This window comes from Spartinivicinus poritis (assembly GCF_028858535.1).
In the GTDB taxonomy this organism is placed as follows: Bacteria; Pseudomonadota; Gammaproteobacteria; order Pseudomonadales; family Zooshikellaceae; genus Spartinivicinus; species Spartinivicinus poritis.
In genome coordinates, this window is sequence record NZ_JAPMOU010000039.1 from 1 (window position 1) to 52,706 (window position 52,706).

A 52,706-nucleotide genomic window follows, 5' to 3' on the forward strand; every position below is an offset into this window, starting at 1 on the left:
TTGTAGCGCTGAGAACACCTCCGCTACCAGGTAAGCTACTAAATATAGCTTAGGCATGATGATAATTAGGAAAAGTTTTATATTACTCTGTATTACCGACCTGACTTAGCTTTTGCTCCGTTAAAACATGACAAAAACTACTTACGTTATTCAATTAACATCCATGATAATAATGAAGAATTAGCCTATACACTTGATGAAAATGACACTTTACCCGGTAATACAACGACCTTTCCAATCCCGTTAACCCTAGCTTTAATGGAATCTAAGCTGTGAGAGAAAATACAGACAATATATTTGGCACCCGCCAACAACAAACTGGGGCAGAAGCACTGAATTTATCTCCCATGCCATTATTTACTGGGCAACGCCCTAGTGACTGGCTAAGATTGATTTGGCAAAAAAACTCAACCCATTTAGATATTGGTACTGGTAGTCCATTAATGGCCATGGAAATGGCTATATTTTTACAGTCCACTGCATTTATCACCTATATTTGTATTTTTTTATTTTTTCTTGGGTGATAGCATGTATCTAGATGATTTTTTATTTCTAGTAGTTTTTTTTATAGGAGCTCATTTATTTATCAGTTTTTTTACGCTTGGTACAGTCCTCTGGCCTAATTTATTAAGCTTTAAACATAAACGCTCTAAGTATCCCCCTACTCGGTTTAATCGCCAACGACGTGAAGTGGCCTGGATGGCCGATAGTGGCCAAATGTATTATATCCCTTGGGAATCCTTTCATGCCTGGATAACGACCACCACGGCTGCCAGTGATAGTACTTTCACCCGTCAGGTGCTGCTGATGATGGGGATTCCTGACCCCGATAAACCTGGCAATGTCATGGTGATCTGGCAAATCCCAGTGGGTACTGAAGTCAATGGGCTGATGCAGTGGGAATGTATCCGTACTTTTATGGAAGAAGGCCCTGATGCGATACCAGAACCCCGAGTGGGTAAAATTGAGCGAGAAGAGTACTACCAGCAAAGGGAAGAAGCTCGCCGCCGTGAAGGCAACGGCCATTATTATTGGCAACGGTTTAAAGATTTTTACTTTGGTAAATATATTGCTTTTCGGTTTTGCGAGCGAGTCCTTCGCCAAGAAATCGGGGCATTTCCCGCTGAAACAGAAGAATGGTCAAAACCTTTACCTAAAAAAGAGAGGGCTAAACCCTCCGAAGCCTACAAAAAAGCCAATGCGATCCAAAAGCGACAATATAACCATGGGGTTAAATTGTGGAAAGGATAAGGTCCGCTGCTAAAAGGTTGCCTGTGTAGCAGATGATTAAGCTATTGACTTTATTAGCACAAACCGGTTGTTTTTTATGCAAAAAATTAACCGGTTTTTTTTGGGGGGCAACTTTAGAAGAGCTAAACTAGCTGTTAATTACATAAGTTCCAGATTTTACCTCTATCATTTTGTTTCCATCTTTTGCATCACGCCATTTTTCTCGGTTTTTATAACCCCGCTCACACATAAGTCTGTAATTGTAATCATCGGGAGTTGAATTAAGGCACTGTATTTTAGCTTTTGAACTAAAAATTTTCGTTCCAGAAAGTAATTCAAGTCTATTTATGGCTAATTCTAGTTCGCTAATTAAACCATGAGATATAACGTCTTTTGGGTTTGACCTCACTTTATCCTCTAAAACTAGTTTCCATTCATATAAGTGATTAATTATATTTTTCGTTTTACTATAAGCCTCAAAACTTTCGTCAACTTTATTAATTTTTCTATTTTTATTCATTATTTAAATACTATTACCTGTGCAACACACCAAACTTAATGTAAGAACTAGCTATATACTAGTATTTATCTGATTACACTTTAATTTTAACCTTCATACCGAGATTCTCAGCCTCTCTTTTTATCTGCCATGGTTTGGTATAACTCTGCCATAAGCTGCCATGATCTTGTTAACTATTTTTAGCTTGAATTTCACACTTAATTTCTAACTTGGTTAATTCTGCTTCTAGTTTCATTGCATGCTGTTCATCAATATCTTCAACTTTACCTGGCTTCATATTGAATTGCTGGCTGACTTCAAAAAGGGAGCTACTCGGTAATATAGCATCTCTTAGCGCATACAATTTTTTCCCAGAAATTTTCTGCTTATGAATAAAAAGCGAGTATTCTACATAAGGTACTCCTTCAGGCCTCCCTAACATTACATATTCCATTTCAATAGCTACGCACTCTCCATTTGCCGTGTATTCATCCAGTTCTTTTTGGTCATTTGCCATAAATACGCGACTTTTACAATGACTACAAAACCGTACCCCATCTTTATCGGTAACAACTAACTCATCCCATTTCTTAGGGCATTCAAACTTAAACTTGCAACTAATTTCTGTCATTATTTCTACTAAGTTGACTATTAACGAGTATCACTTTAGTAAGGGTGGTGTGGAAAACCAGCTAGATTCCCTCTCTTACCCTACTAAGTCTTCATCCAATTAATTTTATTGCTTGCTATTTTTCGCATTTTCTCAGAGTTCACATACGCCTCATGCCGCTTAATTATAGCAACTATTTTGTTACTAAGCAGATAGCGTGCTACAAAAATTCCAGGCACAATATGCATTAATATGACAAATAAAAAGTCATTAACACTGAAGTAAGAATTAGCTAATAGCACTAAATACTCTCAATTACCAAACCCAATTCCTACTTTTTCCAGGTTTAGTAATCATTCTCTGTGATTTAGCGAGTGCTTCAGACATAACCTCTGTTTCGTTTTTTGCTGTGGGCTTTAGAAGCCACTCCCATATAGAAACCCTTGTATAGAGTTCTATGTTGTGTCGATATTCGGCTCTTGATGACTGTGTTTCTATTGTGTATGTGAATTCAATGAAAGATGGCAAACTGACAGGCACTAAACCAAAGGTTACAAATGATGCTATTAAAGGATTACCACACATAGCATTTCTGGAGCTTGGCTTTAAAGTAAGCTTATTTGAATTCTCCCTATCATTTGTAATTTCGTATATACCTGATCCAACTAAGATGTCATAAGGTTTTCCAATTTCAGGGTTAGTAATAAATACTTTAATTTTTTCAATAGCTGGAGACTGTACTTTTTCACTTTCATACACATACAAATTGGATGCACAACCCGACAAAAACAGTGTAAATACAATTGAAATTATATACTTCATTCTTAAAGGTTTAGCTATTAATCAACAGTGGTAAGACACACTAAATGATCTGCATTCTGACAGAAACTAACCGATAGGTCCAACCCTTTTGCCATGTATAATGTTTGACCAAGGCACTTTGAATTAATGAGTATCTCTACTGAGTAGAAAGAGATTCACGAGTTGTATTTGGTATGAGATTGAGGCTTAAAAAACTTAGTATGTAGCAAAACCTTAATTGATTCATTTGCAAGGTGTAAGCATTCTAACTCAGTAGATAGTTTGATCTACCATAAGACACGAATACCTATTTCACCTTTAATACCTCGGTGGTTTTCACCATCTAAGTCACGCTGCCATTCTACATTAGCAAATGTTGAGCTATTTTCTGTTACTTCTCCAATCACGCCCAAACCTAAACCATACCAAATATCACCTGGATCCAGGGTGGTTTTAGTATCATTCAACTTAACCTCTATGTCGTTGCCCCATTCTTTATATAAATTTGCTTCTGTATAAAGCTTAATATTCTTCTGATTATGCGCAAGAGAAGCTTGATCATAAGCAATTGATTGCTCAGCTCTTATTCCTGCACGAAGTAATACTTTATTTTGATCTTTGATATCTATTTCTGCAATTTTTGTATTGTTTAACTCATCATCAAATTTATCAAAATCGAGTCGTTGATAAGCGAGCTGTACTTGTGGCTCAATAATGGTTTTCTCATCTTCTGTCACAACAATAGGATGACCATATTCTATCGAGGCAACTAATCCTTTCCCATCTGTATCACCTTTTACATTACTTATCGACTTTGAGTCAAACTCATAAGTTGATAACTGTACTATGCCATCTAAGTACCAACCTTCATCACTAATAACAGTGGTATACAGACCAACGGAATAGCTTGTCATATCCACATCACCGATTTTTTGGTCATTTAATCCATCAACTTTTTCATCAAATGTACCACTACCAATGTATGCACCAGCTCTAGCAGATTGAAGCCGATCTTTGTCATAATATCGATAGAGATCTAAGCCTGCCTGAAATCCAGACCAATCTGCATCAAAATCATTTGCTTTATCAAAGCGAAACTTATAATTATTGCTGTAAACCCTCGCCCAGCCGGTTCGCGGTTTATTATCATGTTCTCTATTTACCACTCTTCCATGGCGAGCATTCATCACATCATAAGTATCTCTCTCATGGAAACTGCCAATACTATCCCAAATAAAACGTCCCATGACGACAGGAATGGACTTATAAATGGGAGCTTCTTGCCGTATTCCAACAGAGCGTAAATACCAGTTTTGATCAGTACCGGCTTGGTTTTGGAAAAATAAATTATATTCGTATGCACCGCCTATAAGATAGTCATTTGCTAAAGTAAAACTACTGGCTGTACTTACTCCATCGACTTGAACAACTAATATTCCATCACCAATAGTTTCAGCACCTGTTCCACCAGCATTTTGAATAGTTAAACTCGTTGCCCCACTACTACTGCCATTAACAATTAACAGATCAGATGCTGCTCCATCGCCTGCCAAAACCGTGTCTAAGACCAGTTGTCCTGTGCCACTGTAATTGCCACCAACAGTAAATGTGTCATTTGCTTCAACATCACCCAAGGTTAAAGTACCATTATTGACTACATTACCTGTGACAGTATAGGCGCCAGGGCTGCTACCTATTGCAATGATGGTAGCGCTATTATTAATGGTAAACTGTTCTGTTGTAATAGTGCGTGAACCACCGAGGTTACCAATGGCGCTATTAGTAAAGGTAATGTTTTCCCAGTTATTCACTAGTGGCACTGTGCCTTGCCAACCATCAAAAATTAACTGGTCTACCGCGCCATCACCTGATGAAGCATCATCTCCACCATCCAATGCGGTGATGTTTTCTAGTAAAGCAGTGGAAAAGACTGTCATTCTATCTGTCCCTAGCCCTAAATCCACATTACTATTTCGTATCGTGCCACTTTCGTTAAAAGTATCATCACCATCGCCTAAGGTAATATTCCCAGTAATCGTCGAGTTGGCATTATTGATTAATGTATCGGCACCAGTACCTGTAGTCACATTACCGGTAGTGGTTCCGCTATTGGTAAAGTTATTATTGCCATCGCCAAGGGCAATATTGCCTGCGATCGTTGAATTTGCATTATTAATTAACGTATCGTTGCCAGTACCTGTAGTCACATCACCAGTAGTGGTGCCGCTATTGGTAAAGCTATTATCGCCATCGCCTAGATCAACATTGCCTGTAATTGTTAAGTTGGAATTATTGATTAGTGTATCGTTGCCAGTACCTGCACTAACATCACCGGTGGTGGTTCCACTATTGGTAAAGCTATTATCGCCATCACCTAGATCAACATTGCCTGTAATCGTTGAGTTGGCATTATTGATCAGTGTATCGTTGCCAGCGCCAGTATCAACATCGCCTGTGGTTGTACCGTTATTGGTAAAACTGTCGTTACCATCACCAAGGCTTACATTCCCAGTGATAGTGCCAGTATTATCTATACTATCATCACCTAAATTTAAAGTTATATTTCCTTGAATCATACCTTGGTTATTAATAAATTCTCTAGAAATATTAACGTTATCATCAACTATAATCGCATCCCCATTTGTTTCATGTGAAATTATTCCATTAGGCATGTTATTTATAAAAAAGGAGTCGCCACCCATATTTCTTATTATGATAACGTCACCAAATCCATCAGCAAAACCCGGTACGTTATCTTTTATTTCTATAGTTCCTGAATTATTTAGTGTTGCCCCGTCTGCTGTTACACCAAAGCCGATATTAACTGCCTCACCTGTATCTGTAGTTAATGATACAGTACCCGTATTGTTAAATACTGAATCTTTACCATCAAAGGTGACCCCAAAAATAGGTTTAGCTGGAGAGTCTGTGCCTGTTATGTTACCACTGTTATTAAATACAGAATTATCTCCTAATACAAGAATTGCATCTCCGCTACTTGAGTCATTTACGATTATTGTTCCTGAGTTATTTGCCATTATCCCAGTTCCTCTAACAACTACTCCTTCATAGCCGGAGTTTCCTCCTCCTTCAACCCTAATTATTCCTTCATTCGAGAAAGAAAGGTTTGTAACAGATGATGTTGTTTTAACTGCATTACCTTCATTCATTGTGGCATTTCCTGCACCATTTGTTCTGATAATGGTCCCCCTATTGATAATACTAATATTATCAAGCCCAGCTCCACTGACCTCAATGCCATTACCCATTGTGCCAGTATTTTCAACAGTAGCACCTGACTCTATTACAAAAGTAACATTAGAGTTGGTGATATCTGCAATATTGGTATCGTTTACTGTAGTGGTGCCTGTACAGGAAACACTCTCTCCATTTGCTGGCATAGTATTTGAGCATGCTGAAAAGATAATTGGAGAATATAAATAGCTATTTGCAACTGCAACAGAAAGTGCAATATATTTTAATTTCACAATAGTTACCTAATGACAGTTTTATTTATTATTAACCTCCCTGTTCACTTTTCGAATTACGTGACCATATCGCGCAATATTTTTAATTAAAAGTTGCTATTTTAGTTTTAGCTAGTTATCAATACTGTAGACAGTTTTTGAATTATAAAACATTGCTCTACAGGCCATGTACCATAGGAAGGAGGAGTTTATTGCATGTTAAGCCTCAGGCTATCTTGCAATAAAGTATATGAGAGTAGAGCACTCCCCCCGTAAACACTAACATACAACACCTATAAAACTGTCCGCAGTATTGTTATATAAGAGTACTTTTATTATTACATATTTTTTATTATTTATTTTGCTATTCCTACAATTTATTGTCTCATTAAATACTCTTAATTCTACATGAATAAACGTATGAACTATTCATTTAACTTTTAGTACATAAACTACTCAAAAGCAATATTCTCAGTGCTGCTCACAGCTCTATCGCCCACCCACACCACCTACAGCTTGTTCAAAACCCTTCGATAACCGCAGTTAGCAGGACAAGTGGCTGTAGTGAGACCCGCTTAAGAGCGGAGCAGCAATTTATGAGGACAGAGAGGAAATTGTTGGCTGGATACCAGCTCTTACCTGATCATTTCAATACAGCCATCCTGTTTTAAATGAAACACCCACAACAACAAATAAAATTGAAAATATTGTAACCGGAATAATATGCCATGCCATATCAACTAATGAATCACTATTGAGAGAAGGAATAACTCTAAACCTTGCATCTAATGCAAAACCTACTGTTAATCCCAGTAGGGTTAGTTTTGCCAGAATGACCTTTGATACCGGATTAGATAAATCGAACCAAAGACTAAACTTCGGTACCAAATTAAATGCTAACCATATACCTGTTGCTACTTGGATTATTAAGGCAGGCATTCCTATTTTTTCGTATACCGATTCAAAGTCCAATAGTTGCTCTGGCGACCGATTTTTCAATACTTTCGGTAACACAACGACTGCAAGCACTATATGCCCACCCGTCCATATAGTTGCTGCAAGGATATGCAGTAGTAACATTATGCCATACAAATTAACATCCACCATTTATAAGCGCTAATTATTTGTAAACGTCATTCTAACCTATCTATATATGCCATATTTTTACTGAAGACTGTTACCTTATTTTGCGCATGGCCCACTAGGTGTTCAATTTCCAGCCTATTCCCACTATAGCCCTTCCAAATACTACCAATAATGACAATCAGAGGTAGTAATTATCAAGGATCATATCCGACACTTTGATTATATAGCAAGCAGTATTAACCAAGGTGAAGTTAACGCCCTTCGTTTAGTATTACAAAGCTGGCCAACTAGATACTGTATTTAACGTTAATGATCTGATAAGACCTCATCGAATACCTCCCAGTCCAATGATGTCGGCTGGGTAGGGTCAGTTTCCTTAATATTGTCACCATGCAAATATTGGTGAAAAAAATTAACCATACTGAACATTTCAAGCGCCCTAAAACCCCTCACATCACCACTACCACTATAAAAATCTTGAATATATACTAATTTAGCTGCAATCACATGAAGCCTTTCAGAGCTAAGAAACTCAGACATATGTTCCCGTTCATCTCGATGCAGCTTACAGACTATATTTTTTGAGATATAGTGCTTGATGTCCATCAAGCTATCTTGACTAAAATCATATGGTAGCAATAAAGTTGCATTTTTTAACACTTCATTGATGACAAGTAAGAAATTTATAGGATCCTGAAGCTTTTTAGCTTCTATATAAACAGTAGAAGCAAGCACTTCGCCATTAAATTCAGCTGAATGAGGATTAATCACTCCAGGGTTGGTTTTACACAATTCATTAATATGTGCAAGCGGTTTACAGGATGTATATTTATGCTCAACATCAAGTTGACTAGCACGATTAAGTATCATCAATATCTTCATAAAGCAATCATTTACTTGGAATTAATTACTTATACTCTTCGCGAATTATTTTTATACCCCTAGGGCACAAGGGCTTTGTTACCGTCGCTGACTACCACGGATGGTAGAAATGCAATTACTGCAGGAGCATTTAATTGCCTTCACCCCAGTCATTTAGTTTATCTAAACTACTTTTTTACCATTATCTCTTAGTGAATCATTAGGGCCAACATAACTATACAGCGCAGGCCTGGTAATTTTCAATTCTTGACACAGCTCATTGACTGATGTATTTCAGTTTTTCATCGCTGCCAGAGCTTTTGAAAGGTCTGTCTTGTCTACAATTAGGTCGATTAATTGTTTAGCTCTAAATGTTAGGATGGTCTATTTAGTTGATTTTGCTTTAATGGAATCAATGCTTTAAAAGAATGTCCAATTGATGTATTTACGTTTGGAGCGGAGTAAATGAGAAGCAAATACATCAATATTAGCTTTTTACTGATTTTCATATCTCAAATAGCAGGTGCTGACTCCTTTATTTGGAAAAGTAGCAATCAAAGCAAAACCCCTGATGCAGTTATGCTAAATAATGGTGAATTTTGGTTAAATACAAATAAAGGGAGAACTCCTAACGCAATTATATTCAACTTCGGTTACTAGCTATCAATATTATTTTTCACTTTTTTTGGTAACCATCTACTGGATCGTTGTTTATATACAAGATACGGATTCCCCAACCTTTTAGCTAGGCTACTTTCTTCATAATCAGCAATTTGGTTATAGAATACGAATATTGGTAAGATTAAGAACAGTGCAATTAATGAAGCTGTAGATAGTGAAAGGCCTAAATATAAAATAATACATGAAAAATACATTGGATGTCTCAGGTAGTTGAACACACCATGAGAAATAACACTATCTACATCTTGATTTTCTGGAAATGCAAAAATTGCAGACCTGATTATCAATACTACAGATAAAATAGTTAATATAAAAATTATTATACGAAACCATATAGGTATATATTGTGAGTAGAAAGTTGTAAGCTGAAATACAAATGAGTCAGCTATCCAAGTAATTAAAAACACACTTAAACATATAAACTGCCCTTTATGATTAAAAGGGTGTTCGTCGAGAGGTCTATTCATCATACCATCTACTGATTAATGAAAACTAAAGTGAAAATATTATTTTTTATGATAAATTATTGGTAGCTCTTCCATAGCTGCATATTACTTTAGCGTAACATGCATTTTCAACATCAACGAGTAAACTTACGTACAAATACTTACTTTTAAAGTATTTACTTTTATTTTAAAGGTAATAGTGATCAATAAGGAGAATCGTGTGTTGCCCTATGTTGCGTATGGATCACCTAACTATCAGAGTGATATCACCTAGCCACTTGTTGTATAGCAATGTGCTAAACATATAGTTTAGTTAGCAGCAGATCGATAACAGTTACCCCATTCCATTAAAAGCACCCAAGTAAGTCAAACTTGTTGGTTCGTTTAAATACAGCTATGAGTACTAACGTTGAAAGCCTGCCCAAGGCATCATCTTCAAAGTCAACGTTAGGGAAGTGGTCAGCCACAACAGAGTGAACCCCCATTAACTGCTCTTCGCTCCGGGGACCTTTGGATAAAGAGTCAAACACATCCATAAACAGCTGTTCAAAAATTGGCCCGCCAAGTAGGGTAGACAGATGTTGTGCATGGCGTTCACATTCATCAGCTTTCATTAACTCCACAGCTGTGGTGAATTCGTCATCTGAAAGCCTTAATAAGTCTTGCGTCTTCATGTTCCTGCCCACACCTTGCAAAAGCCTGATTGTATCAGGCTTTTGAGGCACTTTGTAAACAGCAATATGACAGAAGTATAAGTAAACCCATTGATGTGTAGCAATAATTAAGTAAAAGTGACTATTGAGATAATTTTTAGTGTTTACTTGTCGCTGATTTTTCTATTAATTCTTCAGCAGTATTTGGATTTTCACCCTGTTACCAAGCAGGCAGTAGCGTCATAAAATTTTAATCTTTTATATAAATTTATAGTAACCCCTTTCCCCCTAGCCACTCTTCTTCCGATGGCAGATTCCTCTCAAATAACTTATTGCTTACCGGCCCATAGAGTGTCAAATAACATTTAGCAAGCCTGATGCGGTTTACATAGGCAACACTCTTTGATGTGAGGCAATCCCCCCCAGCTCATACCTCCAGGAGTATTCACCGCATATTGCCAACTATTGACACAATTTTTCTAAACCAGATCACATTACAACAGCTTACTTGTTGATTATTTGTTCAAATTTTAGCACCCTGTAATCGTTATAGGGGTTTTCGGCGAGAGCCTTTCTTTGGCCGGAAGCCCTTTTAACCTTCACTACATAACCTTCCCTTACCAATAGCTGCTTTCTCAATAAATCAACTGCTCCTAAATAGTCAATTGCAACCAGCATTCTACCAAACCACTTAAACAAATTTTGACCGTTAATCATAATTCTGTACTTTTGAGTATGATTTTTATAAATACCTCCCTGAAATATATTGTCTATACATTTTCACAGCATGAATAAATAAGACAAGTTTAATACAGTAGTTGATTTGCTTATTCGACAGCAAAGCTAGTAGTTATGTATAAAATACGTTGGTGATTCACATACACACCACTAGGTGTAAGTACTTATTCAACAAATTCAAAATTTAAGCAACACTTTGGGGTACTAACTATTTAAAATATTTTTATTAATTAGTTATTATTTTTATAAGTTAACTAACGGGTACTATATTTTGTTAATCAAAAACAACTTAATAAATAATAAGAGCACATTTAAAGCAAAATTACTCACTTTATCATTATTGAGTACCATTAGTGCTCCAAGCCAAGCCATTGTCAATGGTTCCATTGTCGATAAAAGTGATAGCCCAGCCTGGATGGTTGCTTTATTAGCTACTGGGGAGCTGCCTGCAAATGATCGTCAATTTTGTGGAGGAATGTTAATTGCCCATGACTGGGTATTGACTGCTGCTCACTGCGTTAATACAACAGCGCCGACTGAAATTGAAGTCGCTATTGGCATAAACGATCTTGATGACTTAGATGATGAAACGAAGAAAAAGGCTATACAAACTCGAAAAGTAGATCGCGTTATACTTCACCCTAAGTATTTTGATGATGAAAGCCCTTGGAGACACTTAGGCAACCTTGAAAATGATATTGCACTTATAAGATTGAAAGACCTTGCTGCCCCTCAGACACCATTATTACAATTATCAGATCATGTACCTATTTCAGGTACTGAGTCCACCCTATATGGATGGGGACTCGCTAAAAGTGAGCAAAAAGATACCAAACCATTTGAGTACAAGGGGCATAAAGCAGAAGTTGAAGAAACGGTTCAAGAAGCTGTCAGTTATCCTTGGCTAGAAAAACTAACTGTAGAGGTTAACACTGCTCAGGTTTGTAAAACACGGTTTTTACCTCAGTTTCAACAACAAGTTCAAGAAGCAACAAACGAACTGCCTCTGGCCAAGCAAAATTTAAATAGTTTACATACCATTAAACACCTGTTAACACTCGATATTAACAACTTAGTTGACAATAATACTAAGGTTGAAGAACAACAAGTACTCGCATTGAAGGCTAATGACATTGTAGCATTTAAAAAACATAAAAAAGAAAAAGAAGCCATTGCTAGTGACTACGAGTTATTAAATGAAAAATTAGAAAAGATTTCTTCTGCTTATGACGAGTTAAACAGCGAAATAAATAGTTTGCCTGCTTACACGCAATATATCACTAATAATTATGTCTTTCCTAACAATAGCCTTTGTGTTAACTCTGTGACCACTCCTGACGCTGGGCCTTGTAATGGCGACAGTGGTGGGCCGCTGGTTATCAATGAAAATGGTATGGATAAACTAATCGGTATTGCCAGCTTTGTTGGAGGAGGATGTGGCAACCCTGACTCAGGCAACTTTTATACGGGTGTTCATGCCTATAAAAATTGGATAGAAAAAACCATGAAAGACCACAGAGCTTATTAAATATATAGCCAAAACGAATGGTTAGTCTATTGCATTGAGTATATTATATGCCTAATACTGTGGACTAATCATTTGCGAAAAATGTATTATTGCTTAAACCCATATTGTTTTTGAATTTTATGATAGGTGCCATCAAGGAATAACTGTTTCATTCCCCTGTTAAAGTCTCTTAATTTCTTTTTATAGTCAGGCGCTTTTTTTGAAATTCCAACCAACAAGTCATTAACTTGTAGAGCAGGTTTCATAAAAATAATTTTGTTGTTAATCCCTGTAAAACTCGACTCCAATTTTTTAAGTAAAATTTCAGCTGTTGGTCGGTTAGCAGCAACAAAATCAAGACGTTTCATAAATAGCATCTTTAAGCTGTTTTCGGTATTTTTTTGAATTGCTTTATTTAAGTAATCAGCCTGATCAAACTCATCAGCAACAGCACAGCCCCGGCAAACACCAATTTGATAAGGCTTTAATACTTTAAGGTCGCCGTTATAAATAAGATCTTTTCTCTCTTGTAGTTTAAATAAACCTGATTCTATTTGAGCAATAGGCACTGTATATTCATACCACTGCAATCTTTCTTCTGTCCAAAATGCTAAAAACAAAACATCTGATATACCTTGTTTAGAGTCTTCAAGTGCTCTGGCCCAAGGTTCAATTCGCAGCTCTGCTGTATACCCTTGAGACTCGACAGCCGTTTTAGCCACAACCCACGCCCAACCCAAATCCTTCATATTTGAACCAGCATATGGAGGTTGCTCTTCGGTAATAAAGGTAAATGTTTTTGCAGCACATATTGTTGTGGCTACTAGCCCTAACACGTACACGCTTGATATTATTAAAAACAGGGTTATGGTTTTTACATATGATGTAAAGTGTTGACTGGTGACTATCAATAAATGATCAAGCGTTAGCATTATATTGATCAAAATAAACTCCATCTTACTTCACTGGTTTCTCCTTATTGTATAGCCCATAAGCCTAGCTACCTCAAAATATCCCCTTCTCGAATGGTTGTTAGTGGTGTGTTCCTATGAACACACCAATTCCCAATGTTTTCTTAACCTTTTAGCTGAAACCGGCACCTTGGTCTTTAATACTTGAGCAAACAGTGATACTCGATACTCTTCGAGTAACCAGCGATACGCTTCTAATTCAGGGTTCATTATTTTCTGGCTGGACAGGTCATCTGCTTTTTGCTGGTATTGCTCCCAAAGGTTTTGTAACTCTTCAGTACTGGCTCTGTCCTTAGCCTGTTGTTGGCCTAGTTTATCCAGACGAATTAATATAGCCTGTAGATAGCGAGGATATTCCAATAGCCTGACAAGCGGGGTATCTTTGATAAAACCTTTATACACGAGCTGTTGTAATTGCGCCTTCACATCTGCTAATGAGCGTGCCATTGATAGTTGAATAGTGCCTTTTAAACGGCGTTGAATTTGCTGATATAAATCTAAAACAGTGGTCACGCAATCAGTAAGCTGTTTAAAACACCCTTCCAACTCCTGCTTAATCTGTTGAATCCATTGCTCAAAAGCAACAGCGTCCCTTGGCCAGCGTTTACTATCTTCAGGCAAGCAGGCTTTAACTGCCGCAAACTGTAACTCCGTTTGCAGTTCTTGTTTATTCAGTAAATTCACTGCATACATGGCCAGCTGACGCCAGTCAGGGGTATTTTTAGCAAAATAATTGAGCTGGCCTGCCAGCCTTAAAACTGCCAGCCGGGTTAAACCTAGCTGATGGATATGCCTAGCCCAACTTTCAGAGCTAAATAAAGTTAAGCCAACGGTTTTTCCTTCATCGACCAAAGCAGGATAAGCTTTGATCACCACCCCACCCCGCTGTTGCTCCAATAACAGAGGTATCTCAGCAACGTCCCACTCAATTAAGCCAGTTCGTTCAAAGCTGCTATCCGCCACTTGTTGTACACCAGATTCCAGCTGGTCAGCAAAGCGCTGTTGTAACTCAATTAAGTCACGCCCTTCTCCCAGTAATGCGCCATCATCAGCCAGCACTTTAATATTCATTAAAAAATGGGGTTCAAGGTTTTCAATTTGCCAGCTTTCTGCTGCAATCCGGGTACCTGCCATACGAAATAATCGTTCACCCAATAGTTGGGTTAACGGCTCATCACTCGGCGTCATTTGTTCCATGGCCGCTTTGACATAATCCGGTACCGGGACAAAGTTCTTTCGAACCGCTTTTGGCAACCCTCGGACTAATGCCACACACTTGTCGTATAGTAACCCAGGTACCAACCACTCTAACCGGTATTTAGGCAATTGTCTTAATAACGATACAGGCACTTCAATGCTCACACCATCATCTTCTCTGGCAGGATCAAATTGATAGCTGAGCGGTAAACTAATGCCTTGCCATTCAAACTGGTCAGGAAATGCTGCTTCGGTAATATGGGCAGCATCATGCTGCATTAAATACTCTTTGGTTAACCACAACAGTTGTGGATTTTTCTTCTCGGCTTTTTGTCGCCACTGTTCAAATTGTCGGCCACTGTGCACCCAGAGAGGTATTCTCTCTCGATAAAATTCAGCCAGCACTTCAGGTTCAACTAAAATATCTCGCCTTCGTGCTTTGGCTTCTAATTCATCGACAGCTTCCAGCTGTTGTAAATTATGCTGGAAAAACTGACCTTTAGTGTATAACTCACCTTCTACTAATCCACTTTGAATAAAAATTTCCCGCGCAGCATCTGGGTCAATTTTGCCAAAATCCACTTTTCGTTTTGGTACAATCACCAAACCGAACAAAGACACCTGCTCAAAGCCCACCACTTGTTGGCGACGCTTTTCCCAATGAGGTTCAAAGTGTTGTATTTTGACTAAATGCTTAGCAAATGGCTCAACCCAGACAGGATCAATTTTGGCATTCATTCGCGCATAAAGCTTCGAGGTTTCTACTAGTTCAGCCGTTATTAACCATTTTGGCTGCTTTTTAAAGAGTGCCGAGCCAGGGAAAATATGAAACTTTTTATTGCGTGCGCCTAAATATTCACTTTGCTCCGTTTTATTACCTAAATGACTCAATAAACCAGCCAATAACGACTGATGAATAGAGGCATACGCTGCGGGTTCTTGATTAAATGACAGATTGAGCTGCTTACAGGCTAACATTAATTGCCGGTGTAAATCCCGCCACTCCCGCATTCGCATAAAGGATAAAAAGCGCTTTTTACAGAGTTTTCTTAACTGATTTTGACTTAGCTCTTGGCGTTGCTCCTCGTAAAACTGCCATAAATTCAACACACTCATAAAGTCTGAATCATCATCTTTAAATTCATTATGCGCTTGATCAGCAGCCTGCTGTTTTTCGACGGGTCGCTCCCGTGGGTCTTGAACCCCCAACGCACTGACAATCACCAATACTTCATTTAGGGCTCGATTTTTTCCCGCAGCTAATAACATCCGACCTAACCGGGGATCAATCGGCAGCTGGCTAAGCTGATGACCAACAGGGGTTAATGTATTTTGCTGAGAAACCGCCCCTAACTCATGGAGTAATCGAAAACCATCTTTAATAAAACGGGGGTCAGGCGGGTCAACAAAGGGAAAATCCGTAATTTCCCCCAGCCGTAATTTCAGCATTTGTAAAATAACAGCAGCTAGGTTAGTCCGTAAAATTTCTGCGTCGGTAAATTCTGGTCGCCCTAAAAAATCTTCTTCTGAATATAAGCGGAAGCACACTCCATCACTGACCCGACCACAACGCCCTTTCCGCTGGTTAGCACTGGCCTGGGAAACAGCCTCAATTGGCAGCCGCTGCACTTTTGAGCGATAACTGTAACGGCTAATACGGGCAAACCCTGGATCAATCACATATTTAATACCAGGTACGGTTAAAGATGTTTCCGCCACATTGGTGGCTAAAATAACCCGGCGACCACGATGGGATTGGAAAATCCGTTGCTGTTCTGCTGCACTTAGTCGTGCATATAAAGGCAGGATTTCGGTGTCTCGAAACTGGCATTTACGTAAAAAATGGGCTGTTTCGCGAATTTCTCGTTCACCACTTAAAAATACCAACACATCATTACTACCAACATATTTCTCTTGCCGCTCTTGATGCTCAATTTCAGTTAAGACATTAGCAATACCCTGCTGAATACTAATATCCTGCTCTTTACTGGCCTCTTCGTCATCTTCATTTATTTCGGTTAACGGGCGATAACAGACTTCAACGGGGTAAGTACGCCCAGAAACTTCTATAACAGGTGCATTATCAAAATGACGGGAAAACCGTTCAACATCAATGGTCGCCGAGGTAATAATCAGCTTTAAGTCTGGGCGCTTGGGTAAAATATGCTTTAAATAGCCTAATAAAAAGTCGATATTTAAACTGCGTTCATGGGCTTCATCAATAATTAACGTGTCGTACTGATTTAAAAAACGATCCTGTTGTATTTCGGCCAACAAAATACCATCGGTCATTAACTTAATTAAGGTGTTATCACTGACTTGATCAGTAAAACGCACCTGATAGCCTACCTGCTGGCCTAGTTCACTGTTAAGCTCTTCGCTGATCCGACTGGCCACTGAGCGCGCCGCCAAGCGACGAGGCTGGGTATGACCAATGGTGCCGTATACCCCCCGACCTAGCTCCAAACATATTTTCGGCAACTGGGTGGTTTTCCCTGAGCCAGTTTCACCCGCGATCACTATCACCTGGTTCGCCTCAATTGCCTTGGCAATTTCTTCCCGCTTTTGGGCAATAGGTAAGGCATCATCGTACTCAGGCTTCGACAAGCCCGCGTGTCGAGCGGCTACCTGTTGACAGGATACTGCCACTTTTTCTGCCAGTTGAGCCAGTTTGGCTGAGTCTTTGTGTTTGAATTGTTGTTGCAAAGCCCGCTGCAATGGGAAACGATCCTTCAGCATACAGCGGTTGATTTGTTTTTTTAATTCACCAATAGAGACCACACACTTCACCTTCAAACACAAAAGAGGCGTATTCTAAAAGGAAAGGGTAATACATGGCAAAAGACTTTGGAGCACAATCTAGTGGCCCATGTGCAAAATAAGGTAACAGCTTCTTCTCCATTTATCCTCTGGCTGTGTTACTTTTTCTTGACGTAGGCCCACTATGCCTGCGAAAAAGCGCCTTGCCAGAAAATAAATGGCTTTGAAGACTGTTACCCAACTTTACGCATGGACCACTAGCTTCCCCCTTTGAAAAAGGGGGATTGAGGGGGATTTTTACATACAAATAAGACGGAGATGGTTCAAAAGTTCTGGTCTCTTTAAATCCCCCCTAGCCCCCTTTTTTAAAGGGGGGAATCAGTTTTCACGACAGCCTCTTTATATCAAACAAATTGTCGCAAAAGGCATTTTAGCTCCCTCTCCCTCTGGGAGAGGGCTGAGCTGAGGGTGAGATTACTTTAAAGCCACCGCTACGCGGTACAGCCAGCACTCTTTATTTCAATTAAAGTTGCTATCGCTTGCTTTACAGTAGTAAGCAAGCCCTTCTCCCCGCAGGGGAGAAGGGACTTGATTTGAAGTACTTTTGCGACAGTTTCTTTGTAAGAGGGGGTTTGATTTGAAGTACTTTTTAACTCGCCTTTTTCAACTTTGATAATTCTTGATCTCTGAGTTCGCGACGTAATATTTTCCCTACATTTGTCGTAGGTAGTTCATCCCGAAACTCAAACACTCTCGGCACTTTATAGCCAGTGACTCGCTCTTTTAAATAATTAACTAATTCTTCCTGGGTTAAATTAGGGTTTTTGCTAACTACAAACATTTTTATCGATTCACCCGTTTTTTCACTAGGCACACCAATCGCCGCACATTGCACCACATCGGGATGCGTGGCTAGCTCGTCCTCTAATTCATTGGGGTATACATTAAACCCAGAGACGACAATCATATCCTTTTTACGATCCACAATTTTGATATAACCCTGCTCGTCCACTGTGGCAATATCACCCGTTTTTAACCAGCCATCTTCAGACAGCACTTTGGCAGTTTCTTCTGGCCGATTCCAATAACCTTTCATCACCTGTGGACCTCGTACACACAGTTCACCGGTTTCATGAAAGGGAATATCATTACCTTCATCATCACACAACTTAATCTCAGTTGAGGGAATCGGCATACCAATAGAACCCAATCTAACATCAGGCAATGGGTTGGTACTGACGACAGGTGACGTTTCAGTCATTCCATACCCTTCACAGATTTTACAACCCGTCAGCTGTTCCCAACGATTAGCGGTATCTAACTGTAAAGCCATCCCCCCTGATAAGGTCAGCTTGAGTGGTTGAAAATCCAACTGGCGAAACCGCTCATTATTCATCAAACCAACAAATAATGTGTTTAAACCAACAAATACTGTAAACGGCTGTTTTTCTAAGGTATCAATAAAACCAGGTAAATCACGGGGGTTGGTAATGAGCACATTGTGCAAACCTAAAAATAACCCCACCATACAGTGAAAGGTAAAGGCATAAATATGGTAAAGCGGTAAAGGGGCTATGACGGTTTCCTTACCCTCTTCCAAAATATGGCAGGTAATCGCCTTGCACTGAAACATATTGGCTACAATATTTTGATGGGTCAGCATGGCCCCTTTGGCAACACCTGTTGTACCACCGGTGTATTGTAAAATTGCTACATCATCACAATTCGCTTTATGAGGTTGTAGCCGGTGGTGCTTCCCTTTGTTTAATACCTCAAGAAACCCTACCGCCTGAGGGAGATAATAGCTGGGTACCATTTTTTTCAAGTATTTGACTGCACAGTTCACCACTACGCGCTTTAGCAAAGGCAACATATCACCGACCTGAGTAACAATGACATGCTTAATTTGGGTTTTGGGCACTACATCTTCCGCTAAGTGAGCCATATTGGCTAATACCACAAGCGCCTTCGCACCAGAGTCATTAAACTGATGCTCCATTTCCCGCTCGGTATAAAGCGGATTCGTATTCACTACAATTAACCCCGCCCGTAACGCACCAAATGTAGCAATAGGAAACTGCAGTATATTCGGCATTTGAATAGCAATACGGTCACCAGGTTTTAAGTCCGTTTCACTTTGTAAGTAAGCTGCAAATTGGCTACTGAGCTGATCCAGCTGGCGATAGGTTAATACTTGCCCAAGATTAGAAAAAGCGGGTAAATCACCGAACTTCTTACAGGATGCTTCAAACACATCCAGAATGGAAGTGTACTCTCCCGTTGAAATTTCACGGGGAATCCCTGTTGGATATTTGTCCTTCCAGAAGTCCACAGTCATTGAATAAGCTCCTAAAGTTTTACTAATTCAACAGCGGTTTAACTGCTGAATACTATTTTTGTTATTACCTATTACCAGGATCAATTCCACTATCACCCCCTATCAAGGAAGCTGTCGCAAAAGGGCTTAAACCAATCCCTCTTCACACAGGGGCGAGGAACCTAAAAATGCCTTTTGCGACACCCTCCAAGTGTAGTGGTTTGGCAGCTTCAAAGCTGCCTCAGCCTGGCTTGTTTTTTACTCAGTAAAGGCTTAAGCTGAACCCAGTTTCAAACGAGCGTTTTTTTTAACATCTCAATTTAATGAAGTCCAACGAATTAGCTTAAAACCATAGCGTAAATTAACAAGTATTATCTTTTAAAACGTCAAGGCTTGCAGGATGAACCCTACTGTTGCATCGCTTATGGAAAACACAACAGATGTAAAACTTGATCAGCCAATCAATAGTCACTGGTTACCAGTCACAGGTTGTCGCTTGTATCTTCGCTATTGGCAGCCCAGTTACCCGGCTAAAGGTATTGTTCATATTCTTCATGGATTAGCGGAACATTGCAGCCGCTACCAACGGCTAGCAGAGTGGCTCAACCAGCAACACTTTATTGTTATAGCTCATGATCAACGGGGGCATGGCAAAACAGGCCAGCAAGCCCAGCTCGGCCATTTCGGTGACTGCAATGGCTGGGATTATCTCATCAGCGATGTGTCATCTGTTCAAGCCTGGGCGATTAAAACGTTTGGCGACTTGCCTATTACACTCATAGGACACAGTATGGGCTCTTATCTTGCCCAGGATTTTTTACTGACCCATAGTCGGGCTATTCACGCAGTGATTTTATCTGGCTCAAATCATGACTTAGCCTTGAAATTTACTGTCAGCCGCTGGATTGCTCAATTTGAGTGCTGGCGCCTAGGAGCAAACACCCCCAGTCGTCTAATTGATCAGCTGGTATTTGGTCGCTTCAATCGCCGTATTTCACCACACCATACAAATCATGACTGGCTTAGTCGAGATAGCCAACAAGTAGCAGCCTATATTGCTGACCCATTGTGTGGTTTTATCAGTACACCACAACTGTGGGTTGATTTGTTTCAAGCACTCCAACGCATTAACCAGGTAAATAACTTAAAGTCGATACGCTCAGACTTACCCATCTATGTGCTGGGTGGTCGAGATGACCCTATCAGTGCAGGCAAGCGCTTGAAGTGTCTGGCAAGTGCCTTACGTACTGCCGGTATCAAGCAAGTCACCGAAGCCATTTATGTAGGTGGCCGCCATGAGATGTTTAATGAAATTAACTTTCAGCAAGTGTATACCGATATGACAGACTGGCTAAATAGCACATTTAGCTCAACACAATGCAACTCTTTACACGTTGCGTAAACTAATCTTATGAAGATCTGTTGACGTTTGCGCGTGGGGCGCTAGAATTGCGCCGTTTTATTAAATTGCTTGAATGGTTAGATAACTTGGAATGGTTAGATTGTTTGGAGTGGTTAGACAACTTGGATGGAACAGTATGATTAATGGCTGGGTCTTATTGGTGGCTTCAATGTTTGCATTGGTTAGCCCAACCCAGGCATCAGAGCAACTTGCCAATGAAGTGAGCTATTTAAAACAACAGGTGAAGGATACTCACTGCCGCTTTTTGTATAATGGTAAACTATATCAGCCAGCCGCTATGCTTGATTATATAGAACGTAAGCATGGGCTTTTTAAAGACGATATCAGCAATGCTGAAGAGTTTATTGTCTTAGCAGCCAGCAGAAGTGCTAAAACAGGACAACCCTTAAAAATCCAGTGCCCTGGTAAGCCTGCAATGAAAACCAAAGGCTGGTTATTGGATAAACTGCAGACATATCGGTTAATGAGCCAGTCAGCTGCTAACTAGTCATCAGCTGGCGTGTACTCAACAATTTGATTACGCCCCTGTTGCTTTGCTTGGTAAAGCGCCTGATCAGCTTGGTCAATTAAATCTGCTGGTTGTAGCTCTCGATTAGGGATACAAGCAGCAATTCCCATGCTTAATGTCACATACCCTGTAACAGAGTCTGGGTGACAAATTGCCAGTGACTTTATTTGTTGTTGGATTTTCTTAGCCACCAAATGGGCATGGGTACTATCCGTATTGGGCAGCAACACAACAAACTCCTCACCGCCATAGCGAGCAGTCAGATCTCCAGGGCGCCGACCAGTACTTTCAATTTCATTAGCAATTTGCTTTAGGCACTGATCACCCGCTAAATGACCAAGCTTGTCATTGTAGTTTTTAAATAAATCAACATCCAATAGAATCAAAGCCAACCTTTTTTCTTCTCGCTGACAACGATTCCATTCTTGCGCTAATGCCTGGTCAAAGGCACGCCGGTTAGCAATTTCAGTCAAACCATCTAGCCTAGAGATACGCTCTAACTGGCTATTTGCTAGAAGCAGCTTTTCATTCGTTTCCGCTAAGTCTCGCGTTTTATTTCTGACTCGTTCTTCAAGCAACTCATTCGCAGCAATCAGCTTATCTGCCATTTGATTAAATGCCCTAGCCAACACCCCTAGCTCATCATTGGTAAAGCTATGAATACGTTGGCTTAAATCCCCATTAGCAATCATGACAGCTACTTGAGTTAAGCTATTAATGGGACGAGTGATACTGGTCGCAAGGAAAACTGCAAATAAAATGGTAACAAAAGCCGAAACGAATAAGGCAATTATCATAAAGTTACGCTGCCTAGCCAGAGGAGCCAGGGCTTCAGCTTTATCAATTTTCAGCGTCATTCCCCAGCCAATTTTGGAAAAAGCAGTGACATAAGCAAATACTTGATGCCCTTGATAGTCGGTTAATTCCAGTAGCTCTGAGGCTTGACCTGCCTTTATCAACTTAAACGGATTAATCTTAAGCTGGAACGGCTGCAGTTGATTAGCAAAGCGTACGGGTAAAATAGACTCAATTTGTCCTTCTTCAGCTTGATAGCTAATAATCGTCTCTTCAGACAGCCCTAGTCCTATCATGCCAGTCACAATAGCCTGAATACTTTCCAAACCAGCTATCACCACTAACCGACCTAGTTCTTTATTTTCCAAGACGAGAGGGCTAACAATGTGCAATTGCTTTTGGTTTTGCGGGGTAACAACCACTCTTACCAGCATGTGTGGCGTCGGCATCGGTAGATGTAAACGGCTGAAGTCAGTATCTAACAGGCCGGGCTCTGTTGCGGCAAGCACCTCTCCCTGTAGTGAGAGCACCATAATCCCCCGAAAATCCGGAATAGCTTTTTTAGCATCAATTAAAATTTTAGTGACTTTAGCCAGTGCGGCAGGGTTTGGCTTTTTTAAGTGGTCATGTAAAGACAGTCGTAGCTGGGTTCGACTGGTGAGTAATGCCAGGCGCTCTTGATGCTGTTGAATAACCTGATTCAGCCTGGCAGCTTGAATAGTCAGAGTAGTTGCTAAGTGATGCTTAATCGCCTGGGTGAGTGCCTGCTGGCTATTAATATAATACAGTGACCCACTAATCAACAGCAGCACAACCGTTACTACTAAAATAGTGGTTGCTATTTTTTGCCTAAGACCTAAATTCAAGCTCAATACCCAGCACTGCAGCCCAAAGAGGGTGATGACTAATGTAGAGGATAGCTTGAAAAAATCACATTAACTGTATTTTGTATTTATTGATATAGCTGGCTAGCTTGTATCCTTTGATCAATTTGTTTCACCAACTGCAGATAGCCCTGACTGTCAGGGTTTTGATACCGTCGCTTAAACTGGCTTTCTGTCATCCCTTCAGGTAATTGACTTAAACGAGGAATTAACGCGTCAGCTGTTGTATTGACTATTTTTTGTTGTACGGCTTTGGCTGTTTGCTCATCTTTAGTCGCATAAGCAGCAAACTGAATACCCGCACGATCAGCCGCTAGATCGTAAAAGCTGAACCCTGAGCCATTTTTCGCATCATCCAGCTCTTTCCATAACCCTAGTGTATCTGATACTTCATTACCGGCATATAAAGCAATAGCCGCTGAAAAACTGAAGTGCCTGGCTAAATCTTTACGTCGATGCACATAAAAAATCCGGCGGCGTTCATTTCGCAGCGCTTTATTAGCCAGGTAATCGCCAGTCGGAAATGACGATTGATACAAGGCCAAAGCAGTCAAGATTGCCTGGTTTTGTGCTACTGCAGAAGCCCCTTGTCGTACTTGTTGCCGTGCCTGCTCCGTTAGGTATTGAAACAGCTTCCAAAAATCGGGTAAACGCACCCCTTGCTGTTGAGAGGCAAACACATAAATAGCCGTTAAGTAATAACCAATTTGTTGCTGCTGCTCAGCGCTAAACAATAATTCTCGGCTCTGCTGGTTAATCCCTGATACCACCTTACCTGACTGATATTTCACGACAATTTGCGTAGGTGATACGTTGACTTGTTCAATGGTTTGATAAATTGACAGCAGCTGTTGTGTACGAGGGTGCTGTTGCGCCTGCCCAATTCCCCAATCTGTTACTGTTTGAGGAATAGGAATAGGGCCCACTTTCAGTGCGGTTAGTTTTGGTACCTCTGGTGTTGGCTCAACCTCAAATGATAAGGTTAAGTAGCGACCAAGTACGTTAACAACGCCTTGTAACTGTACCTTATTTTGCAGGTAGTCAGCCTTGATTCCCGTTAAAAATGGAAATAAGCGCTGCACCTTGGCTACCCCATGATTTAATACAGCTGTCGCTTCTGTAGGTAATATTGTTACTTGATATAATTTCTCATTGGCTAAGTAAACAGGTGCGTTTGCCTTAGTTAACTGCTTAATGGTTAATGTGCTGTTTTGATTTGTCGCAAAAGGCGGTGTAGCATCAGTAATGAAAAAACCTGCCACCGCTAAACACACCACTAATAGTATAAGTCTAAAAAACCAGCGCTTCATTCACACTCTCTTTTCAGCCTGCTTACTCATTAAGCCACTCTCTATCTATGCCACTTTATTTCCAAATGAATTAGTTGCTTTCTAGCTGGGCTGTATCCCAACGGGCTCAATCTGTTTTATTCAGCTGGGGGCTTTATTATGTATTGTGCTGTTCACTTGCCCACTGCTGATGTTTGCTCAGTTGCTTGTAGGGGTTATACCCTAATCTTCAATGCCTGAATAGCCATGCCAACTACTGATGAGCAAAATTAATCACAAAGATAGATCATTACAATTAGCTGAAGTTCAACCATTAACAGAAACTATAAATATCTACTTGCTTACAAATTTCGGAATCAAACACAGTTTTGGAGTTAAACACCATGCAGCGTATTACTATTTTTGGTCGTCCTGGTTGCGGTTACTGTCGTCGTGCTAAAGAGCTCTGTGAAATCAAAGCCCTTAACTACAAGTACATTGATATTCATGAAGCAGGTATCAGCCAAGCAGACTTAGAAAAAACGATTGGTAAGCCTGTTGCCACGGTTCCCCAGGTATTTATCGGCCAGCAACATATCGGGGGTTTTACTGAACTTGATGCGCATCTGAAACACCAGGCATCTTCTTCTATAGTTAGCTAACGACTATATTGAATGCCATTGAGGACCTAGCTCATGAAGGTAGGACACGATAGCCTGAACACACGCCGCGAGCTTGTCGTTGGCGATCATAAATACCTTTACTATGACCTTCATGCACTCCATCAAGAAGGGGTTGGCGATGTTAGCCAGTTACCCTTCTCACTCAAAGTACTGCTGGAGAACTTGCTCCGCTTTGAAGATAGCCAATCAGTCACCACAGCTGATATTCAGGCCTTGCTGGGTTGGCTTAGTCAACGCCGAGCCAGTCAAGAGATAGCTTTTCGCCCTGCTCGGGTACTAATGCAAGACTTTACTGGGGTTCCTGCCGTGGTTGACTTAGCTACCATGCGCCAGGCGGTGCAGGCTAAGCAAGGTAACCCCCAGGCCATCAATCCATTGATTCCTGTCGACCTGGTAATTGATCACTCAGTAATGGTCGACCACTTTGGTGATACCTCTGCTTTTCACGACAATGTTGTACTGGAAATGACAAGAAACCAGGAGCGCTACCAGTTCTTAAAGTGGGGGCAACAGGCATTCAGTAACTTTCGTGTTGTTCCTCCTGGCACCGGTATTTGCCACCAAGTCAATTTAGAGTACCTGGCCCAAACGGTTTGGCAATGCAAGGTGGGGCAAGATCATTATGTTTACCCAGATACATTAGTCGGCACTGACAGTCATACCACCATGATTAATGGGCTAGGTGTGTTAGGCTGGGGAGTCGGTGGTATTGAAGCAGAAGCAGCCATGCTGGGGCAGCCTATTTCGATGCTGATTCCTGAAGTGGTGGGGTTTGAATTAACGGGTCAACTTCAAGAAGGGATTACCGCCACTGATTTAGTCTTAACCGTTACTCAGTTGCTTCGCCAAGAAGGTGTGGTTGGCAAGTTTGTAGAATTTTATGGCGCAGGACTTAGTCAGCTGCCACTGGCTGACCGAGCCACCCTTGCTAATATGGCACCCGAATATGGGGCTACTTGTGGTTTTTTCCCTATAGACCAGGAAACCCTTAATTATCTTACACTTAGTGGCCGCCCAGCAGCCACCATTGCACTGGTGGAAGCTTATGCCAAAACCCAGGGGTTATGGCGGACAGATGATATGCCTCCCCCGTTATATAGCAGTCAATTGAGCCTTGACTTAGCCACTGTCGAAGCAAGTCTGGCAGGCCCCAAACGTCCTCAAGACCGCGTTGCTTTAAAACAAGCTGCGCAAACCTTGCAAGCAACATTAGAGCTGGCTGGACGAACGGAGCCCAGCAAAACCAACGTTGCTGACTATCAGTTAACGGATGGTGATGTGGTCATTGCGGCAATTACTTCCTGTACCAATACCTCTAACCCGGCGGTGATGCTAGGAGCAGGACTAGTTGCGAAAAAGGCCCTGGAAAAAGGTATGACCGTCAAGCCTTGGGTAAAAACCTCCTTAGCGCCGGGGTCGAAAGTGGTCAGTGAGTATCTTGCTGCCTCTGGCTTACAAACTGCACTCGATCAGTTAGGCTTTAACTTAGTGGGCTATGGCTGCACCACCTGCATTGGCAACTCAGGCCCCCTACCCGCGCCTATCAGTCAAGCCATTCAACAGGCCGACTTACATGTCTGCTCAATATTATCTGGCAACCGTAATTTCGAAGGCCGCGTACATCCCCAGGTAAAAGCGAATTGGCTGGCTTCACCGCCACTCGTTGTTGCCTATGCGCTAGCAGGCACCTTGCGCATTAATTTAACCACCGACCCAATTGGAGAAGATAGTCAAGGCACCCCCATCTATTTAAAAGATATCTGGCCAACCCAGCATGAAATACAACAGCTACAGACTCATGTATCACAAAGCCTGTTTCAACAGGAATACCAAGCCGTATTTGATGGCACACAAGACTGGCAACAGCTGAGTGCTCCCAAAGGAGACATTTTTAATTGGGATAGCCAGTCTACCTATATTCGCCACCCGCCTTTTTTTGAAGGCCCATATGCAGAGCCTCAACAGTCAGATATAGAAGGAGCCCGTATGCTCGCCTTACTGGGAGACTCAGTCACTACCGACCATATTTCACCTGCTGGGGTCATTAAATCGGATAGCCCTGCTGGAGAATATTTACAAAGCCAGGGTGTTGAGCCCAAAGATTTTAATTCCTACGGCTCTCGTCGGGGCAATCATGAAGTAATGATGCGTGGCACCTTTGCCAATATCCGGATTCGTAATGAAATGGTCCCTGGCATTGAAGGTGGCTATACCCTAGATGTGATTACAGGAGAACAACAACCCATTTACGATGCAGCCATGCGTTATCAGTCTCGGGGCATTCCTTTAGTGGTCATTGCTGGTAAAGAGTATGGAACAGGCTCAAGCCGTGACTGGGCCGCCAAAGGCACCCGCTTATTAGGTGTTAAAGCTGTCATTGCAGAAAGCTTTGAGCGGATTCATCGCTCAAACTTAATTGGAATGGGGGTATTACCACTACAGTTTGAACAAGGTGTCAGCCGAGCCAGCCTGCAACTGACGGGGGAAGAAACTATCAATATTACTGGGATTAAAGCTGGGCTTACCCCTCAACAAATAGTAGCTGTGGTTATTTCGCGCCCAGACCAGTCGATTGAAACCATTAATGTCCGCTGTCGTATTGATACCCTAGATGAACTGCACTATTACCAACAGGGGGGTATTTTACATTATGTGCTGGCTAGGGCCTGTTAACAGCCTGGGTGCTTCTCAGGCTAATGCACTCTTATTGAGTGACTAGAAAAAACGGAGCTATTATAAGACAGTAAAAAACCAAAATAAGCCGTCTTATATCCCTATCGATTATTAGTTAAGTTCGTGATAAGTTAATAACCGGTAACTATAAGCAACTAATTACAGGGCACCACTAATAGAGATGCCATATAACAAGTTGTCACTACCTTTCCTCTTACCCTTGTTTACAAATAATGCCAATACCTGGAAACTGTGAAATGGTGGCATTTTATGACCGCTGTCAAGCAGGTGTATTTGTACTTCAAGCGATTTATAAAAAACACATAAATGGAAATCACTTTCCAGAGGAATAACAACAATGATCCAAAAGTTTTTATCTATTCCAACCAAACGACAACTGACTCGTTGTCGCTGGGGGATTGTCACCTTAACCTTATCTATTACCGCCTGTGCAGCAACACCTCCTGCCAAACAAGCCATAATAGAAGGTGAGCGTAGTGTACCGATTGAAGCTAAAAAAGGCATGGTAGTCACTAGCCATACATTAGCCACCAAAGTTGCCCAGCAGGTGCTGGCTGAAGGAGGTAATGCTATAGACGCTGCGGTTACAGCGGGTTTTGCTTTAGCCGTTACCCAGCCTCGGTCGGGTAATATTGGCGGTGGTGGTTTTATGCTGATTTCCAACGACAAGAAAAAAATGGTGGAAGCCATCGACTACCGGGAAACAGCTCCTTCGGGTGCCAGTGAAAAAATGTTCCAAGACAGTAAAGGTAATGTGGTCACCGACCGTAGTCGCTTCACGCATTTAGCAGCCGGTGTGCCAGGAACGGTCGCGGGATTATTAATGGCCCTTGAACGTCATGGGACTATTTCACGAGAGCGAGCCTTGGCCCCTGCAATCAAGCTAGCAGAAGATGGTTTTATTGTACCTGCTCGCTTTACTAAAGGTACCGTTGAAGCAGCAGCTATGTTGAAAAAATGGCCTGCGACTAAAAAAGCTTTTTATAAAGCCAATGGTACGCCATACCAGCCTGGCGAACGTTTAGTGCAGAAAGATTTAGCCGAAACCTTAAAGCGTATTGCTAAAGAAGGCCGTAAAGGGTTCTATCAAGGCAAAACTGCCGACTTAATTGTGGCTGAAATGAAACGCCATAACGGGTTAATTACCCATAATGACCTAAAAGGTTATCAACCCGAAATCCGTAAGCCAGTACACGGTACCTATCGTGGTTATGATATTTACTCGATGCCGAGCCCCAGCTCAGGAGGTACTCATGTCGTACAAATCCTGAATATTTTAGAGGGATACCCGATTGGCAAATATGGCCATAACTCTGCTAAAACTATCCACTTAATGGCCGAGGCCATGAAGCGGGCTTATGCCGATCGCTCTAAATATTTAGGCGACACTGACTTTGTAAAGGTACCCGTGGCAGGCTTAACGGATAAGAGTTACGCAAAAACGCTACGTGACCAAATTAACCTGAATAAAGCCACCCCTAGTAAAACTATCAGTCCAGGTACGCCTCCTGGTTATGAAAGCAACGAAACCACCCACTTCTCTATTGTTGATCGATTCGGTAATGCAGTAGCCAACACTTATACCATCAACTTCAGTTATGGCTCTGGTATTGTAGTAGATGGCGCCGGCTTCTTACTGAATAACGAAATGGATGATTTCAGTGCTAAACCTGGAGTGCCCAACGCTTATGGGCTAATTGGTGGAGAAGCGAATAAAATTGAGCCAAACAAACGGATGCTGAGCTCCATGTCACCCACTATTGTGAAAAAAGACGGCAAGAATTTTATGGTGACTGGTAGCCCAGGTGGCTCAAGAATTATTACAACTACTTTACAGGTTATTATGAATGTTATTGACCATAACCTGAATATTCTGGCAGCAGTTAGCGCCCCACGAATTCACCATCAATGGTTACCCGATGAAATTCGTATAGAGCAAGGCATCAGTCCAGACACCATTCGGTTACTGGAAGGCATGGAACACAAAGTGAGCCAACAGTCTGCGATGGGAGCCATTCAAAGTATCATGATCAAAAACGGTACTTTCTACGGCGCCCCCGACCCACGTCGAAGTACCTCTAGCGCCATGGGTATTTAATCTATACCCTTCGCGAATGATTTTTAGGGTTTGTTGTCATCGCATCTCACCCCAATCACCTATTACTTATAGGCTCATGGGGCTTCACTGCTCGACGGCCGTCCCTAAAAACCCTACGCTTTGGGTATATATCTTTGCGTTGATACATTAATGTTGAGTTGACAGCCGCTACACTCAGTTAGCGGCTGTCTATATTTAAGGGGTGCTCTATAAGGGTATTCTTAAGAGTGCGTCTAAAAATAGCAATTTTTTTGTGAGAGCAAGACAGCACCGCACGGAAGGCCACAGTGTATAATTAATACATGAGGACCTGAGTACGGAGCTAATGTAGCTATCGCGAAAAAAGGGCATTTTTAGGAGTGCTCGTAATTATAAGCTCCTAAAATAATGATTAATATCTCGCATCCTTTGCGAGTTATAATGTCTTGGCTCAAAGCCATAACCCCCATTTGAATAATTTACTTTAAAAAAGCCCAAGTTGTTTTGCGAATAAACAGGTAATGGCTCTGCGTTAGCCAACTGTGCCTGACATTGGCTTTTAAGTAAATCATGATCAGCTTGAGAGAGGCTAAAATAATGAACCTCTCTGCCCATCAAATTAGTGTCTGTCACCCACTGACCAGAAGCCGTCACCTGGCTTCCACCTTCATTTACTAACCTTTCTAAACGGTCAGCACCTGAGCAAAGGACCGTCGTCCACTCGGCATGAGCCCCCGCTATACCGACACAGGCTAACATCATTGCTATTGTTTTTTTCATTGGCTAGATACTTTCTATTTAATTAGATATTTATGATTTAAGGCCGCTAATTATAAGTCTTACGAGGTATAGTTAAAGACAACAAGTCTAATACCAGTAATATTCTCTAGAAAGCACTGACCTAAATACCATTTGCATCCTTATATATAGCCAAAGCGAATGGCTTTTAGGGGCGGCCGTCGAGTGATGAAGCCCTATGAGTTTATGTTTTTATAAATGATTAGGGTGAAGAGCGATGACAACAAACCCTAAAAATCATTCGCGAAGGATATAGATGGGGTCATATGCGACTGCTTCCAAAGTAAGCAATAAATACTAAAATTAACTCATATATCTTTAAAATAGTGCCTTTGACATAATTATGTTTTTTAATGTTAACATATTAAAATATCGACTCATGTTCACTTTGCCGCTTTCTCTCATCGTGAACTCCAGCTTTGGTGTTTCGTTTGAGCTAAAAACCGGGGCTCAAGACAGTGCACCGAAATATTTTATGAACAATGGTGTCATGACAGGGCTATGTGTTGAAATCATGCAGGCGATTTCAAAAGAAAATTCGAATATCAAATTTTCTGGTTATAACAAATTCTTTCCATTCAAACGAATAAAGCTCAATATGAAAAAAGGAGCCTTTGATATATTTCTTGGTTTTTCTAGAAATCCTGAACGAGAAAAAATTTATCATTTTGTCGATACACCTTTGTATTCTGTGAAATACATTATGGCCGTAAAAAGCAATGACAATATTAATATACAAAACTTTGAGGATATTAGAAGCTTAGGTAAAAACGGTGCCATCCTTACTCTATTTGGCACAGCTGACGTTAGATTTTTAAAATCACAGGGAGGGCTGACTATTGATGATGGTGGTTTTAATCTCTCGTCACAGTTTGTCAAGCTGTTAGCTAATAGAGGAAGACTTATTTACTATCATAATATTGGATTAGCATACAGTATAAAGAAAGAAGGTTATACTAATAAAATTAAAATGCTACCTAGTGTTTTTAAAACAGCCTACCACTATGCTGCCTTCTCAAAAAAATCACCTTTGAATCATGTAACTGCATTTGAAGAAACATTGAAAAAAATACAGTCAAATGGTGTTTTAGATGAAATATATAATCGATATACATCTAATTAGCCCCCATTTAACAGCATTCAATTAATGAAGACTAATACATCACAAAAAAGCACAATACCAAATAAACAATTACAATAGCTTTTCTAATCCAAAACTCTAGAAAACACTTACAAGAAATCACCCATCAGTTATTAAAAAACCTACCCTGTCGAAATTCTGTAAAATACAAGTCATATTTTCCGCTCTTCTTCAGTGCAGCTAACCCCTTATTGAACTGAACCATAATATTCCTATTTTTTTCAGCTTTCTTATTTAATAACAAAAAATTTGGCTCACTCATAAGCGGTTTAGGGTGATAAGTAATATTGACTACTTCTGTTGGCCGATATTTTGTCTGCATAAGATAAAAGCAAATATTCAGTTCCAATGGAAAAGTGTCAATTCTTCTCATCAATAGCATTTTAATATTCTGACTCTCAGTGGCTACTCTTTCAACCAGTAAATCACCCGCTTTTTCTGCAGCATCAAATGATGGCGTAAAACTATTGCCTATCATTGCTCTAATTCGATAAGACTTTAGATCATCTATACGTTGCCAATTAAAATCAACTTCTTTTAGATGAAAAAACACCCACTTAGTGTAATAAATTGGATCGCTATAATAAAAATATTTTTCACGCTCCTTTCTTTTAGCCCAACCAACTGCCCCATCCCACGAACCGTTTTTAGCAAACTCTAACCCTCTCTTCCAAGGAAAAAAAACCAAAATGCACTTTAATACTTTGTTCAGCAAAAGCATCTTCTATAACTTTAGATACAATGCCAAAGTATTTAAGTTCTTTTGAAAAATAAGGAGGCCACTCACCATTAGTTAATCTAACCACGTGGTCTGCAGCTATAACAATACCACTACTCAATGCAAATGCTATAAAAAAAGTATTGGATATGCTATTTTCATGAAGGCTATATGGTATAGTTGATTTACTGAAATTATAGCAATATTAAGAATTAACTTCCAAATACACCAGCTTAGTCTGGCCAACTACCGAAAGAATAATACTTATCTTTTATCTTTGCTAGCTTTTCTGAGTTTCTTATCTTTTCAACTGTATCCCATATTTTTTCAGAGAAATCAGGATGCTTTGCATAAAGCTGGTGGGATAATATTAAAAAATAAGGTTTAGTCTTTAGCGGTGGAGACAGTTGTTTAATATTATCATGCTTTCTCACATACACTTGTCCAACATTTTCATGAACAGCTAAAGCCGACAGTCGATTATTTAACAACATAATAAAACCTGACTCTGGGTCATCAACTTCTGTCGTTTTAATACCTAAATTATTTAAATCTGCTACTATTGAAAAGCCTCGTTGAGCACCGACTGATAAGTTACTTTTATTTTCTAAAATATTTCCATCCCAACGTACTGGTGCCCCTTCTATCGAATAAAGAAAGTAACTCGAAGTATTAAATCTTCTTCCAATATCCAAGTGACCGGATTTTTTAGGATAACGACCACTTTTTTCTCGTTCTGGTTTATAACTAGCTGATGTCACAGCATTTACACGCCCTTCTTGCAAACTGGCTAAACAACGCTTCCAAGGCATTCTAACAATATTGATATTGACTCCTAAGTCAGCTTCTATTTCTCGAATAAACTCAATAAAAAAACCTGGGTGCTCTCCTGTATAATGGCTTGCGGCCTTTCTATAAATGGGAAAACTGCCTGAGTCTTCTATAGCAAGAACAATCGTTTCAAGCGTTCCAGCAGTAGTAAAAGATAATTGAGTAAACAATACAAAAGTTATTACAAATAGCAATAAGCGCATAATTACCTCTAACACTTAGCAGTAATTACATAATAGTCACTCCAACGGACATAACATAAGAATGAGACTTTCTGCCAATATAAGCAAAAAAACCAGGTTCACAAGGGGCATTATCAATTATCATAATATGTTTGCTATAGTTATAATCAGTCAGTTTAGGCACACATACCCATTGCGAAGGGTATAACATGATAAGAGCCATAATATTTCTATTATTATATAACTATCTTATTCCTATCACAGCCAGCAACAACACCTTAATAATCACACAAGTCACCGATGACAGTCCTCTTACCAATACAGCAAAAGATATCATTCATACGGCTTATAAAAAATTAGGTATCAACATCCATTTCTTAAGACTGCCAGCCGAAAGATCTTTAGTATTAACTAACCAATCAGTCACCGATGGCGAGCTGTTTCGCATTGACAATATCAATTTAGCATACCCCAACTTGATTAAAGTACCGACACCCTATCTTGTTGCTGAGCACATGGCATTTAGTAAAACAAAACAGTTTACTGTCAAAGGCTGGGAAAGTGTAAAGCCTTACCGTATTTGCTTTAGAATAGGTTATAAAGTAGCAGAACATAATACTCGAGGCTTTAATATTGTCTTGGTAAATACTAATCAGCAAGCACTTCATATGTTGAATTCTAATCGAGTCGATATTGCAATTCTCAATCGATTAATAGGATTAAATTCTATCCAATCGCTAGGATTCCAAGATATAAAAATGCTTACACCACCACTTCAAACAACTCCCTTATTCCACTATTTACATAAAAAACATGAAAAACTGGCACCTGCAGTAAACTGTGCAGTTAGGGAAGTAAAAAATATAAAACTATCAGATTATTGCATTGATGTGCTCAATAAATTTAACCATTAAAATAACATTTGCTTTGGCTATATAAGAAGTAAAGCCAAGTACATTTTTTCATTCTACTTTCTCCTAAAGTACTTTATTATCAATATAATAATATCAAGAATGAATTACCAAACACTCGCTCAAGCTGAAACCCGAGTATAAAAATCGAATTGTATGACAAATACACCTACTCGCCAATACGCTATGTAAAGAAACGTAAATATTTTTGATTACAAATAGTCTATCAATCACTATATATAGTAAATGGACTAATTACCCTATAATTTCATGAAAATAAAAAATACACCCTTATCAGCTAATACCTTAAATTCAACATCTAACCAACAAGCACGACCTAGTAACAAACCAAGTTATCACAACCAGCGTACAATAAAGCTGCTTAGCCAACATAACAGTACTTTTTGTGAGTCAGTATTTAGAGAGGGATTTCACTACCAAAGCCGTCACCTTAAACTACTAAAAAAAGAAATAAAAATACTACAAAATAAATACTCTGACCAGCAAAGAGTACGCACTGAGTCAGCGCTTGCATTATGGGTTAAACAGCATCCAAAAGAAGTAAGCACTAGAGGGCAGTTCATTAATCAGCTTCAATATGAACTTAGAGAGCATAAAATACATATGGCTCAATCGTTTATTGAAGAAAGAAGGAAAGGTAATTTCAAGCCACAACACTCTCCACGAGCCAACCAAGTAAATTCATATAAAGCGAAAGAAAAAATATCGTTAGATGCCTTTGGCTACCTCAATGCTTTTACAACAGAAAAACTAGGCATCAACCTAATCACTCATCAGCGAACAGCTGAAGAGATAAAAAAACAGGGAATTGAACGAAGAAAAACTCATGACAAGCTTGTTCAACAGATTAAAAACAAATACAACATTAATAATTAATTTTCTTAGTGTATTCTTTTTTATTCACAAAGAAAGTCTATCCTTAAAAACAAAAAAAGCAATTTACTAACAAGCACCGCTATAAAGAGCATCTCTTCAAACTACTTTAGATGATTTAGGATAGATTACAAAGTAGCAGAATATAATATTAATCTACTTTTTGATTATATACCCAATGCGAAGGGTTTTTAGGTGAGGCCATCAAGTGACGAAGTTCCATGAGCCTATATTAATAGGTGATTGGGGTGAGGAGCGATGATAACAAAACCTAAAAATGATTCGCGACGGGTATACCTTTCACAAAGTTTTTTTAGGGTATAATTTACTGAAATGACTTCGCGCATGATTAATCTCTATCGATTGAATTTGAAACCTTGACTGCCATTGGCAACTTTTCACATCATCACCCAACTCATCTAGAATAGATGTAGACAAATTAGGCGTTAACGGATAAAAAGCAATAGCGAGTTGTCTTATAAGGTTTGAGGTAACTAAACAAGTCTCTGCTACCTCATTCCGATCTTTTCCTTTATTTATTTCCCAAGGTGTACGCTTATGGAAGTAATGATTACAACTATCCAGAAGGCCTTTTAGTAGTAGAGTGACTTGATAAAATTCATAAGCTTTATATTGATCAAATATTTTTTTAAGTATCTGGCCGCAGTGGTTTATTATAAACTGACTGGTGTTTGATAAAGTCTGCTGATTGATAATACTGCTATCAATCACGCCAGAGAAGTACTTTATGACTAAAGTATGATTCCTCTTAACTAAATTAGCAAAGCTATGAGCTAAGTCAGCATTAATCAAGTCCTTCAATTCATCAATAACAATATTGCCGTCTCTCGCTAGAGGTTTTTGTCGAAGTAACGCATACCGTAAACCATCTTTGGTTAATTGGTCAGTTAAGTCGGTAGGGCTGACTAAGGTCTCTGGATTAGACTTTGATATTTTTTCGCCATTTATTGTCCACCACCCATGAATAACCAGCCGCTTAGGCAAGGGTAAGTTAGCAGCTAATAAGAAAATAGGCCAATACACAGCGTGAAACTTAAGAATATCTTTACCAATAATGTGAGTTGTTTTTTGCAAGTCATCCTGATTGAAGCCAGCCCGTTGCAAAGCAGTAAGGTAGCTAAATAATGCATCAATCCACACATAAATAGTATGCTTGGGATTGTGAGGAACGTTAATACCCCATTCATTGTTAACTCGTGAGACAGATAGATCCTCCAGTGGACCTTGCTGCAAATAGTCAAGAATTGAGTGGCTGTAGTGATTGGGTGTTATAAAATTAGGATAGCGTTGATAATGTTCAATTAATTGCTGTCGATATGATTCTAGTTTAAACAAGTAGGTTTCTTCACTAGTGTTGTGAGTTGGGGCCTTATGAATAGGACAACAGCCATCTTCTAACTCATAGGAACTATAAAACTGCTCGCAACCTATACAATAGTTACCTTGGTAGAAACCTAAGTAAATATCACCATTTTGAAACAGTGTCCGCCAAACAGCTTGAATAATTTTGTAATGAAAGCACTCTGTTGTTCGAACAAAAATATTGGGTTGAATATTCAGTTGAGGCCATAGCGTCTGAAATGCTTTTGCTCTATCATTAACAAACTGACTAACATTCACTTCGTGGGCTCTTGCTGTATCAGCAATTTTTTGCCCATGTTCATCTGTTCCTGTAATTAATAAACTATCACCCTTATTAGCAAGCGAATGAAACCGTTTGGCTACATCAGCAATATAACCACTGTAAGCATGACCCAGGTGAGGGTTACCGTTTGCATAAAAGATCGGGGTAGTAATAATGTCTGTCATCTTTAAATCTCCACTAGTCAAATGGTTTCATATTGACTGAAATGAAGAGTTAAAAAAGACCTTGCTATACCCATTCCAGTCAAATCAGTGTGTGAAGGAATGGGTAATGCCAAAATGGAAAATTATAAAAAGAGGCAGCCCATCCCCCACAACATTCGTTGTGTAGACATAGGCATCATCATGGGTATTACAGTTTTTGATAAAGTAGTCATACTTAACACGATAACACAAGTAAATCTAAAGGGCACCTCTAATAACTGTTTATGGCCTCTGCGCAAGCTGATGGGGCCTTGCACAAGGTGGCTTCCTACTCTGCAAGCAGTGCTTTAGGCCGCGTTATGCAATCTGATAACCAAGTTGGTGCTATTGAATTTTTATTGTCTGCAATACGCAATGCAGTATTGGAAGTTAATGGAGGTTACTTACTCTGGTGAGTCAGTTTGGCCACGCCACTTCTTAAGTGTTTTTTTAGCCTTTTCTACATGCTCATCTTTTATATGAGCCGCAACGGTCGCTAAAGCAGCAGCTAAAACACCCAAGTCATCAGTAAAACCAAATGCCGGTATTATATCTGGAATAGAGTCTAGGGGAGAAATAAAATACCCCAAAGCTCCGACGATGACTGCCCTCGCCCAGGCTGGAGTGTCTGAATCAATCAAGGCATAGTACATTTTTAAAGCAGGCTCCAAAACAGATTCACCAGCCTTTTTTGCATATTTTTTTACCTTACTCCAAAACTTATCTTCAGAATATTTTTTTTCATACTTTTTGGGTAAACGTTCAATTTCGTACATTATTATACCCTTCTGCTTTGGCTATATCCCCTGAATGATGTTTTCTTTGGTCATAACAAGGGCAATAAACGTTGCTTTATACCACTCACCCGCTTACGGTTTTGATCAAGATCACTATACCCTACCCTTGAAGCTGAGCGGATATGTATCAATTTGTTTGTTTCATCTAACCTAACCTCTAAATCATCAACGAAGCCAAAAATATTTGATGTAAAAGTTGCTGCAACATAATGCTCCTGCTGACTAACAACCGTACCACCAGACTTTTCAATAACCGATATGATCACTGCTACAATATCTTTAGACGGCAGAGTTGATAGGGTTAGCGGTTCAATAAAATGAGTAGTATCTTCTTTAAACTCACTGTTGACACAATTAGGCTTAGCGGGACATTTAGCCAGCATAGCATTGACAAGACCACTCGGCTGCCCCGATTTGGATTGATACCCTAAATAGGCAAAATAGAAAAGCACAATACCTGTCAGAATGATTAATAGCAAAAACCCAACTAACAGAATTTTTTTTAGCATTTTTTGATCATCACTGTTTTCCCTCCCCAAACCCAATTTATATATACCAAGCTAGTTACTAACAGTTTCAATCTTTTTATAAAAACCATTTAACTCCTTGGGACTTCTTATATAATGTATTACTTTAGTTTTTTCGTATTTTTTTAAAATACTTAATATATAAGGTCGAGTATACTTGTGGACGTGCCAAATAATCCGCATGATATACGGAAGCTTTGTGACCGTCTGACAGTCTTTGGCCCAGCCATTAGGCATTGTATAAAAAGACTTAATACTTCTTTTGATTGCCCAAAGCATATGGGTAACTATAGAAAAGTCTATATAAATAATAGTATTTGAAGCTAAGAATCTACTCTCAATTGATGAGTCATAACCAAGTCCTTCAATAATCCAGCTATCACCTGCAATCAAAGATTGATGCTTGCTGCAAAACTCGCTTTCTGATATTGCTTCCCAGTTTGGTAACCAAATAATTTGATCAAGATGATAAACGGGTAATTTCAGTTGTTTACCCAGCGCTTTTGCTAGCGAGGATTTACCGGCTCCGCCATTTCCTATGATTGTGATTTTTTTCATTTTACGTTAGATCACTTCAGTAAACTTATAACAACGCTGACAGTAATGTGGCAATCCCCAAAAATGACATAAAACCGGCAATATCTGTAATTGTGGTTAGAATAATCGACGATGACTGGGCTGGGTCTTGACCCAGTTTGGTTAATACAATAGGGACAACGGCTCCTGCCATGCCTGCCATTACCATGGAAATCACCATCGCAATAGCAATCACAAGTGAGAGGCCAAAGCTTGTGCTCCAAATATACACACCAATTGCGGTGGTTAAGGCAATAGCAACACCATTTACCATCCCAATATTAATCTCTTTAAATAACACCCTTAACCAGTTTCTGACGGTAATTTCCTTTAAGGCTAACCCTCTAATAGTGACTGCTTGTGCCTGGGCGCCGGCATTACCTGACTGCCCTGCGACGACAGGAAGCAATACAGCCAGTGCTGTAAACTTGGCAATGGTATCTTCAAATAAAGCAACCACTGATGCAGCAGCAAAGGCAGTCACCAAGTTGATTTCCATCCAGGGTAGACGTTTCTTAATCGCAAACCAGGCTTTGGATAAAGCACGCTCCTCTCTACTCACCCCCACCATAGCTTGGATATCAGTTAATGAGTTATCTTGTAAAGTTCGTAATAATGACGGGTGTTGAATCGCGCCTAATAATTTCCCATTAATATCAACGACAGGTAAAGTATCCAGCTTAAACTGAGTTAATTTGTCTGCAACTTCATCTAAGGAGTCAAAAGGTGATATTAATGCCCTCGGTGGCAACGCCAGTTGTTGTAATTTTTCATCGCCTTCACTGAGAGCTAAGGCAGTAATATCAACGATGCCTTGCAACTGCTGATCAGCATCCACAATAAACACTTTTCTAATCGGCTTATGTTTTTGTTTCCGTAGTAAGCGTAGTGCATCATCTGCCGTATTATCGGGTAACAACCGAATAACTCTCGGGTCTAGCATTTGCCCTGCAGTACGCTCAGGATATTCAAGCAGCCTTTGTAAATCGTTTGCGTAATCTTCCGGTAAGTTATCCAAACATTGTGTTTTATCTTCTTTCGATAAGCGATTCAGCGTTTGCGCACAATCAGGTGTATCCATTGCCAATAATAAATTTTTTTGAGCACGGTTTTCCAGCAAAGGCAATAATTGATCAGCAATATGAGGCGGGAAAAAACTCCAAATACGAATTAACGTAGCCGTTGACTGCTCAGCTAATAGTAAAGCGATTTCTTCAAGTGGATAAGCTTCTAAGACATTTGCAGCTTCTTTAGGGTATTCTAGAAGAAACTGTTGACTTAATCGATTAATGGCTATGCTATCACCATTACTGGCTCCTGAAAGGCTAGCGCTGGTCATCTTGTCCTCCTCTCGAATTTAAATCCCATGCATCACGCAACGTTTGCCAAACACCAGTGATACTATCTGAAAGTAATTGCCCAAGACTGTCGCTTAATTGAGGAGCTTCCATCACTTTTTCAGGTAGATTTTTTAATTGCTCAATAGCTTGATTCAAGGCGCCATAATTTAATACACCAATAAACTCATCATGTCGATTAACCACAGGCATCACAATTGAATACCTCCAGTCAGGATGTTTTTGCGCCTGACTCAACTGCAACCGAGAACGCAGAGATTCAGGCTTAGCCTCCATTAACTCACTTAGCTTTTTAGCTTCATCAACCTGCCCCATCACATCAGTTGCAGCGATAACCCCCACCAGTTTTTGCCGTCGATCTAAAATAAACAATCGGTGCTGAATGGTGCCTTGAAACGACTTTAGCTGTTGGTATGCTTCTGCTACGGTAATATTATTTCTTAATGTTAATACCTGAGGGGTAATCCAAGCCCCTACCACACTTGTCGGATATGCTAATAACACTTGAATAGCCTGGGCTTTTAACTTAGGCATTTGATGCAAAATCGCTTTGGTTTTGGTTCGAGAAAGCCCTTTTAATAACGTCGCAGCATGGGTAGCCGATAGTTGTGTCACTAACTTCGCAGCAGTGGTATGATCTAACTGGTCTAAACAAGCAATGCTTTTGGCACTGGTCAGCTGTACCAGCGTAGCAGCACCTGCCGAGGTAGGTGCAAGTTTCAGTAAATCCACAATAACAGTTTCTGACATGGTTTCTAATATTTTTGCAGCCGCTTCAGGAGACCTTTCCAGATAAGTTAATGCAAGCTTTTGTTTACTCTCCATTGATAGCCTCCTCACGCTCATCTTGACCACTTTGCACTTCTTTAATACGTTTTAAGCAAGGCTCTTCGGTAAAAAATTTAGCAGGAATGTGCAACTCACCCTGCTCAGTTTCAATGACCACCGCATGGGGGGTAATTTCGACAATTCGACCACCATAATCTCCTACCTGGATAGTTTCACCTTCCTGGTAATGCCGTTGTACATAGCGCGCACTAATAAAATTACTGACATGTCGTGGCGTTGCCAAACCAAACCCCAGGGCAAAAGCCCCTAAAACTGCGGCTAAAGCAACGGTAGCCATATTCACCACAAAGGTAACATCGATCCCTACCTGGCCTGCACCAATTAAAATGGCACTACCAGCTAAAAACACTTGGGCAATTCGTCCAAGTAGCTCACTGTGACGAAGGTTCGCCGCAATAGCCGCACTGGTGGCTAAGTCTTTTGCCATTTCTCCAAAAATAAAGCCACCCAGTATGATGACAATACCCGCGACTAATGTGGGTAAGTAAGCTAAAAAGGCATCAATCCATTTAGTAAAAATTTCTATACCCAAAACATTGGTTGCCAATCCTATAAACACTATTAGGGTGACCCAATACACCAGAAGGGGTACAAAGCGACTGCTAGCAGGCTGCAACTGTTGAATATAGCCTGCCCCCTGTTTCGAAAAGCGATGTAACAACCGACTAGTACTGTCAATTAAACGGCTGCTGAAGTCCTTCAAAAAACGAGCAACAAAAAATCCAAATAGCAGTAATAAAAGTGCTGCAATAAACCGCGTAATTGATTGACTCACTTGGGTGAGAAATTCTGGTGTAATAAAAAAGTTAGAAAGCCAAGGAGATGAGTCCATTAGTCGTCCTTATAAAATTTTTATATTATTGCACTATTGTTATAGCACAATCCAACTTCTCCCTTTTTCAAAGAGGGCATCGTGAAAGACTCATTAACAATGAGTAGCATAATAATAGTGTACGATATCAGATAGGAAGTTTGTGTTTTGGTAGGAATGTTTAGCGATATAATGCCGATTATACCGCTAAAAACTATGAGTGCTATTAATTATTAGTTAATACTAGCTTTTTGATGCATCAGTCTCAGTGAGAGTAGTCCCTTCTTCATCTGACTGAGAAGTTTCCACTTTTTCAGGTGGCTGCTTTGATGAGGCTTGTCCTTCAGTTGCCGTTTGAGTATCAGTAGCCTTTTTTGATTCAGCAACGGCTTTATCTGAGTGCTCCACTTGTAATGCCAGCTGTGACAAACCAACTTGGGTGATACGTTCATAGTCGTATTTGCTGATAGTAAAGGCCTGCTCAACGTCACTACGCTTAATGAAGTATGTATCATCAACAGCAGTCAACTGATAAGACAGTTTACCTTTATCATTGACAACCTCAATGGCTCCGAGCTTACTGTCAGCACCAGCATGAGGTTGCTTATCTGCTACACCTTGCACCTGTAAGTTAGCCAAGGCTGTGGCTAGCTGTTGGGCTTTTACCATATCCAGTTTTGTAGCATTAGCTGCATTGGATGATGATTGTTTACTTTCACTCAAAACCCAACTGTCGTCTGACTTCTCCAAACGGTAGTCAGTACCTTCGATCGACTTGATATTATCCACACTTCCTGCTGCCAACAATGATTTATTCAGCCAATCGTTCCCTTTTACAGGGAGCTCATAACTGTTTAACTGAGCTGTATAAACAGCATCATCTTCCGGCTTACGGATATGCGCCTTGCGGAAACCAGGCGAAGTACCAACCAATACACTCCCTACCAGCTTATCATCTTGATAAAGCTGCACTTGTCGTTGAAATTTATCTTCAGATACGTCAAAGCGTTCGTGACTGGAAGTAGTCGTTGCTACTGGCCAACCTGTTTGAATGCTTTCCAGTTTAGCTAATACATCCGTTAATTTATCATGATTCGCTGGTAAGTTAGCTAACTCTGGTAACACCCAATGATCACCAGACTTACTCATCGTTACACGATTATCGCTATCACTAACGATCACCTTAGTCACATCCGCCAGGTTAAAGCCAAACAACGGTTGTTGTATGTTTTGTTGCTGCTGGTGTTCACTGCGCCAAAAAAGCCCTACAACCAACACCAGCTGGATAGCTAGCAGGCCAGTTAACCAGGTTTTTAATTTTGCCATTTTAACCTCCCCTTAATTGGCTAACAAAGCTAAGTAGCGATTATCTTGGGCACGTTTTCGCTGCCGCTGCACAATGGCAATAATCCCCAGAGCAAAAATCGCCATGCCATAATTGAGATATTCCCAAAATAATTGCACATCATGCTCCATGGGTGGTAACGTGCGGTTAAAATGGCCACGGGATCGAATGCTGAGTAAACCGACATCCTCTAACGACCAGTCCACCGTATTTGTCAGCAATTGTAGGTTATTGAGGTATTCACTACCTGTTGATGAGCCTGCCATCCGAATCACTTGATCGCGTAAAAAGTCATTGGAGCTAAATAAAATAATCCGAGCTGACTCCGGTGACTGAGTAATAACACTAGATACTGTCGTCTGTTTTGACTCAGCTGTTTGACTATCTTTAGTATTGTCTGCTTCTTCACCTGTTGCCTCGTCTGCCTTATCATCTTTGGTGAGTAAGGGAGACTCTTTATCAGCAAAGTAAGAGCTAAACCGACCCGCACTAATAACCCCTAACAACTGAGCGCTTTGTTGACCTTCTGGCGTAAAAGCACTTAAACCATCACGGGTAATTTTAGGCATAATATCCATTGATGAAGAAAGCCAAGCCCCTTCAGAACTGCGCAATAATTCAGTGACTTTACGGCCTGCTTGTTTTGCCTGATTAATTTTTATAGGTGAAGCCCACGCCACTGTCGCTTGTGGTAAATCAGCAGTAATTGGATTATCTTGGTTTAACCCTTTACCTCTTACATCAATAAAATAAGGGTAATCCAACATGCGCATTTCCTGAAACTGAAAGCCTCCTACATTACGCGTCACTGGCACAGGAAAAGCAGCATTTTGTGGGTCCATCACGACTTTATCTTCAATCAGTAATCCATGATAGGCAAGCCAATCCTGCAAACCGCTATTTTGTTTTTGCAAACTTAAGCTACGATTACTGAGGCTGGCACTATAGGGTGAAGTTGCCGCAATAACAGTCCCCCCTTGCATCAGAAATTGATCGACAGCAAATAGTTGTTTTTCGTCCAGTTCTTTAGGCGACGCTAGCAGTAGAATATCCGCATCACCTGACACCTGACCATCACTGAGATCTTCCCGCTTGATATTTAACTCGTCACCTAAAAACTGTTCTAGCTGGCTAAACCGAGCACCGCTAGCCATACCATAAGGGTTATAAGCTGGCACTTGTGGTGTAACCAAAGCGACTGTTTTAGTAAAACCACTGGCAAAACGTTTGATGCCTGTTTTCAAATTACGTTCAAAACTCCCCTCGCTCATATCCCCCAGCGGAATTTGCACGGTTTGTTCCTCTTGGTTTGCCAAAGTCATATAAAAATAAAAGCGATCATTACTCAGTAAGCTAGTGGCCATCGGTTTAAAACCAAAGTCTTGAGCAATTTGCTGACCGACTTTCCCGCCATCTGCATCTGGGTCAATAAAGTTTACGGTCAAACGGCCATTGGCGTCCGCTTTTAGTTTATCTAACACCTTATTAATGGTCTTTTTAAAGTCCACTAATTTTTCAGGTAAGGCCGACACATTCGATATATAGCCATTAAATACCAGCTCACTTTTAACGGTGTCAAACAGATTACCTCCTGCCTGATAGCTATTTAATACCTTTTTAATAGCACGGGTTAAATCATGCTCAGGATTGCGCAGTTGCACATCAACATCTGCTTCACTACGGGCTTTTACCTCAATTAGATCACGGAAACCCAACACCTGATGTTCATCGCCATACTGTACCAGCACATTAAAGTAAGAACTAACAATCGATGCTTGATAGCGATCTGCGACTTGAAAAGGCACGGGTTGAATACCGTATTTCTGATTGGCTTCTTCTTCCAGTTCAGGATGAGTAGCAGGATCAATAAACTCCACCCGCACCTTGCCTTTACCCGCAACGTCATACTCTTCAATTAAGTCCCGCAACTGTGGTACTAATGGCGCTAATAAGGGGTGTGTTTTACTGCTGAAATAACCACGCACCAATAAAGGCTCTTGCAACTGATTAAGATAACCGCTCGTTGCTTCAGAAATAGAATATTGATTACCTTCAGTGACATCCAGACGAATGCTATTCATTTGTCCTAGCCATAAATTAGCCCCAATCGCATTGGCTAACAGTAATCCTGTTACTGCTCGCCAGGCTTGATGATGTGGAGTCACCTGCTGGGTTGCCCAGCGCTCCTTTTCTAAAACAACAGTATTTAGCGCTAAGAAAACCGCAATCATACTGAGATAATAATATAAATCGCGAAAATCAATAACGCCGCGGGTAATAGCATCAAACCGCGAGCCAGTTCCCAATGCACGTAACCATTCCCCCGCTTGGTTACCAAAGAAATCAGTAATGGTATTGGTACCAATTAAATAAAATAAGCCACTAAGGGTAACCGCACTGATTAAACTGACAATTTGGTTATCACTGCGGGCCGAAACAAATAAGCCAATACTTAAATAAGCTGCACCCAATAAAAATGTAGCTAAATAACCAGCCCATACAGGCCCCCAATCCAAATCCCCCATTAATGAGACACTCATGGGTAATGGCAGAGTAATGGCAAGCGCAATAGCCAATAATAATAAACAGCCAGCAAATTTACCCACCACAAAGTGCCATAAGGGTACTGGTTGAGTTAGCACATGCTCCAATGTACCGGTGCGCCGCTCTTCACTCCATAAGCGCATGGTCAATGTGCTGGCCAAGAATATTAATAACAATGGCATCCATTCAAACATAGGCCGCACATCGGCAATGTTGCGGGAAAAAAAAGCTTCTCCCCAAAAGAAAATAAATAATGTAACGGCAGCAAAGGTGGCTAAAAACAAATAGGCTACTGGCGAAGCAAAAAATAGCACCACCTCTTTAGCCGCAATGCGACGAATCAATGGTAGGGGTTGTCCGTTAGGCTGCATTTTTAACCTCCTGAGACTGAACGGTAACAGGCGACTCATTGACTTCTCTAAATAAGGTTTCTAAATCACGATGCTCTGCTGTAATAGCATATAATTGAGCTTCGGCTGCGACGATTTGTTGAGCGATGAACGCACTCACCTCTAATGGGCTGTGACCTTCAGTCAATTTCAAACGGTAGTGAATAACCGGGGTTTTGACTGTTTCTGAAGGCTTTTGCTCAAGAGCTTCGACATTGTCTAAACCAGGTAAGGCCTCCAATAGGGTTTTCGCTTGTTTGTTACCCATTGACGTCACAAGCCGTAAGAAATGACTTGAGCGGAGAGTTTCTAATTTTGCATCAACCGCTAACTGACCATGACGGATGATTAATGCTCGGTCACAAATGGCGTCCACTTCTTGCATGATATGAGTGGATAAAATCACCGTCGCATTTTTAGCAATCTCTCGGATCAACTGTCGCATATGATCCGTTTGGGTGGGATCTAAACCATTCGTTGGCTCATCCAGAATCAACAATTTCGGTTGACCTAAAATAGCTTGTGCCACTCCAACCCGCTGCTTATAACCCCGCGATAAAATGGCAATCGGGTCAAGCAATTTAGCACCAATATCTGTCGCTTGGATTGCCCGCTTAATCTCGGCAATTTTATGGTTATTGGTTAACCCTTTAATTTCCGCAGCGTAGTCAAGGTAATCAGCTACTGACATTTCGGGATAAACTGGCAGGTTTTCTGGTAAATAGCCCAGACTTTGTTGTACCCGTTTGGGGTCAAGCTGCAGATCTACACCATCAATATTGATGGCTCCTTGGTTAGGCTCTAAGTAACCACTTAGCATTTTCATTATAGTGGTTTTACCTGCGCCGTTATGACCGAGCAAGCCGACAATTTCACCTTTCCCGATGGTAAAACTGACATTATCAACCGCTTTGAAACTGCCATAACAACGGGTTAACTGGCTAACTTCCAGCATCATTACTCTCCTGTTATGAGTTTTTTTCTGCAATAACAATGCAACTGATTGAGTATTTGATGTTAAGGGCACTTCTACTAATTGTTTATTCACAGAGGTGCCCTTAAGATGGGGATTCTTAAAAAAAGTTCAAGATATCTTGGAACAGGTTTTTCAAATCAAGGTTATCTAATTTTTGGTTAGCCAATCTTGTTTAACTACCAGACAATATTTATAGGTAAATATACCTATCTTTTGACTGACAGTTGAGCTCAGTAATAAATCATATAACCAATGTATGTGGCATACATACCAACGGTTAAGGCTATAAAAAAGTCATTTTTAAACAAATAATTAATTAATCAGTTCACATCACCCACTCTATAAAAAATATCCTTACATACAGTGTGAAAGGCTTCATACACCCCTCTTGTAAATTATCATTTACTCACTTCTAATTATTAACCAACCCACTTTATTTTTATGTCCATTTCGTCAACTGGATGATTTATTACAAAGGACTTCACTATAATGTCTATTTCCCATACCAATTCTCATCAGCAGAATACCTATCAGAGCAATGCTGATAAGGTCTCCAACTCATTTTCTGAAAAAAATACTCAACACCTTAAACAATATAAAACCTCCAAAGGCTCACCCATTCAGCAAGCCATACGGGCAATAGCTCCAAAGATTGCCCAGCAAACTACGCATAATACGCAATCCCAACCACACGTGGCCAACTTACATAATAAAGTGGTGGATATTTTTAGTAGCGCACTTGCTGATCCACGATTTGAAAACCACCAGGAATATCAACAATCAGGACGTAATTTACAAAAATTAGTGGAGGATGTACTGTCAACGTCTATTGACTCCCCTGAAAACACTCCAACATATTGGTTAAAACTGAATAAACAAGTTTTTGCCTTTAAATATTACGCCGCTATTCATCCAAATGCCTCTAAGCAACAAGCTAAAGCAGCAGCCATTGATATATTAAATGGCAAAGCCGACGTCAATGCGCTTAATGGATATGGCATGAGAGGATTGCTCTCTGAAGCCAGTCAACAAAACTCTCTATTTGCCACCGATGCCTGGCAAGAAGGCTGGGTAAGTGATCGTTTTCGTAATACCCAACAACGCTTAGACAACTGGGTGAACTGGAGTCAAAAATCAACAATTGATACCCCACAAAAAGCACTAAATGCCGTATTACGCCGCTATGGATTAACCATACCTGAGTCGTTTTATAACAACCTGACTAATCAGCCAGCCGCCGCTTTGGCCACATTAAGTTTTACCCAACGCAAAGCACTCGATGAAGCCGCATTACTATTTAATAACGCCAACTTTAATGAAACCATTAATCCTGACCAGACAACCCTTGATAGCTTAAAAAACCTTCGTGCTAATTTTATTAATGCATTAAAAAACGAACATGGTTTTTATCCTGTCAATCATGGAGTTGAACATCAATGGGAAGAAGTGGGACAGCCTTTTGATCTCCACCGAACAGCCTTACTTTCAGTAGCTCGACAGCTTTATAAAGAGCAGCATGGAGAAGCAGAAACACTCAAGTTAGATAAGAGTAACTTTACAAGTAATGCACTTGCTGAAACAGGCAAGGTATTAGAAAGTCTGTCTCCTTTCAGTGTTTTCATGGGTCATCCATTCAAAAAAATTGCAGATAAAATTGAATATCATCCCAATGAGCAATACGAAAAAATACTCAATAGCTTTAACCAGGCAGTGGCTGAGTGGAAGCCCTCTTTTAATGCTGAAGGCACAATTACTAGCAAACCACACCCTTACGCAAGAGTGGCTAGCTATTATAAACAGCTACTTCGCCAAACATCTCAAAAACTCGAGAATGGCAAATTTGATTTCTTACAATCTTTACCCAACGGTCAGGCTCATATCAATGAGCTAAAAGCTGAAATTAACAACCACATAACCGCTCTTGATAGTTCGTCAAATAATGCAAAAGACTTAACCTTACTTGGAGAAACACTAGTAAAACTATCAAAAGCAAAAAATACAGCAGAAGCCGAACAAATTTTGCAAGAAGCAAAATCAGATGATGACTTTGGTATTAAAAACACGGCAGGCCGAATTGCAGCAAACTTCGGTATAAACCTCATTACCCTGGGAGGTTATAATTTAGGACAGAGTATACAGGATTTTAATCAAGTAAAACCTTTTTTAAATCATTGGAAAAATGAATTATCCGAACGTAATAGAGATACTTTCTGGCCACAATTTTACTTAAACAATCAAATTGGCAATATCGTTGACGCGGCCGCTAGTGTGGCTGCAATAATTGCTTCCTTAGGCGTAGGTGCTGTTGCTGCCCCAGAAGTCGCCGCAGGTGAAGCTGCTGGGTCAGCGGCATTTGAAAGTATCGCTTTGGAATCAGCAGAATTTGGCAGTAGTGAACTGTTAGCAGAAGGAGAAACTGTTGGTGAAGGGCTTGCAGCAGAAGCAGAAACCGCTTTTACCAACTCCGCTGAAACTACAGAGTCTGCTACAAGTAATAGTATCCAAACCACAGCGGAAGTCCATGAGCCACCTGTAAATACGGCTACTGAAGAAACGACTTCGGCATCCCGATTTGATAGTGGCTCACAAACAATAAACAGCCGTGGTGAAGTTGCTTCTGAAACCACCCCATCAGGAACAAACCAGTCTGTTAATCAGCCAGCAAGTACCAATGAAGCATCAACCCAACTAGGCGTTAAAGACGCCGCACGAATTGCTGACCGCCACAATTTAATTCATCCAGTAGAGCAACCAGAATTATGGGCTAAATCTGTTACTCGACAGCGCGTCAGTGACTTATTTAGATTTAACCCTAGCAGAGCCGATAACCTAACGCCTTTTACCAAACACTGGCAACAAATCCAACAGGAAGTTAATAGAGCTGTCAATGGATTTTCAAATATAGCAACAGAGGAAGGTAAGTCAGCCTTTCGTGATATTGCGACTGCCATTGTAAAAGCAGCGAGAAATGCTCAATTTGATTTTCCAGAACATACCTTAAAGTTTACCAGTGACATGCCCTGGTTAAAAATTGCGAAGGTTAATGGCAATTTGGTCATTCGATCAGGTCAACAGTTGATTAAGCCATAAAACAGCTATAAGCCTCTATAGAGGATCGCGAAAGGATACTGGAAAATAAATATGAAGAATACCCCTTCACTCCATATTTCCCAGCTTTTGCGACAACCTTATTAATAGGGAGGCTTATAGAAACTTATTCAAATTACAACGATAAAGGATCTACAGTCTTTTGGTATATACCTCCCTTTTAAATACATCCACTATGGGCAGCGTAACTGGTTTTTATCTTTACCATCTTTTGAATACACTAAAACTTGTTTAAAGCGTTTATTTTGAGGCTCGGGAGTACTACATAACACCCCTTTAATTCCCACAAAATCTCCAGTTCCACCAATGATTGTAAGTTCTGACAAGCCTATATCAGACTCTCGCCCCGCAACCTGTATGCTACCTTTTCTTGCTTTTCCAGCGTTGCTAAAAACAAGACTCCATTGACATTGGCCATGGTTGTTTTTAGGGTCATCTGGTAATGAGGGATGATCAGTACCACTAAAGTCAGGCATGCCAGGGTCTGTTCGAATACAAAAGCCTGCATTGCGCCCCATAATGTCTTTGCCATTTTCTCCAAGCAGGATTTGGTCAAAAACAAAAATGTCTCCTGGCGAGTCTAGCCGATCTTCAGTCTCTGCATTTTGCCGGATATTACCTGGTATAATTCCTATGTTTTCACGAATATCTGCGTAAGTAATCATTTGATTAACTTCAGCTAAGCTATTAGCAGATAACCCAAAAATACACGCAGATAACAGGCATTTTTTTAGCATTATTCCAACCTCCTAGTCATAAAAACTAAAACCTTAAGCAGCCAGGTAAAATAACTTAATTTCACTACATTACACAATAAGACATCTTGGATACGTATTTGGGTGAATAGACAGCAGACACTTCTCCTACAATATCTCAGCTCATACCACTCCCATCAGACAGACACTCCTACCATTCCTGCTCGCCAATGAACAAGTAGCATTAACTTTTCATGCTTGATTGTTGACCTAGCAAAAACTGGCCAACTTATCTCAACTTTCGAGAAAAAACGACGAGTGACTACATAGCGCAAAATGGTCACAATACGAATAAATTCCTCAGCAGATCACAAATCAAAGTCGAACCCATCCACGCCATTACTTAAATCAAGAATTACTCAAAGAGACACCACGAGAGAGTTGTCTTTTTATTCTTGGAATTAAGAAAACTGGCTCATGGTTACCAAGAGGCACATATTTTTACACAACACACTTTCAGTACAACACCTAAATTAATCCTTAAGAATTTCAAAGCGATTATATTATCAATTGTTGAATAACGACTAAGGAAATAATAAGGCGTGTAATCAGGGACGCTAAAACTACTCATATACTCCATTATTCATGTCAAATGGTCTATTTCAATATCACTGTATAAATATTAGGCAGTTTTGTAATGTGCATGTAAATTTAAATTCTCATGTGATATGGTTGACAAATAATTTGATTGATTAGAAATCTAAGTCTTGTAGATTGCAATTTACAATGCTGGGAATCTATTATAGAGACTCACAATCATGAAAAAGCTATTTTTCCGAGAAGGTAAGTTTAAACTAGGATCAGCGTTATTTCCTTAGCTGTCGTTGAAATAGCTTTATTGGTGTTTTTTTATATTCATCAAACAATCAACCTTTTAGCTTTTAAATTAATTAATAGGTAGTTATGAAATCTATTCATTTAAAAAAAATGCCAGCACCTGCCGTTTATCTTGCTTTAGTCATTGCAATGCCCGTAGTTGCTGATGACAATGCTTCTTATAATCCTATGTTTGATGATAAAAAGCACCAAATTATGATACACGGAGGAAAAAGTTTTAGAAGCAAAGATCAATTTGAGAATCTTTTTTTTGGTGGTATAGCTAAAAATCTATAATATGGCATAATACTACACATGACATATTCTCTCGACTTCAGACAGCACGTTTTTAAGTATAAAGAAAAGGAAGGACTTA

Annotated in this window: 41 protein-coding genes; 14 read left to right on the top strand and 27 right to left on the bottom strand. The window is 40.2% G+C overall.

Annotated elements, in window-relative coordinates; all coding sequences use genetic code 11:
* The first annotated feature begins 272 nt into the window (after window positions 1-272).
* Window positions 273-524 (top strand): hypothetical protein, encoded by a 252-nt coding sequence (locus tag ORQ98_RS21805; RefSeq protein WP_274690945.1) that lies wholly within the window; start codon window positions 273-275, stop codon window positions 522-524.
* Between the two features lie 4 nt (window positions 525-528).
* Entirely contained in the window at window positions 529-1,251 is a 723-nt protein-coding gene (locus tag ORQ98_RS21810) for a DUF6708 domain-containing protein (RefSeq protein ID WP_274690946.1), read from the top strand.
* Between the two features lie 127 nt (window positions 1,252-1,378).
* Here ORQ98_RS21810 and ORQ98_RS21815 read toward each other — a convergent pair whose 3' ends face one another.
* The 8 genes from ORQ98_RS21815 to ORQ98_RS21845 all read right to left on the bottom strand — a co-directional run bounded on the left by ORQ98_RS21815 (window position 1,379) and on the right by ORQ98_RS21845 (window position 10,355).
* Entirely contained in the window at window positions 1,379-1,750 is a 372-nt protein-coding gene (locus tag ORQ98_RS21815; RefSeq protein ID WP_274690947.1) for a hypothetical protein, read from the bottom strand.
* A 169-nt stretch (window positions 1,751-1,919) separates the two neighbouring features.
* The gene (locus tag ORQ98_RS21820; RefSeq protein ID WP_274690948.1) at window positions 1,920-2,360 is read right to left on the bottom strand and encodes a hypothetical protein; all 441 of its coding nucleotides are present in this window, start codon (window positions 2,358-2,360) and stop codon (window positions 1,920-1,922) included.
* A gap of 294 nt (window positions 2,361-2,654) precedes the next feature.
* Window positions 2,655-3,161 carry a hypothetical protein gene (locus tag ORQ98_RS21825; protein WP_274690949.1) on the bottom strand — a complete coding sequence of 169 codons (507 nt, stop codon included), beginning with the start codon at window positions 3,159-3,161 and terminating at the stop codon, window positions 2,655-2,657.
* A 266-nt stretch (window positions 3,162-3,427) separates the two neighbouring features.
* Complete coding sequence (locus tag ORQ98_RS21830; RefSeq protein ID WP_274690950.1) at window positions 3,428-6,628, bottom strand: autotransporter family protein; 3,201 nt, start codon at window positions 6,626-6,628, stop codon at window positions 3,428-3,430.
* A 627-nt stretch (window positions 6,629-7,255) separates the two neighbouring features.
* Window positions 7,256-7,687: a CopD family protein gene (locus tag ORQ98_RS21835; protein WP_274690951.1), complete on the bottom strand. Its 432-nt coding sequence runs from the start codon at window positions 7,685-7,687 to the stop codon at window positions 7,256-7,258.
* A 312-nt stretch (window positions 7,688-7,999) separates the two neighbouring features.
* A complete protein-coding gene (locus tag ORQ98_RS21840) occupies window positions 8,000-8,563 on the bottom strand; it encodes a hypothetical protein (protein WP_274690952.1) in 564 nt (187 codons plus the stop codon).
* A gap of 647 nt (window positions 8,564-9,210) precedes the next feature.
* On the bottom strand, window positions 9,211-9,705 hold the full coding sequence (locus ORQ98_RS29650) for a methyltransferase family protein (RefSeq protein WP_425347702.1): 495 nt from the start codon (window positions 9,703-9,705) through the stop codon (window positions 9,211-9,213).
* A 323-nt stretch (window positions 9,706-10,028) separates the two neighbouring features.
* The gene (locus ORQ98_RS21845) at window positions 10,029-10,355 is read right to left on the bottom strand and encodes a hypothetical protein (RefSeq protein WP_274690953.1); all 327 of its coding nucleotides are present in this window, start codon (window positions 10,353-10,355) and stop codon (window positions 10,029-10,031) included.
* A gap of 988 nt (window positions 10,356-11,343) precedes the next feature.
* Here ORQ98_RS21845 and ORQ98_RS21850 point away from each other — a divergent pair.
* On the top strand, window positions 11,344-12,600 hold the full coding sequence (locus ORQ98_RS21850; protein WP_274690954.1) for a trypsin-like serine protease: 1,257 nt from the start codon (window positions 11,344-11,346) through the stop codon (window positions 12,598-12,600).
* 86 nt (window positions 12,601-12,686) lie between these two features.
* On the opposite strand, the gene ORQ98_RS21855 is transcribed toward ORQ98_RS21850, so the two are convergent.
* The 3 genes from ORQ98_RS21855 to ORQ98_RS21865 all read right to left on the bottom strand — a co-directional run bounded on the left by ORQ98_RS21855 (window position 12,687) and on the right by ORQ98_RS21865 (window position 19,845).
* On the bottom strand, window positions 12,687-13,523 hold the full coding sequence (locus tag ORQ98_RS21855) for a substrate-binding periplasmic protein (protein WP_274690955.1): 837 nt from the start codon (window positions 13,521-13,523) through the stop codon (window positions 12,687-12,689).
* A gap of 102 nt (window positions 13,524-13,625) precedes the next feature.
* Window positions 13,626-17,528 (bottom strand): ATP-dependent RNA helicase HrpA, encoded by a 3,903-nt coding sequence (hrpA, locus tag ORQ98_RS21860; RefSeq protein WP_274690956.1) that lies wholly within the window; start codon window positions 17,526-17,528, stop codon window positions 13,626-13,628.
* Window positions 17,529-18,156: 628 nt separating this feature from the next.
* Window positions 18,157-19,845 (bottom strand): AMP-binding protein, encoded by a 1,689-nt coding sequence (locus ORQ98_RS21865; RefSeq protein ID WP_274690957.1) that lies wholly within the window; start codon window positions 19,843-19,845, stop codon window positions 18,157-18,159.
* A gap of 379 nt (window positions 19,846-20,224) precedes the next feature.
* Between ORQ98_RS21865 and ORQ98_RS21870 the strand changes: the two genes are divergently transcribed.
* Both ORQ98_RS21870 and ORQ98_RS21875 read left to right on the top strand, forming a co-directional pair.
* Window positions 20,225-21,226 (top strand): alpha/beta hydrolase, encoded by a 1,002-nt coding sequence (locus ORQ98_RS21870; protein WP_274690958.1) that lies wholly within the window; start codon window positions 20,225-20,227, stop codon window positions 21,224-21,226.
* A gap of 136 nt (window positions 21,227-21,362) precedes the next feature.
* A complete protein-coding gene (locus ORQ98_RS21875; RefSeq protein ID WP_274690959.1) occupies window positions 21,363-21,734 on the top strand; it encodes a DUF5329 family protein in 372 nt (123 codons plus the stop codon).
* Here the strand turns inward: ORQ98_RS21875 and ORQ98_RS21880 are convergent.
* Together ORQ98_RS21880 and ORQ98_RS21885 are read right to left on the bottom strand one after the other, a co-directional pair.
* A complete protein-coding gene (locus ORQ98_RS21880) occupies window positions 21,731-23,416 on the bottom strand; it encodes a diguanylate cyclase domain-containing protein (protein WP_274690960.1) in 1,686 nt (561 codons plus the stop codon). The two genes, ORQ98_RS21875 and ORQ98_RS21880, sit on opposite strands and share 4 nt — an antisense overlap.
* Before the next feature lie 86 nt (window positions 23,417-23,502).
* A complete protein-coding gene (locus tag ORQ98_RS21885; protein ID WP_274690961.1) occupies window positions 23,503-24,744 on the bottom strand; it encodes a YfiM family lipoprotein in 1,242 nt (413 codons plus the stop codon).
* 362 nt (window positions 24,745-25,106) lie between these two features.
* On the opposite strand from ORQ98_RS21885, the gene ORQ98_RS21890 reads away from it, so the two are divergent.
* The 3 genes from ORQ98_RS21890 (at window position 25,107) to ggt (ending at window position 30,177) form a co-directional block, all read left to right on the top strand.
* Window positions 25,107-25,364 carry a GrxA family glutaredoxin gene (locus ORQ98_RS21890; RefSeq protein ID WP_274690962.1) on the top strand — a complete coding sequence of 86 codons (258 nt, stop codon included), beginning with the start codon at window positions 25,107-25,109 and terminating at the stop codon, window positions 25,362-25,364.
* Window positions 25,365-25,397: 33 nt separating this feature from the next.
* Window positions 25,398-28,058 (top strand): aconitate hydratase AcnA, encoded by a 2,661-nt coding sequence (acnA, locus tag ORQ98_RS21895; RefSeq protein WP_274690963.1) that lies wholly within the window; start codon window positions 25,398-25,400, stop codon window positions 28,056-28,058.
* 358 nt (window positions 28,059-28,416) lie between these two features.
* The gene (gene ggt, locus ORQ98_RS21900) at window positions 28,417-30,177 is read left to right on the top strand and encodes a gamma-glutamyltransferase (RefSeq protein WP_274690964.1); all 1,761 of its coding nucleotides are present in this window, start codon (window positions 28,417-28,419) and stop codon (window positions 30,175-30,177) included.
* Window positions 30,178-30,546: 369 nt separating this feature from the next.
* On the opposite strand, the gene ORQ98_RS21905 is transcribed toward ggt, so the two are convergent.
* Window positions 30,547-30,936, bottom strand: coding sequence for a hypothetical protein (locus ORQ98_RS21905; protein ID WP_274690965.1), 390 nt, complete (start codon window positions 30,934-30,936; stop codon window positions 30,547-30,549).
* Between the two features lie 397 nt (window positions 30,937-31,333).
* Between ORQ98_RS21905 and ORQ98_RS21910 the strand changes: the two genes are divergently transcribed.
* Entirely contained in the window at window positions 31,334-32,077 is a 744-nt protein-coding gene (locus ORQ98_RS21910; RefSeq protein WP_274690966.1) for a substrate-binding periplasmic protein, read from the top strand.
* A 124-nt stretch (window positions 32,078-32,201) separates the two neighbouring features.
* Here the strand turns inward: ORQ98_RS21910 and ORQ98_RS21915 are convergent, their stop codons facing one another.
* The gene (locus ORQ98_RS21915; RefSeq protein WP_274690967.1) at window positions 32,202-32,783 is read right to left on the bottom strand and encodes a substrate-binding periplasmic protein; all 582 of its coding nucleotides are present in this window, start codon (window positions 32,781-32,783) and stop codon (window positions 32,202-32,204) included.
* Window positions 32,784-33,046: 263 nt separating this feature from the next.
* Window positions 33,047-33,847 (bottom strand): substrate-binding periplasmic protein, encoded by an 801-nt coding sequence (locus ORQ98_RS21920; protein WP_274690968.1) that lies wholly within the window; start codon window positions 33,845-33,847, stop codon window positions 33,047-33,049.
* A gap of 188 nt (window positions 33,848-34,035) precedes the next feature.
* On the opposite strand from ORQ98_RS21920, the gene ORQ98_RS21925 reads away from it, so the two are divergent.
* Both ORQ98_RS21925 and ORQ98_RS21930 read left to right on the top strand, forming a co-directional pair.
* Window positions 34,036-34,740 carry a substrate-binding periplasmic protein gene (locus ORQ98_RS21925; protein ID WP_274690969.1) on the top strand — a complete coding sequence of 235 codons (705 nt, stop codon included), beginning with the start codon at window positions 34,036-34,038 and terminating at the stop codon, window positions 34,738-34,740.
* A 267-nt stretch (window positions 34,741-35,007) separates the two neighbouring features.
* A complete protein-coding gene (locus ORQ98_RS21930; RefSeq protein ID WP_274690970.1) occupies window positions 35,008-35,634 on the top strand; it encodes a hypothetical protein in 627 nt (208 codons plus the stop codon).
* A gap of 297 nt (window positions 35,635-35,931) precedes the next feature.
* Here ORQ98_RS21930 and metG read toward each other — a convergent pair whose 3' ends face one another.
* Window positions 35,932-37,461 carry a methionine--tRNA ligase gene (metG, locus tag ORQ98_RS21935; protein WP_274690971.1) on the bottom strand — a complete coding sequence of 510 codons (1,530 nt, stop codon included), beginning with the start codon at window positions 37,459-37,461 and terminating at the stop codon, window positions 35,932-35,934.
* 263 nt (window positions 37,462-37,724) lie between these two features.
* On the opposite strand from metG, the gene ORQ98_RS21940 reads away from it, so the two are divergent.
* Window positions 37,725-37,895: a hypothetical protein gene (locus ORQ98_RS21940; protein ID WP_274690972.1), complete on the top strand. Its 171-nt coding sequence runs from the start codon at window positions 37,725-37,727 to the stop codon at window positions 37,893-37,895.
* Here the strand turns inward: ORQ98_RS21940 and ORQ98_RS21945 are convergent.
* The 9 genes from ORQ98_RS21945 to ORQ98_RS21985 form a co-directional block, all read right to left on the bottom strand.
* The gene (locus ORQ98_RS21945) at window positions 37,884-38,255 is read right to left on the bottom strand and encodes a YkvA family protein (protein WP_274690973.1); all 372 of its coding nucleotides are present in this window, start codon (window positions 38,253-38,255) and stop codon (window positions 37,884-37,886) included. The genes ORQ98_RS21940 and ORQ98_RS21945 overlap by 12 nt on opposite strands.
* A 50-nt stretch (window positions 38,256-38,305) precedes the next feature.
* On the bottom strand, window positions 38,306-38,785 hold the full coding sequence (locus ORQ98_RS21950; protein ID WP_274690974.1) for a DUF1499 domain-containing protein: 480 nt from the start codon (window positions 38,783-38,785) through the stop codon (window positions 38,306-38,308).
* Window positions 38,786-38,836: 51 nt separating this feature from the next.
* Window positions 38,837-39,361 carry a P-loop NTPase family protein gene (locus tag ORQ98_RS21955; protein WP_274690975.1) on the bottom strand — a complete coding sequence of 175 codons (525 nt, stop codon included), beginning with the start codon at window positions 39,359-39,361 and terminating at the stop codon, window positions 38,837-38,839.
* Between the two features lie 25 nt (window positions 39,362-39,386).
* Window positions 39,387-40,718, bottom strand: coding sequence for a magnesium transporter (gene mgtE / locus ORQ98_RS21960; protein ID WP_274690976.1), 1,332 nt, complete (start codon window positions 40,716-40,718; stop codon window positions 39,387-39,389).
* A complete protein-coding gene (locus ORQ98_RS21965) occupies window positions 40,705-41,562 on the bottom strand; it encodes a magnesium transporter MgtE N-terminal domain-containing protein (protein ID WP_274690977.1) in 858 nt (285 codons plus the stop codon). Before ORQ98_RS21965 ends, mgtE begins: the two co-directional genes overlap by 14 nt.
* A complete protein-coding gene (locus ORQ98_RS21970; protein WP_274690978.1) occupies window positions 41,552-42,418 on the bottom strand; it encodes a mechanosensitive ion channel family protein in 867 nt (288 codons plus the stop codon). The genes ORQ98_RS21965 and ORQ98_RS21970 overlap by 11 nt, the downstream gene beginning before the upstream one ends.
* Before the next feature lie 222 nt (window positions 42,419-42,640).
* Window positions 42,641-43,723 (bottom strand): DUF4340 domain-containing protein, encoded by a 1,083-nt coding sequence (locus tag ORQ98_RS21975; protein ID WP_274690979.1) that lies wholly within the window; start codon window positions 43,721-43,723, stop codon window positions 42,641-42,643.
* Window positions 43,724-43,735: 12 nt separating this feature from the next.
* On the bottom strand, window positions 43,736-46,657 hold the full coding sequence (locus ORQ98_RS21980; protein ID WP_274690980.1) for a Gldg family protein: 2,922 nt from the start codon (window positions 46,655-46,657) through the stop codon (window positions 43,736-43,738).
* The gene (locus ORQ98_RS21985; protein WP_274690981.1) at window positions 46,647-47,723 is read right to left on the bottom strand and encodes an ABC transporter ATP-binding protein; all 1,077 of its coding nucleotides are present in this window, start codon (window positions 47,721-47,723) and stop codon (window positions 46,647-46,649) included. The genes ORQ98_RS21980 and ORQ98_RS21985 overlap by 11 nt, the downstream gene beginning before the upstream one ends.
* Window positions 47,724-48,140: 417 nt before the next feature.
* Between ORQ98_RS21985 and ORQ98_RS21990 the strand changes: the two genes are divergently transcribed.
* Window positions 48,141-50,741 (top strand): hypothetical protein, encoded by a 2,601-nt coding sequence (locus ORQ98_RS21990; RefSeq protein WP_274690982.1) that lies wholly within the window; start codon window positions 48,141-48,143, stop codon window positions 50,739-50,741.
* 191 nt (window positions 50,742-50,932) lie between these two features.
* Here the strand turns inward: ORQ98_RS21990 and ORQ98_RS21995 are convergent, their stop codons facing one another.
* A complete protein-coding gene (locus ORQ98_RS21995) occupies window positions 50,933-51,496 on the bottom strand; it encodes a dirigent protein (protein ID WP_274690983.1) in 564 nt (187 codons plus the stop codon).
* Window positions 51,497-52,417: 921 nt separating this feature from the next.
* Here ORQ98_RS21995 and ORQ98_RS22000 point away from each other — a divergent pair.
* Complete coding sequence (locus ORQ98_RS22000) at window positions 52,418-52,627, top strand: hypothetical protein (protein ID WP_274690984.1); 210 nt, start codon at window positions 52,418-52,420, stop codon at window positions 52,625-52,627.
* Window positions 52,628-52,706 lie beyond the last annotated feature (79 nt).

What these genes read in the sequence shown, in the direction of transcription:
- ORQ98_RS21810 (WP_274690946.1), top strand. Translation starts at nt 529, where the DNA reads ATGTATCTAGATGATTTTTTATTTCTAGTAGTTTTTTTTATAGGAGCT.
- ORQ98_RS21815 (WP_274690947.1), bottom strand. Translation starts at nt 1,750, where the DNA reads ATGAATAAAAATAGAAAAATTAATAAAGTTGACGAAAGTTTTGAGGCT.
- ORQ98_RS21820 (WP_274690948.1), bottom strand. Translation starts at nt 2,360, where the DNA reads ATGACAGAAATTAGTTGCAAGTTTAAGTTTGAATGCCCTAAGAAATGG.
- ORQ98_RS21825 (WP_274690949.1), bottom strand. Translation starts at nt 3,161, where the DNA reads ATGAAGTATATAATTTCAATTGTATTTACACTGTTTTTGTCGGGTTGT.
- ORQ98_RS21835 (WP_274690951.1), bottom strand. Translation starts at nt 7,687, where the DNA reads ATGTTACTACTGCATATCCTTGCAGCAACTATATGGACGGGTGGGCAT.
- ORQ98_RS21840 (WP_274690952.1), bottom strand. Translation starts at nt 8,563, where the DNA reads ATGATACTTAATCGTGCTAGTCAACTTGATGTTGAGCATAAATATACA.
- ORQ98_RS29650 (WP_425347702.1), bottom strand. Translation starts at nt 9,705, where the DNA reads ATGATGAATAGACCTCTCGACGAACACCCTTTTAATCATAAAGGGCAG.
- ORQ98_RS21845 (WP_274690953.1), bottom strand. Translation starts at nt 10,355, where the DNA reads ATGAAGACGCAAGACTTATTAAGGCTTTCAGATGACGAATTCACCACA.
- ORQ98_RS21865 (WP_274690957.1), bottom strand. Translation starts at nt 19,845, where the DNA reads ATGACTGTGGACTTCTGGAAGGACAAATATCCAACAGGGATTCCCCGT.
- ORQ98_RS21870 (WP_274690958.1), top strand. Translation starts at nt 20,225, where the DNA reads ATGAACCCTACTGTTGCATCGCTTATGGAAAACACAACAGATGTAAAA.
- ORQ98_RS21875 (WP_274690959.1), top strand. Translation starts at nt 21,363, where the DNA reads ATGATTAATGGCTGGGTCTTATTGGTGGCTTCAATGTTTGCATTGGTT.
- ORQ98_RS21885 (WP_274690961.1), bottom strand. Translation starts at nt 24,744, where the DNA reads ATGAAGCGCTGGTTTTTTAGACTTATACTATTAGTGGTGTGTTTAGCG.
- ORQ98_RS21890 (WP_274690962.1), top strand. Translation starts at nt 25,107, where the DNA reads ATGCAGCGTATTACTATTTTTGGTCGTCCTGGTTGCGGTTACTGTCGT.
- acnA (WP_274690963.1), top strand. Translation starts at nt 25,398, where the DNA reads ATGAAGGTAGGACACGATAGCCTGAACACACGCCGCGAGCTTGTCGTT.
- ggt (WP_274690964.1), top strand. Translation starts at nt 28,417, where the DNA reads ATGATCCAAAAGTTTTTATCTATTCCAACCAAACGACAACTGACTCGT.
- ORQ98_RS21905 (WP_274690965.1), bottom strand. Translation starts at nt 30,936, where the DNA reads ATGAAAAAAACAATAGCAATGATGTTAGCCTGTGTCGGTATAGCGGGG.
- ORQ98_RS21910 (WP_274690966.1), top strand. Translation starts at nt 31,334, where the DNA reads ATGTTCACTTTGCCGCTTTCTCTCATCGTGAACTCCAGCTTTGGTGTT.
- ORQ98_RS21920 (WP_274690968.1), bottom strand. Translation starts at nt 33,847, where the DNA reads ATGCGCTTATTGCTATTTGTAATAACTTTTGTATTGTTTACTCAATTA.
- ORQ98_RS21925 (WP_274690969.1), top strand. Translation starts at nt 34,036, where the DNA reads ATGATAAGAGCCATAATATTTCTATTATTATATAACTATCTTATTCCT.
- ORQ98_RS21930 (WP_274690970.1), top strand. Translation starts at nt 35,008, where the DNA reads ATGAAAATAAAAAATACACCCTTATCAGCTAATACCTTAAATTCAACA.
- metG (WP_274690971.1), bottom strand. Translation starts at nt 37,461, where the DNA reads ATGACAGACATTATTACTACCCCGATCTTTTATGCAAACGGTAACCCT.
- ORQ98_RS21940 (WP_274690972.1), top strand. Translation starts at nt 37,725, where the DNA reads ATGGCCTCTGCGCAAGCTGATGGGGCCTTGCACAAGGTGGCTTCCTAC.
- ORQ98_RS21945 (WP_274690973.1), bottom strand. Translation starts at nt 38,255, where the DNA reads ATGTACGAAATTGAACGTTTACCCAAAAAGTATGAAAAAAAATATTCT.
- ORQ98_RS21950 (WP_274690974.1), bottom strand. Translation starts at nt 38,785, where the DNA reads ATGCTAAAAAAAATTCTGTTAGTTGGGTTTTTGCTATTAATCATTCTG.
- ORQ98_RS21955 (WP_274690975.1), bottom strand. Translation starts at nt 39,361, where the DNA reads ATGAAAAAAATCACAATCATAGGAAATGGCGGAGCCGGTAAATCCTCG.
- mgtE (WP_274690976.1), bottom strand. Translation starts at nt 40,718, where the DNA reads ATGACCAGCGCTAGCCTTTCAGGAGCCAGTAATGGTGATAGCATAGCC.
- ORQ98_RS21965 (WP_274690977.1), bottom strand. Translation starts at nt 41,562, where the DNA reads ATGGAGAGTAAACAAAAGCTTGCATTAACTTATCTGGAAAGGTCTCCT.
- ORQ98_RS21970 (WP_274690978.1), bottom strand. Translation starts at nt 42,418, where the DNA reads ATGGACTCATCTCCTTGGCTTTCTAACTTTTTTATTACACCAGAATTT.
- ORQ98_RS21975 (WP_274690979.1), bottom strand. Translation starts at nt 43,723, where the DNA reads ATGGCAAAATTAAAAACCTGGTTAACTGGCCTGCTAGCTATCCAGCTG.
- ORQ98_RS21980 (WP_274690980.1), bottom strand. Translation starts at nt 46,657, where the DNA reads ATGCAGCCTAACGGACAACCCCTACCATTGATTCGTCGCATTGCGGCT.
- ORQ98_RS21990 (WP_274690982.1), top strand. Translation starts at nt 48,141, where the DNA reads ATGTCTATTTCCCATACCAATTCTCATCAGCAGAATACCTATCAGAGC.
- ORQ98_RS21995 (WP_274690983.1), bottom strand. Translation starts at nt 51,496, where the DNA reads ATGCTAAAAAAATGCCTGTTATCTGCGTGTATTTTTGGGTTATCTGCT.
- ORQ98_RS22000 (WP_274690984.1), top strand. Translation starts at nt 52,418, where the DNA reads ATGAAATCTATTCATTTAAAAAAAATGCCAGCACCTGCCGTTTATCTT.